45 protein-coding genes (2 of these 45 cut by a window edge) are annotated in these 57,671 nt (G+C 47.0%); 18 read left to right on the top strand and 27 right to left on the bottom strand.

All coding sequences use genetic code 11. From position 1 onward, the window contains the following. The 9 genes from CKQ84_RS05645 to hemC form a co-directional block, all read right to left on the bottom strand. Positions 1–135, bottom strand: partial view of an OmpA family protein gene (locus tag CKQ84_RS05645; RefSeq protein ID WP_105250449.1) — the 5' end (the start) only. Its footprint begins 474 nt before the window's first position; 135 of the gene's 609 nt are visible here — the first part of the coding sequence; the start codon lies at positions 133–135; the stop codon falls past the left edge of the window. After that, complete coding sequence (locus tag CKQ84_RS05640; RefSeq protein WP_105250448.1) at positions 132–1,553, bottom strand: TolC family outer membrane protein; 1,422 nt, start codon at positions 1,551–1,553, stop codon at positions 132–134. Before CKQ84_RS05640 ends, CKQ84_RS05645 begins: the two co-directional genes overlap by 4 nt. Before the next feature lie 30 nt (positions 1,554–1,583). Further along, positions 1,584–2,966, bottom strand: coding sequence for an HlyD family type I secretion periplasmic adaptor subunit (locus tag CKQ84_RS05635; protein ID WP_105250447.1), 1,383 nt, complete (start codon positions 2,964–2,966; stop codon positions 1,584–1,586). Beyond that, positions 2,963–5,140, bottom strand: coding sequence for a type I secretion system permease/ATPase (locus CKQ84_RS05630; protein ID WP_105250446.1), 2,178 nt, complete (start codon positions 5,138–5,140; stop codon positions 2,963–2,965). The genes CKQ84_RS05635 and CKQ84_RS05630 overlap by 4 nt, the downstream gene beginning before the upstream one ends. 90 nt (positions 5,141–5,230) lie before the next feature. Continuing rightward, positions 5,231–18,244, bottom strand: a complete 13,014-nt coding sequence (locus tag CKQ84_RS05625) for a VCBS domain-containing protein (RefSeq protein WP_105250445.1) — start codon at positions 18,242–18,244, stop codon at positions 5,231–5,233. A gap of 435 nt (positions 18,245–18,679) precedes the next feature. Continuing rightward, positions 18,680–19,846, bottom strand: a complete 1,167-nt coding sequence (locus CKQ84_RS05620; protein ID WP_105250444.1) for a heme biosynthesis HemY N-terminal domain-containing protein — start codon at positions 19,844–19,846, stop codon at positions 18,680–18,682. Further along, positions 19,843–21,024, bottom strand: coding sequence for a uroporphyrinogen-III C-methyltransferase (locus CKQ84_RS05615; RefSeq protein WP_105250443.1), 1,182 nt, complete (start codon positions 21,022–21,024; stop codon positions 19,843–19,845). The genes CKQ84_RS05620 and CKQ84_RS05615 overlap by 4 nt, the downstream gene beginning before the upstream one ends. A gap of 60 nt (positions 21,025–21,084) precedes the next feature. Continuing rightward, positions 21,085–21,825, bottom strand: a complete 741-nt coding sequence (locus CKQ84_RS05610) for a uroporphyrinogen-III synthase (RefSeq protein ID WP_105250442.1) — start codon at positions 21,823–21,825, stop codon at positions 21,085–21,087. Positions 21,826–21,829: 4 nt separating this feature from the next. Further along, positions 21,830–22,762: a hydroxymethylbilane synthase gene (gene hemC, locus CKQ84_RS05605; protein WP_105250441.1), complete on the bottom strand. Its 933-nt coding sequence runs from the start codon at positions 22,760–22,762 to the stop codon at positions 21,830–21,832. 202 nt (positions 22,763–22,964) lie between these two features. On the opposite strand from hemC, the gene CKQ84_RS05600 reads away from it, so the two are divergent. Beyond that, a complete protein-coding gene (locus CKQ84_RS05600; RefSeq protein WP_105250440.1) occupies positions 22,965–25,376 on the top strand; it encodes a class I adenylate cyclase in 2,412 nt (803 codons plus the stop codon). 83 nt (positions 25,377–25,459) lie between these two features. Here CKQ84_RS05600 and cyaY read toward each other — a convergent pair whose 3' ends face one another. Next, complete coding sequence (cyaY, locus tag CKQ84_RS05595; protein WP_105250439.1) at positions 25,460–25,789, bottom strand: iron donor protein CyaY; 330 nt, start codon at positions 25,787–25,789, stop codon at positions 25,460–25,462. A gap of 79 nt (positions 25,790–25,868) precedes the next feature. On the opposite strand from cyaY, the gene CKQ84_RS05590 reads away from it, so the two are divergent. The 7 genes from CKQ84_RS05590 (at position 25,869) to CKQ84_RS05560 (ending at position 31,293) form a co-directional block, all read left to right on the top strand. Beyond that, the gene (locus CKQ84_RS05590) at positions 25,869–26,060 is read left to right on the top strand and encodes a lipoprotein (protein WP_168825920.1); all 192 of its coding nucleotides are present in this window, start codon (positions 25,869–25,871) and stop codon (positions 26,058–26,060) included. Positions 26,061–26,117: 57 nt separating this feature from the next. After that, on the top strand, positions 26,118–27,362 hold the full coding sequence (gene lysA / locus CKQ84_RS05585) for a diaminopimelate decarboxylase (protein WP_105250437.1): 1,245 nt from the start codon (positions 26,118–26,120) through the stop codon (positions 27,360–27,362). 76 nt (positions 27,363–27,438) lie between these two features. Beyond that, entirely contained in the window at positions 27,439–28,266 is an 828-nt protein-coding gene (gene dapF, locus CKQ84_RS05580; protein ID WP_105250436.1) for a diaminopimelate epimerase, read from the top strand. Beyond that, complete coding sequence (locus CKQ84_RS05575; RefSeq protein WP_105250435.1) at positions 28,263–28,892, top strand: DUF484 family protein; 630 nt, start codon at positions 28,263–28,265, stop codon at positions 28,890–28,892. Before dapF ends, CKQ84_RS05575 begins: the two co-directional genes overlap by 4 nt. 57 nt (positions 28,893–28,949) lie before the next feature. Beyond that, a complete protein-coding gene (gene xerC / locus CKQ84_RS05570; RefSeq protein WP_105250434.1) occupies positions 28,950–29,861 on the top strand; it encodes a tyrosine recombinase XerC in 912 nt (303 codons plus the stop codon). A gap of 8 nt (positions 29,862–29,869) precedes the next feature. Continuing rightward, a complete protein-coding gene (locus CKQ84_RS05565; protein ID WP_105250433.1) occupies positions 29,870–30,601 on the top strand; it encodes an HAD-IA family hydrolase in 732 nt (243 codons plus the stop codon). A gap of 113 nt (positions 30,602–30,714) precedes the next feature. After that, a complete protein-coding gene (locus CKQ84_RS05560) occupies positions 30,715–31,293 on the top strand; it encodes a HupE/UreJ family protein (RefSeq protein WP_105250432.1) in 579 nt (192 codons plus the stop codon). A 29-nt stretch (positions 31,294–31,322) separates the two neighbouring features. Here the strand turns inward: CKQ84_RS05560 and CKQ84_RS05555 are convergent, their stop codons facing one another. From CKQ84_RS05555 to prmA, 6 genes are all read right to left on the bottom strand, one after another. Next, positions 31,323–31,826: a helix-turn-helix domain-containing protein gene (locus CKQ84_RS05555; protein WP_105250431.1), complete on the bottom strand. Its 504-nt coding sequence runs from the start codon at positions 31,824–31,826 to the stop codon at positions 31,323–31,325. Between the two features lie 132 nt (positions 31,827–31,958). Then, entirely contained in the window at positions 31,959–32,714 is a 756-nt protein-coding gene (gene ric / locus CKQ84_RS05550; protein ID WP_105250430.1) for an iron-sulfur cluster repair di-iron protein, read from the bottom strand. A gap of 666 nt (positions 32,715–33,380) precedes the next feature. Beyond that, positions 33,381–34,043: a hypothetical protein gene (locus CKQ84_RS05545; RefSeq protein ID WP_105250429.1), complete on the bottom strand. Its 663-nt coding sequence runs from the start codon at positions 34,041–34,043 to the stop codon at positions 33,381–33,383. Between the two features lie 272 nt (positions 34,044–34,315). Then, entirely contained in the window at positions 34,316–34,621 is a 306-nt protein-coding gene (fis, locus tag CKQ84_RS05540; RefSeq protein WP_006083371.1) for a DNA-binding transcriptional regulator Fis, read from the bottom strand. A gap of 16 nt (positions 34,622–34,637) precedes the next feature. Further along, on the bottom strand, positions 34,638–35,606 hold the full coding sequence (gene dusB / locus CKQ84_RS05535; RefSeq protein WP_105250428.1) for a tRNA dihydrouridine synthase DusB: 969 nt from the start codon (positions 35,604–35,606) through the stop codon (positions 34,638–34,640). A gap of 174 nt (positions 35,607–35,780) precedes the next feature. Beyond that, the gene (gene prmA, locus CKQ84_RS05530; RefSeq protein ID WP_105250427.1) at positions 35,781–36,662 is read right to left on the bottom strand and encodes a 50S ribosomal protein L11 methyltransferase; all 882 of its coding nucleotides are present in this window, start codon (positions 36,660–36,662) and stop codon (positions 35,781–35,783) included. A 454-nt stretch (positions 36,663–37,116) separates the two neighbouring features. On the opposite strand from prmA, the gene CKQ84_RS05525 reads away from it, so the two are divergent. The 4 genes from CKQ84_RS05525 (at position 37,117) to CKQ84_RS05510 (ending at position 41,516) form a co-directional block, all read left to right on the top strand. Then, a complete protein-coding gene (locus tag CKQ84_RS05525; RefSeq protein WP_105250426.1) occupies positions 37,117–37,839 on the top strand; it encodes a fumarate reductase cytochrome b subunit in 723 nt (240 codons plus the stop codon). 171 nt (positions 37,840–38,010) lie between these two features. Further along, positions 38,011–38,682, top strand: coding sequence for a fumarate reductase cytochrome b subunit (locus tag CKQ84_RS05520; RefSeq protein ID WP_105250425.1), 672 nt, complete (start codon positions 38,011–38,013; stop codon positions 38,680–38,682). Between the two features lie 93 nt (positions 38,683–38,775). After that, entirely contained in the window at positions 38,776–40,782 is a 2,007-nt protein-coding gene (locus CKQ84_RS05515) for a fumarate reductase flavoprotein subunit (RefSeq protein WP_105250424.1), read from the top strand. Further along, positions 40,782–41,516 (top strand): fumarate reductase iron-sulfur subunit, encoded by a 735-nt coding sequence (locus CKQ84_RS05510; protein ID WP_105250423.1) that lies wholly within the window; start codon positions 40,782–40,784, stop codon positions 41,514–41,516. The genes CKQ84_RS05515 and CKQ84_RS05510 overlap by 1 nt, the downstream gene beginning before the upstream one ends. A gap of 47 nt (positions 41,517–41,563) precedes the next feature. Here CKQ84_RS05510 and CKQ84_RS05505 read toward each other — a convergent pair whose 3' ends face one another. Next, positions 41,564–41,848 (bottom strand): putative quinol monooxygenase, encoded by a 285-nt coding sequence (locus tag CKQ84_RS05505; protein WP_105250422.1) that lies wholly within the window; start codon positions 41,846–41,848, stop codon positions 41,564–41,566. Further along, a complete protein-coding gene (locus CKQ84_RS05500) occupies positions 41,845–42,867 on the bottom strand; it encodes a zinc-binding alcohol dehydrogenase family protein (protein ID WP_105250421.1) in 1,023 nt (340 codons plus the stop codon). Before CKQ84_RS05500 ends, CKQ84_RS05505 begins: the two co-directional genes overlap by 4 nt. Before the next feature lie 134 nt (positions 42,868–43,001). On the opposite strand from CKQ84_RS05500, the gene CKQ84_RS05495 reads away from it, so the two are divergent. From CKQ84_RS05495 to CKQ84_RS05480, 4 genes are all read left to right on the top strand, one after another. Next, complete coding sequence (locus tag CKQ84_RS05495; RefSeq protein ID WP_105250420.1) at positions 43,002–43,931, top strand: LysR family transcriptional regulator; 930 nt, start codon at positions 43,002–43,004, stop codon at positions 43,929–43,931. 302 nt (positions 43,932–44,233) lie between these two features. Next, positions 44,234–44,653, top strand: a complete 420-nt coding sequence (locus tag CKQ84_RS05490; protein WP_105250419.1) for a hypothetical protein — start codon at positions 44,234–44,236, stop codon at positions 44,651–44,653. A 64-nt stretch (positions 44,654–44,717) separates the two neighbouring features. Further along, positions 44,718–45,587 carry a hypothetical protein gene (locus CKQ84_RS05485; RefSeq protein WP_105250418.1) on the top strand — a complete coding sequence of 290 codons (870 nt, stop codon included), beginning with the start codon at positions 44,718–44,720 and terminating at the stop codon, positions 45,585–45,587. 22 nt (positions 45,588–45,609) lie between these two features. Beyond that, positions 45,610–49,065: a zinc-dependent metalloprotease gene (locus tag CKQ84_RS05480; protein WP_105250417.1), complete on the top strand. Its 3,456-nt coding sequence runs from the start codon at positions 45,610–45,612 to the stop codon at positions 49,063–49,065. 99 nt (positions 49,066–49,164) lie between these two features. On the opposite strand, the gene rho is transcribed toward CKQ84_RS05480, so the two are convergent. Both rho and trxA read right to left on the bottom strand, forming a co-directional pair. After that, positions 49,165–50,430, bottom strand: coding sequence for a transcription termination factor Rho (gene rho / locus CKQ84_RS05475; RefSeq protein WP_105250416.1), 1,266 nt, complete (start codon positions 50,428–50,430; stop codon positions 49,165–49,167). Between the two features lie 209 nt (positions 50,431–50,639). Further along, on the bottom strand, positions 50,640–50,966 hold the full coding sequence (gene trxA / locus CKQ84_RS05470) for a thioredoxin TrxA (protein ID WP_105250415.1): 327 nt from the start codon (positions 50,964–50,966) through the stop codon (positions 50,640–50,642). A gap of 152 nt (positions 50,967–51,118) precedes the next feature. Here trxA and rhlB point away from each other — a divergent pair, with 152 nt between their 5' ends. Then, positions 51,119–52,435 (top strand): ATP-dependent RNA helicase RhlB, encoded by a 1,317-nt coding sequence (gene rhlB / locus CKQ84_RS05465; RefSeq protein WP_063884693.1) that lies wholly within the window; start codon positions 51,119–51,121, stop codon positions 52,433–52,435. After that, the gene (locus tag CKQ84_RS05460; protein ID WP_105250414.1) at positions 52,436–53,362 is read left to right on the top strand and encodes an exopolyphosphatase; all 927 of its coding nucleotides are present in this window, start codon (positions 52,436–52,438) and stop codon (positions 53,360–53,362) included. A 66-nt stretch (positions 53,363–53,428) separates the two neighbouring features. On the opposite strand, the gene CKQ84_RS05455 is transcribed toward CKQ84_RS05460, so the two are convergent. The 7 genes from CKQ84_RS05455 to CKQ84_RS05425 form a co-directional block, all read right to left on the bottom strand. After that, entirely contained in the window at positions 53,429–53,962 is a 534-nt protein-coding gene (locus CKQ84_RS05455) for a thioredoxin family protein (protein WP_105250413.1), read from the bottom strand. A 230-nt stretch (positions 53,963–54,192) separates the two neighbouring features. After that, positions 54,193–54,585 carry an 8-oxo-dGTP diphosphatase MutT gene (gene mutT / locus CKQ84_RS05450; protein WP_105250412.1) on the bottom strand — a complete coding sequence of 131 codons (393 nt, stop codon included), beginning with the start codon at positions 54,583–54,585 and terminating at the stop codon, positions 54,193–54,195. Between the two features lie 79 nt (positions 54,586–54,664). Continuing rightward, a complete protein-coding gene (yacG, locus tag CKQ84_RS05445; protein WP_006083355.1) occupies positions 54,665–54,874 on the bottom strand; it encodes a DNA gyrase inhibitor YacG in 210 nt (69 codons plus the stop codon). Between the two features lie 73 nt (positions 54,875–54,947). Continuing rightward, on the bottom strand, positions 54,948–55,682 hold the full coding sequence (zapD, locus tag CKQ84_RS05440) for a cell division protein ZapD (RefSeq protein WP_105250411.1): 735 nt from the start codon (positions 55,680–55,682) through the stop codon (positions 54,948–54,950). Then, entirely contained in the window at positions 55,675–56,292 is a 618-nt protein-coding gene (coaE, locus tag CKQ84_RS05435) for a dephospho-CoA kinase (protein ID WP_105250410.1), read from the bottom strand. Before coaE ends, zapD begins: the two co-directional genes overlap by 8 nt. Before the next feature lie 148 nt (positions 56,293–56,440). Further along, positions 56,441–57,367, bottom strand: coding sequence for an A24 family peptidase (locus tag CKQ84_RS05430; protein ID WP_105250409.1), 927 nt, complete (start codon positions 57,365–57,367; stop codon positions 56,441–56,443). A 41-nt stretch (positions 57,368–57,408) separates the two neighbouring features. Then, positions 57,409–57,671: the 3' portion of a type II secretion system F family protein gene (locus tag CKQ84_RS05425; protein WP_105250408.1), read on the bottom strand. It continues 1,009 nt past the right edge of the window; 263 of the gene's 1,272 nt are visible here — the last part of the coding sequence; its start codon lies off the right edge, out of view — the gene reads right to left on this strand; its stop codon occupies positions 57,409–57,411.

Below are 57,671 nucleotides of genomic sequence, written 5' to 3'. Positions count from 1 at the left end.
TTCAATGACACCATCGCTATCTTTATCAGATAGATCATAGGTTTGAGTTGTGACCATTTCGTCAATATTAACCGTATCGCGCATCGAACAACCAGCTAAAAGAGTGACACTTAGAAAAAATGTGAGAGTTTTCATTTGTTAGCTCCTCCTTCATAATTGCGCTCTCCGCGCCATGCATCAGGTCTTGTCACTTTAAGTGAGTCTAATAATCGCCCTGTAGAATTGAGCACGCGATACTTAGCAATAACTTCATCATATTCAGCTTGTAAGTAGTCTTTACGCGCCTCGAAGAGCTCATTTTCGGTATCTAATAAGTCGAGTAGACTGCGTTGGCCTAAGTTGAACTGTTGTGCATAGGCTGTTTGAGTATCCTTTGCGGCCACGACATGATCGCGAATATATTGTTTTTGCGGCGCTAGCATTTCAAATGCGTTCCAAGCTAGGTTTACCCCTTCAACAACCTCTCGTTGGGCACGTTGGCGGATTTCTTTCGCTTCACCTAACTTGTAAGCAGTTTCTTTTTCACGGGCAAGATCTTTACCACCCGCAAATAAGTTGTATCTCACCCTCACCATGGCGACGAGATCGTTACTATGGCCACCCACATCACTGCGGAAAGCACCAGCACCTGATATTCCGTCTTCGCCGCTGATATCGTTATTCCAGTTACCATTCAGTTCTAAAGAAACCTGAGGATAGTAATTGGATTGTACTGAAGAGCGTTCATTTTCTGCGGCACTAATATCGTTTGCTGCAGATTTGAGTATGGGGTGATTCTCTTGCGCAACAATAATGCCAGAGCTAAGATCCTTTGGCAGCATGTCTGCATCTGGCACTGGTAATATTAAGTCTGCCGGTGCCGCCGCTACAATTTTGACGTACTGTGCTTTTGCATCAAGTAAATTGTTGCGAGCAGAAATAACGTTAGCATTAGCACGCGCCAAACGTCCCGAGATTTGGGATAGATCTGCGATTGAGCCTAAACCTGAGTCAGTACGTTGTTTAATCTGGTCATAAATTTCTTTATGGCTGTTAAGGTTTTTCTCGGCTAATTTTAACACTTCATCGGTGCGTAAATAGTTGAGATAGACTTTACTGACATCGAGTGCCATATCTTCAGCAGCAGCAAGCAGTGCCCATTGGTCTGCGCTAGCTTCAAAGCTATAACGATCAACTTCACTGCTGGTGTAGAAACCATCGAAAAGCATTTGTTTTATGCTAACACCAAACTCTCCGGGATTTAATTCAGCCACCCCTTTGCTATCGACTTCGCCGATATTGGGTCGTCTACGTGTCGATACGCTGTCGGTTTGTTCGTAACCGTAGCCACCATTGACATCAATAGTTGGCATATAGCCTGCTATCGCTTGATTAACTTGTTCTTCTCGCGCTTTAAAGCGGTTGAAGGCCACTCGTAAATCTGGGTTTGTATCTAGCGTATGTGCAACGGCTTGTTCTAACGTCTGACTTTGAGCCGATAAAGGTAACAGGATTAATGACAGCACTATGGCTATCTTTGAACATTGAAATTGTCGTATTGCTGAAGTCTTCATGACCAACCTCCCGGTTTATAAAAAAAAGGCTTAGTGCTCTCTGAGCGCTGTGTCCTTAGCCCTTAAAATTGGATTTAAAATGTACTCAAGTATGGATCTTTGCCCCGTGATAACGTCAACTGAAGTTAACATTCCCGGAATAATTGGCATCTGTGTGCCATCGTTTTTGGTTAAACTAGATTCTGCAGTCCTAACTCTGATGAGATAGTAGCTATTGCCTTCTTCATCTTGAGAAGTGTCGGCACTAATATGTTCGACAGTTCCTTTAAGGCCGCCATAGCGGGTAAAATCATAGGCGGTAATTTTTACTACGGCGGGTAATCCTGGATGTAAGAAAGCAATATCTTTAGGCAAGATTTTAGTTTCTATCAGCAGTTGATCTTCCGACGGTACTATCTCGATAATATCGATCCCAGGTTGCACTACACCACCCAGTGTATTGATATGTGTGGTTTTAATGGTGCCATTAACAGGGGAGGTGATAATCGCCTTACTGACTTTATCCTGCGCGCCAACTTGTGCTTCATTCATGCGAGAGAGGCGGGTTTGAGTTTCATTGAGCTGCGCGCGCAGCTCTGCAGCGTAAACAAATACGGCTTCACGGCGTTTTAAGATAGCCTCATCTAATGCCGCTTTTACTTTAGGGCGGAGTAAACGCATTGAATTCAATTCACCTTGCAAGTCGTTTACCGTGCGTTCGAGTTTGAGTAACTCAACTTCAGGAACAATACCTTTTTTGGCTAAAGGTCGAGTGAGTTCAAGCTCGCGGGATATTAGTTGCATGCTCGTCGTTAATGTCGTTGTTTTAGAGGCGAGATCATCAATTTCTTGCTGTCTTTGTTGAATTTGACGTACGAGGATCTCAAGTTGGTTACTTAAGTTATCTAAGCGCCCGTTGTATTCCTCCTGTTGTCTTTTCACTAAGGCGGGTTCTGCAGCAATGATAGCCTCAGGGAATATCAATGCTTCTTTAGTGATAAGCACTTGCTCACGCCAATCAGAGGTCATGTCTGATATTCGAATGCTGTCGAGTTCGGCGCGCATGCGGATAGCATTGGTTTTTAAGCCATAAACCTCTTGCTCTTGTTGAGCAAAGTCGGAGCGAAAGCGGGTATCATCAATACGCACTAAAGGCTGCCCTTTTGTGACTATCTCACCTTCTTGAACGTAGAGTTCTTGCATTATGCCGCCATCTAGACTTTGGATAACTTGAACTTGTGATGAAGGAATCACTTTTCCCGTTCCAGTAGTAACCTTATCTAATTGAGCAAACCCCGCCCACAGTAAAAAACACGCTACCATAGCAGCAAGTGCCCATATGATTAATCTGTGTCCGCTGGGAGCGTCTGTCATCATGGCGCCATAGACATCATCAACCATGTCTAAGTCGTTTGTTGTTAGATGTTTACTCATCTCTTAGCCTCTCCGTTCACTAGGCCAAAATTGAGTTTTTCTAGCACTTCTGCTTTAGGTCCATCGGCAACCACATGGCCGCGTTCAAGTACAATAATGCGGTCGACGAGTTGCAATAAATGCATCTTGTGGGTAATAAGAATTAACGTTCTATCTTTGCTGACATTTTGCATTGAACGAATAAATTGCTGTTCAGCGCGAGCATCTAAACTCGCCGTAGGCTCATCCATCAGTAACACTGGGGGATCATTCAGTGTGGCTCGAGCAAGAGCGACGGTTTGTCTTTGTCCGCGACTGAGTGACATGCCACCTTCGCCGACCTGTTGGTCTAGGCCTTCTGCTTCTAGGTTGGTGAATTGACTCACACCAGAAAGCTGTACCGCGCGGATGAGTTGATGTTCAGTGACTTGACGTGTACCAAATAAAATATTGTCGCGAATAGAACCATGGAATAGGGTGACATCTTGGGGTAAGTAGCCAAAATTACGGCGTAAATCACTTGGATGAATCTGTGCTGAGTCTAAACCGTCGTAGCGCAAGCTTCCTGCCGTGGGTTGAAATAGCCCAACCAGTAGCTTAGCGAGCGTACTTTTACCTGAACCATTTCGACCTATAATGGCAATGCGTTCGCCAGGATTAATCGTCAGCGACATCGGATGCAACACAGGCTTTTCAGAACCGGGATAACTAAAACCGACATGATCAGCATTGATCTTGCCTATGAGTCTTTGTTTACTAACTAAATGTCCTTTATTTTCAAACTCATCTTCTTGAGTCATGATTTCATTCAGTTGGCGTAGTGCACTAGCTGTGTGGTTTGCTCTCGTCATCAGGCCTGCAAGTTGTGCCATAGGTGAAATGGCGCGGCTCGATAGCATGACCGCAGCAATAATTCCGCCCATAGATATCGCATTATCAGCCACACGATAAACGCCCAAAATCACCACGCAGACAACGGTAAATTGCACCGTAAAGTTCGCTACGTTCGATACTGAGTTGGAGAGCTTTTTTGACCTTAATTGCCAGTTTGCACTGTGGCCTATCATCTGTTGCCAGCTTTTTTGCACAATTCCTTCAGCACCATTAGCTTTAATTGACTCTAGCGCTGATAAGCTCTCGATTAAATGCCCATGTTTTAAGCTTGAAAATTTATTGCCTTCTTCGATTGCCGCTTTGAGTTTAGGTTGAATATAAAGCGTGAAGCCAATAATGATTATGCCGCCAATGACTGGAACTATAGCGAGATCACCAGCGACAATAAAAATAATAATTAAGAAAAATATCGCGAAGGGGAGATCGACTAAAGTTGTGATCGTTGCCGAAGTTAAAATTTCACGAATATTATCGAATTCACCTAACTGTTTCGCCATGCCGCCGATACTAGGAGAACGTTTTTCTAGCGGAATACCAATTGCTTTAGCAAATAAGCGTGATGAGACAATAATATCTACTTTTTTTCCTGCAACATCGATGAGGTAACTTCTAAGTTGCCGCATGATAAGATCGAACATATAGGCAATCGCCGCACCAATCGCTAAAACCCAAAGGGATTCAAAGGCGAGGTTTGGGACGACTTTGTCATACACATTCATAATAAATAACGGTGAAACTAAGGCGAATAAATTCACCAATACAGAAGCGATTAATGCATCACGATAAATGGGTGCTGAATCTTTGAGGGTTTGGACTAACCAGTGGGTTTTATTATCGTGTAGATAAACATCAAAGCCCATGTCGCCACGGTATTCTTGTTTGACTAAGAATAAATATCCCACATATAAGGCTTCGAGCGACTCAATTGTCAGTGTTTCTTCACCGCCCGTCTCGGGTAATTGAATAATTGCTTTATCTGATGCAACATCAAGTTCTCGCAATATACAGGCTTTTTTGTCTTTTAATAATAAAATACAGGGGAGCAATATAGGTGATACTTCGTTTAAGCCTTTTCGAGATAGCTTTGCCGCTAGACCCGCTCTTGAAGCCGCCTGAGGCAATAAGTCGGGTGATAACACGGTACCTGACAAGGGTAAACCTGCCGCAAGCGAATCGCTCGAGCACGGATTGCCAAAATGCTCAGTGAGTAACACTAAACAATCCAGCAAAGGATCCACTAACACTCTTTGTGAGGCTGAAATGGTCCATTGATCAATTTTTTCAGAAGCTGCAGCTGACACCTAATTACTTATCCTTTGGATTTTTATATGGTTATGGCAAGTATCGGTCATGATGGCCTATATTTCTATAGGCCATCCAAACGATTTTATCTAAGGGATATTATGCTGCTCATTGCTATTCAACGGAGCAAGACCTGGACTTGGTTCTGGTGTGGCTGGCTGAGTATCAACAATTAACGGACCGCTGCCATTAGTACCTAGTAGGCCATTAATAATGCCAGTCTCTGTTGTAGTGTTATACGCACTATACAAATCAACACCGTCAAGAACGATATGTTGTTCAAACACACCGTCTTTATTGCCATCGATATCAATCACAGTTGAACCACTAACTAAGCTAAAGTTTAAATAACTGTGTAGTGTGTTGTTACTTTCACCTTGGAGTAAATCGCTTAAATCCAATTTATCTTCATGGATATTAAAGTCAGTGATATGGTCTGTTCCCGTTTCTGCATAGCGCCAGACGAAGGTATCAGCACCGCTATCACCTGTGAGTTTATCGTTACCTAGACCACCGATTATTGTATCGTTACCAGCACCACCAAATATAAGATCATTACCATTACCGCCGTAAAGCTGATCATTCCCACCTTGCCCATAAAGTATGTCATTACCTTGTCCGCCGATAAGAACATCAGCCTTATCGCTGGCACCAGATTGGTCAAAATCAGATGCATGCTCAGTAATATATCTATGTACTTGGGCATCGGTAACTGCAGTGACTCCTAGCTGATCAGCAACATAATCTTTGATGGCAACATAACCTTGGCCACTAATACCGTTAAAGTTGATGGCATCACCAAAGAGTATATCGTCGCCGTTACCACCGTTGATGGTATCAGATCCTGGCAGTTGGGTAATTGGAGTACCAATGATCGCATCAGCTAAATCCCCAGCGTTGATGTTAGTCAGAACATTACCGTCAGAGTCAAATGGCTTAAGATCTTCACTATCCAGTGATGGGCCTATCCCAATGGCCTGAACAATCACTCCCAGCGTTGATAGGAAAGCAAATCCTTGCTGGGAATTCGCATTCGTTCCGGTGCCGTTTGTACCCAAGTTGGCAAATTGGAAACCTCCATTACCATCCGGGCGCATAAAGCCAACTGAACTTGAGCTCCAACTATTATAGTTATTTTGGGTCCATTTTAATACTTCACCGTCCTGGTTGATGATCGTACGTCCATTCTGGCTATATGTATTGCCAAATACATAACCGTTTTGGATGATACTGGATAGGTAAATACTGTTGTTTGCTCCGCTAGGGTTATAAACCTCAGGGTTTTGGCCCTCATTGTAGTTGTACTCATTAGCTTGGCCATCGGTAATAAAGTAAGCCAGATTTGTGGCACTGTTACCGCTGATGCCAGAGAACCAGTTGGCGGTCGTTTTAAATACATCTTCGTAGTTGGTGTTTCCACCTGAACGCATGTCGTCCAATGCATCTTCCAGTATCGACAGGGCATTGGGGTCTTTCATATCGACAGAAACCCAACCTTTAGAAATGCCATCAAAGTCAACTAAGAACACATTTACAGTGCCGCTGCCTTCAGCGGTAGCGCTGTTTTTCAGTGTCGTAAACACCAGTTCAAGTTGCGCTTTCATACTATTGAGCGCCGTGCTTCCAATGCTGCCAGAACTATCAACCATAAAGGCGATATTGTAGTTTTGACCTGGCAAAATAACGCTACCGTCTAAATCGCCGACCACAATGTTGTGCTCATTACCAAAGTTAAGATTTTGATCGCCAGGCTCTCCTTCATGACCACTGAAGTAGCTAAGAATGACGCTATCTGCATCTGTTGCAGTATTGGTCAGGTCTGTACCTGACTCTCTTGATACTGCTTCGACAACGAGGTTGACTTGACCTGCATATTCACCAGGAACCCTTAATGTTAATCCTGTTAGATTGACATCTAAGGATGCACTGTCCCATACGCTGCCATGATTTAGAAGAATATTACCGTCTGCATCTGCAGTCCCCATCAATGTACCGTTACTGCTGTAGAGTAAGGTACCTTCGGGTAAACCACTGAGCTGAATGCTATCGATGCTTTCGCTACCGTCTCGATCCGCAAGTGACACATTAATTTCGATTGGATAGTCTACCGCTGTAGGCTGTTCTAATGTGAGTTCACCTGTGATTTGATTGATCGCGTATATGCCATCCTTGAATTGCACATACTCAACATCATGCAGGGCCTTAGTAACACCGATGCCATTTTCAGTTACAAAGAAGTTGAACCAACGATCATTGCTAGAGTAGCCTGTGCCTTTCTCTATTATGTAGTCGGCTCGGTTGCCAAGAAGTACGGCGATATCTGTTCCTGCACCACCGTAGAGCCCGTCATTACCTAGACCAGCAACAAGAACATCATTTCCTGTTCCGCCATAGAGAGAGTCACCTTGAACGGCATCACTGCCGACGAGTATGTCATCACCATCCATACCGTAGAGTAGATCACCGCCGCCATTTGCGCTGACAAGATGATCGTTCCCCCCAGTACCGAGCAACTGATCTTGTCCGGAAGTATTATCAATAGTACGCGTACCAGTATTAAATGGTGCGGTAGTAAAATCGCCCGTACGGAATTGTTCGGTAGTGATACCTGAAGTCTTAAAGTTACTGTATAGCGGTATGCCATTATCAGTCAGAATAACGTTAACTACAGGCTTATCTGCTATAGGTAAGACAGTGATATCAAGTGCTGCTGTGGAACCAGTATTTGTTGTGTAGGTGACACTTGGCATTTCGCCTGCCCAGTTATCATTTGGGATAAACTGGAATTCACCATTGGCTTGTATTAATAAACTACCTACTGCCAAGGTAACGGTTTGCCCTGCATTAAAACTAGTTTGCATACCGTTATACATGACTCTGAAGCTAGTGATGCTCAGATTGCCGAGTTGATCATTGGTAAGAATATTACCCGTTACCTGCTGATCTTCGTCGACGGTATAACGATCGTCAGTCGCATCAATAACGGTAGCATTATCCGTGCCTTCAGCTGATTCATTATTAGCACTATCAATTTGAGTAGCGGTGACTGAGATTGCCTGACCAGTAGTCGGAGTAGGCTCTGTCCAAGTAATAACACCATTTGTATAGGTGTAACCTGTTGCTAGAGCACCATTACTAAATTTCAGTACGCCATTGTCAAGAATGAGGTCTACTGTACTGCTATTACCTGCATTATCTATTTCTAGATGTACACTGCCGCCAGTATTAAAGTCACTAGCATTAATTTTGACCTGTATTTGAACGCCATTATTACCTATCTCTGTACTCGTCAAATACGCGTCATCATTTACATCATCGATGATGTGTACTTCAGGTGCCGAAGGTGGCGTTGTATCAACATAAACTTGTGGAATAACAGAGAAAGTACCATCTGTATGATCGCCATCTCCATCAGTGGCTCTTACTTTGAAATCAATATCACCATCGCTAGGTTGTAACATCTCTTGATATTGATGGAAGTCCCATTGACCTGTACCTGGGGTAAACTCAAGTTTGAATACCAAGTGACCAGCTGCATCAACCCCAATTAGTGTATTTGCCGTTTGGGTTATAGTGATTGCACTGCCTGCTGCCGTGAACAAATTGGTTTCATCACTACCTTGTAAGGTGAGCGAACCTTTACCATCTGCACCCCATTCTGGGGTTACTGTTCCTGATGCAAAGGCGATTGCCGGTGGTGTTGCAGTGCCTAAAAACTCAATAGCTGTAACAGTGAAGTCACTATTATCACCGCTACTTGGACCTTTGCCATTATCAAGTGCTTTGATGACCATTTTGTCAAAGCCACCTTGTAAGGCTTGGAAGTTGGCCGCATAGTTGCCACTGCTGGCATCTGAACTAAATGTTTGAGTTGCGATAAGTTGGCCATCTCGCCAAAACTCGACGACACCGACTTCTAGTTCGCCGCCAAACATATGGGAAAACTGGATATTCACGCCGTAGGCAACAGTTCCTGGATCGAGAGTAATGATGATTTCTTCAGATGCAGAACTTCCATCTGCAAATTTACGGAAATCTACTTCATTAGCAAGATTATGATAAGGTGCCCCTACACTGCTAACTCCTATCCCGTTACCACTTCCATAGATTGCGGCATCAATTAAATTAGAGTTTGTTGAAGAGGTAAATCCTTTGGCTGTGATCGTAAAACCATCAAAATCAAGAAGATTGTTGTTGCCACTATAGCCAGTTAGAGAGAATAGACCGACTAAAGTATCAGGAATATCTATATTCGTTACTTCGACAGGGCTAATAGATGCGATTTCAGGTGCGTCATCTTCAACCGTAACACTAAAGCTACCAGTAGAGGTGCCACCATGATTATCATTAACAGTAATACCTATATCGAATGTAATAGTATCTTCAGATGTAGTGTCTGGATGATCAAGTGGTGCCTTTAAAGTCACATCATAGGTCCAATTGGAATCACCAGAAGTTGGGGCGGTTAGAACTACAGCCATAACTTCAACATAGGAAGAGCCGCCAATAACACCTGTGTAGCCTATTAGTGTTTGTGTATTCGCATCCCAGAGCCAATTTACAGCTTGTCCGCCTGACATTAATTCTGTTGGGCCAGAAAGTGAAACGCTTAAAGAGTCACCATCAACATCATTAATATTTATTGTGCCGCTAGCAGAAACATCATCTGTAGTATCAGAATTACCAATAACATCAATTATACCGTTAAGTAGCCCCTCTTCAGATACCGTAGCATTTGATACGGAATTTATTACTGGATAGTCGTTCGCGCCGACAATGGTGATGGTCACGGTGTGGCTGGCGGTGCCATCGGCACTGGTGACCGTGATGTCACGGGTCAGGGTTTCACCCGCCTTGAGTGACTGCACGTCGCTGTGGCTGTTGTTTAAGGTGTAGGTCCAGTTACCGTCGGCATCAATGCTGAAGAAACCGTAGTTGCCATCGGCGACATTGGTTTGCACTTGGAATACCGCTTCGCCGTTGTCGACGTCGGTGACGGTTAAGGTGCCAGCCACCGTTTGTACTGTGCCTGGCAGGGTGTCGGAATCGCCGTCTTCGGTGACGGTGCCAGCATCGCTGTCGCCGTTACCGACGGTGATGTCAGCGGGATCGTTCGCGCCGACAATGGTGATGGTCACGGTGTGGCTGGCGGTGCCATCGGCACTGGTGACCGTGATGTCACGGGTCAGGGTTTCACCCGCCTTGAGTGACTGCACGTCGCTGTGGCTGTTGTTTAAGGTGTAGGTCCAGTTACCGTCGGCATCGATGCTGAAGAAACCGTAGTTGCCATCGGCGACATTGGTTTGCACTTGGAATACCGCTTCGCCGTTGTCGACGTCGGTGACGGTTAAGGTGCCAGCCACCGTTTGTACTGTGCCTGGCAGGGTGTCGGAATCGCCGTCTTCGGTGACGGTGCCAGCATCGCTGTCGCCGTTACCGACGGTGATGTCAGCGGGATCGTTCGCGCCGACAATGGTGATGGTCACGGTGTGGCTGGCGGTGCCATCGGCACTGGTGACCGTGATGTCACGGGTCAGGGTTTCACCCGCCTTGAGTGACTGCACGTCGCTGTGGCTGTTGTTTAAGGTGTAGGTCCAGTTACCGTCGGCATCGATGCTGAAGAAACCGTAGTTGCCATCGGCGACATTGGTTTGCACTTGGAATACCGCTTCGCCGTTGTCGACGTCGGTGACGGTTAAGGTGCCAGCCACCGTTTGTACTGTGCCTGGCAGGGTGTCGGAATCGCCGTCTTCGGTGACGGTGCCAGCATCGCTGTCGCCGTTACCGACGGTGATGTCAGCGGGATCGTTCGCGCCGACAATGGTGATGGTCACGGTGTGGCTGGCGGTGCCATCGGCACTGGTGACCGTGATGTCACGGGTCAGGGTTTCACCCGCCTTGAGTGACTGCACGTCGCTGTGGCTGTTGTTTAAGGTGTAGGTCCAGTTACCGTCGGCATCGATGCTGAAGAAACCGTAGTTGCCATCGGCGACATTGGTTTGCACTTGGAATACCGCTTCGCCGTTGTCGACGTCGGTGACGGTTAAGGTGCCAGCCACCGTTTGTACTGTGCCTGGCAGGGTGTCGGAATCGCCGTCTTCGGTGACGGTGCCAGCATCGCTGTCGCCGTTACCGACGGTGATGTCAGCGGGATCGTTCGCGCCGACAATGGTGATGGTCACGGTGTGGCTGGCGGTGCCATCGGCACTGGTGACCGTGATGTCACGGGTCAGGGTTTCACCCGCCTTGAGTGACTGCACGTCGCTGTGGCTGTTGTTTAAGGTGTAGGTCCAGTTACCGTCGGCATCGATGCTGAAGAAACCGTAGTTGCCATCGGCGACATTGGTTTGCACTTGGAATACCGCTTCGCCGTTGTCGACGTCGGTGACGGTTAAGGTGCCAGCCACCGTTTGTACTGTGCCTGGCAGGGTGTCGGAATCGCCGTCTTCGGTGACGGTGCCAGCATCGCTGTCGCCGTTACCGACGGTGATGTCAGCGGGATCGTTCGCGCCGACAATGGTGATGGTCACGGTGTGGCTGGCGGTGCCATCGGCACTGGTGACCGTGATGTCACGGGTCAGGGTTTCACCCGCCTTGAGTGACTGCACGTCGCTGTGGCTGTTGTTTAAGGTGTAGGTCCAGTTACCGTCGGCATCGATGCTGAAGAAACCGTAGTTGCCATCGGCGACATTGGTTTGCACTTGGAATACCGCTTCGCCGTTGTCGACGTCGGTGACGGTTAAGGTGCCAGCCACCGTTTGTACTGTGCCTGGCAGGGTGTCGGAATCGCCGTCTTCGGTGACGGTGCCAGCATCGCTGTCGCCGTTACCGACGGTGATGTCAGCGGGATCGTTCGCGCCGACAATGGTGATGGTCACGGTGTGGCTGGCGGTGCCATCGGCACTGGTGACCGTGATGTCACGGGTCAGGGTTTCACCCGCCTTGAGTGACTGCACGTCGCTGTGGCTGTTGTTTAAGGTGTAGGTCCAGTTACCGTCGGCATCAATGCTGAAGAAACCGTAGTTGCCATCGGCGACATTGGTTTGCACTTGGAATACCGCTTCGCCGTTGTCGACGTCGGTGACGGTTAAGGTGCCAGCCACCGTTTGTACTGTGCCTGGCAGGGTGTCGGAATCGCCGTCTTCGGTGACGGTGCCAGCATCGCTGTCGCCGTTACCGACGGTGATGTCAGCGGGATCGTTCGCGCCGACAATGGTGATGGTCACGGTGTGGCTGGCGGTGCCATCGGCACTGGTGACCGTGATGTCACGGGTCAGGGTTTCACCCGCCTTGAGTGACTGCACGTCGCTGTGGCTGTTGTTTAAGGTGTAGGTCCAGTTACCGTCGGCATCGATGCTGAAGAAACCGTAGTTGCCATCGGCGACATTGGTTTGCACTTGGAATACCGCTTCGCCGTTGTCGACGTCGGTGACGGTTAAGGTGCCAGCCACCGTTTGTACTGTGCCTGGCAGGGTGTCGGAATCGCCGTCTTCGGTGACGGTGCCAGCATCGCTGTCGCCGTTACCGACGGTGATGTCAGCGGGATCGTTCGCGCCGACAATGGTGATGGTCACGGTGTGGCTGGCGGTGCCATCGGCACTGGTGACCGTGATGTCACGGGTCAGGGTTTCACCCGCCTTGAGTGACTGCACGTCGCTGTGGCTGTTGTTTAAGGTGTAGGTCCAGTTACCGTCGGCATCGATGCTGAAGAAACCGTAGTTGCCATCGGCGACATTGGTTTGCACTTGGAATACCGCTTCGCCGTTGTCGACGTCGGTGACGGTTAAGGTGCCAGCCACCGTTTGTACTGTGCCTGGCAGGGTGTCGGAATCGCCGTCTTCGGTGACGGTGCCAGCATCGCTGTCGCCGTTACCGACGGTGATGTCAGCGGGATCGTTCGCGCCGACAATGGTGATGGTCACGGTGTGGCTGGCGGTGCCATCGGCACTGGTGACCGTGATGTCACGGGTCAGGGTTTCACCCGCCTTGAGTGACTGCACGTCGCTGTGGCTGTTGTTTAAGGTGTAGGTCCAGTTACCGTCGGCATCGATGCTGAAGAAACCGTAGTTGCCATCGGCGACATTGGTTTGCACTTGGAATACCGCTTCGCCGTTGTCGACGTCGGTGACGGTTAAGGTGCCAGCCACCGTTTGTACTGTGCCTGGCAGGGTGTCGGAATCGCCGTCTTCGGTGACGGTGCCAGCATCGCTGTCGCCGTTACCGACGGTGATGTCAGCGGGATCGTTCGCGCCGACAATGGTGATGGTCACGGTGTGGCTGGCGGTGCCATCGGCACTGGTGACCGTGATGTCACGGGTCAGGGTTTCACCCGCCTTGAGTGACTGCACGTCGCTGTGGCTGTTGTTTAAGGTGTAGGTCCAGTTACCGTCGGCATCGATGCTGAAGAAACCGTAGTTGCCATCGGCGACATTGGTTTGCACTTGGAATACCGCTTCGCCGTTGTCGACGTCGGTGACGGTTAAGGTGCCAGCCACCGTTTGTACTGTGCCTGGCAGGGTGTCGGAATCGCCGTCTTCGGTGACGGTGCCAGCATCGCTGTCGCCGTTACCGACGGTGATGTCAGCGGGATCGTTCGCGCCGACAATGGTGATGGTCACGGTGTGGCTGGCGGTGCCATCGGCACTGGTGACCGTGATGTCACGGGTCAGGGTTTCACCCGCCTTGAGTGACTGCACGTCGCTGTGGCTGTTGTTTAAGGTGTAGGTCCAGTTACCGTCGGCATCGATGCTGAAGAAACCGTAGTTGCCATCGGCGACATTGGTTTGCACTTGGAATACCGCTTCGCCGTTGTCGACGTCGGTGACGGTTAAGGTGCCAGCCACCGTTTGTACTGTGCCTGGCAGGGTGTCGGAATCGCCGTCTTCGGTGACGGTGCCAGCATCGCTGTCGCCGTTACCGACGGTGATGTCAGCGGGATCGTTCGCGCCGACAATGGTGATGGTCACGGTGTGGCTGGCGGTGCCATCGGCACTGGTGACCGTGATGTCACGGGTCAGGGTTTCACCCGCCTTGAGTGACTGCACGTCGCTGTGGCTGTTGTTTAAGGTGTAGGTCCAGTTACCGTCGGCATCGATGCTGAAGAAACCGTAGTTGCCATCGGCGACATTGGTTTGCACTTGGAATACCGCTTCGCCGTTGTCGACGTCGGTGACGGTTAAGGTGCCAGCCACCGTTTGTACTGTGCCTGGCAGGGTGTCGGAATCGCCGTCTTCGGTGACGGTGCCAGCATCGCTGTCGCCGTTACCGACGGTGATGTCAGCGGGATCGTTCGCGCCGACAATGGTGATGGTCACGGTGTGGCTGGCGGTGCCATCGGCACTGGTGACCGTGATGTCACGGGTCAGGGTTTCACCCGCCTTGAGTGACTGCACGTCGCTGTGGCTGTTGTTTAAGGTGTAGGTCCAGTTACCGTCGGCATCGATGCTGAAGAAACCGTAGTTGCCATCGGCGACATTGGTTTGCACTTGGAATACCGCTTCGCCGTTGTCGACGTCGGTGACGGTTAAGGTGCCAGCCACCGTTTGTACTGTGCCTGGCAGGGTGTCGGAATCGCCGTCTTCGGTGACGGTGCCAGCATCGCTGTCGCCGTTACCGACGGTGATGTCAGCGGGATCGTTCGCGCCGACAATGGTGATGGTCACGGTGTGGCTGGCGGTGCCATCGGCACTGGTGACCGTGATGTCACGGGTCAGGGTTTCACCCGCCTTGAGTGACTGCACGTCGCTGTGGCTGTTGTTTAAGGTGTAGGTCCAGTTACCGTCGGCATCGATGCTGAAGAAACCGTAGTTGCCATCGGCGACATTGGTTTGCACTTGGAATACCGCTTCGCCGTTGTCGACGTCGGTGACGGTTAAGGTGCCAGCCACCGTTTGTACTGTGCCTGGCAGGGTGTCGGAATCGCCGTCTTCGGTGACGGTGCCAGCATCGCTGTCGCCGTTACCGACGGTGATGTCAGCGGGATCGTTCGCGCCGACAATGGTGATGGTCACGGTGTGGCTGGCGGTGCCATCGGCACTGGTGACCGTGATGTCACGGGTCAGGGTTTCACCCGCCTTGAGTGACTGCACGTCGCTGTGGCTGTTGTTTAAGGTGTAGGTCCAGTTACCGTCGGCATCGATGCTGAAGAAACCGTAGTTGCCATCGGCGACATTGGTTTGCACTTGGAATACCGCTTCGCCGTTGTCGACGTCGGTGACGGTTAAGGTGCCAGCCACCGTTTGTACTGTGCCTGGCAGGGTGTCGGAATCGCCGTCTTCGGTGACGGTGCCAGCATCGCTGTCGCCGTTACCGACGGTGATGTCAGCGGGATCGTTCGCGCCGACAATGGTGATGGTCACGGTGTGGCTGGCGGTGCCATCGGCACTGGTGACCGTGATGTCACGGGTCAGGGTTTCACCCGCCTTGAGTGACTGCACGTCGCTGTGGCTGTTGTTTAAGGTGTAGGTCCAGTTACCGTCGGCATCGATGCTGAAGAAACCGTAGTTGCCATCGGCGACATTGGTTTGCACTTGGAATACCGCTTCGCCGTTGTCGACGTCGGTGACGGTTAAGGTGCCAGCCACCGTTTGTACTGTGCCTGGCAGGGTGTCGGAATCGCCGTCTTCGGTGACGGTGCCAGCATCGCTGTCGCCGTTACCGACGGTGATGTCAGCGGGATCGTTCGCGCCGACAATGGTGATGGTCACGGTGTGGCTGGCGGTGCCATCGGCACTGGTGACCGTGATGTCACGGGTCAGGGTTTCACCCGCCTTGAGTGACTGCACGTCGCTGTGGCTGTTGTTTAAGGTGTAGGTCCAGTTACCGTCGGCATCGATGCTGAAGAAACCGTAGTTGCCATCGGCGACATTGGTTTGCACTTGGAATACCGCTTCGCCGTTGTCGACGTCGGTGACGGTTAAGGTGCCAGCCACCGTTTGTACTGTGCCTGGCAGGGTGTCGGAATCGCCGTCTTCGGTGACGGTGCCAGCATCGCTGTCGCCGTTACCGACGGTGATGTCAGCGGGATCGTTCGCGCCGACAATGGTGATGGTCACGGTGTGGCTGGCGGTGCCATCGGCACTGGTGACCGTGATGTCACGGGTCAGGGTTTCACCCGCCTTGAGTGACTGCACGTCGCTGTGGCTGTTGTTTAAGGTGTAGGTCCAGTTACCGTCGGCATCGATGCTGAAGAAACCGTAGTTGCCATCGGCGACATTGGTTTGCACTTGGAATACCGCTTCGCCGTTGTCGACGTCGGTGACGGTTAAGGTGCCAGCCACCGTTTGTACTGTGCCTGGCAGGGTGTCGGAATCGCCGTCTTCGGTGACGGTGCCAGCATCGCTGTCGCCGTTACCGACGGTGATGTCAGCGGGATCGTTCGCGCCGACAATGGTGATGGTCACGGTGTGGCTGGCGGTGCCATCGGCACTGGTGACCGTGATGTCACGGGTCAGGGTTTCACCCGCCTTGAGTGACTGCACGTCGCTGTGGCTGTTGTTTAAGGTGTAGGTCCAGTTACCGTCGGCATCGATGCTGAAGAAACCGTAGTTGCCATCGGCGACATTGGTTTGCACTTGGAATACCGCTTCGCCGTTGTCGACGTCGGTGACGGTTAAGGTGCCAGCCACCGTTTGTACTGTGCCTGGCAGGGTGTCGGAATCGCCGTCTTCGGTGACGGTGCCAGCATCGCTGTCGCCGTTACCGACGGTGATGTCAGCGGGATCGTCGACAGGATTAACATTAATGGTTAGCGTTGCCGTTGAACCAGTGTTAGTTGTGTAGGTAATGACAGGTACTTGGCCATTCCAGTTAGCATTGGGCGTGAAAGTATAAGAGCCATTGGCATTGATGACTAAGCTGCCGCCTTCTAAAGTAACCGTGGTGCCCGCTGTAACAGTATCGCCATTCACGGTGAAGCTGACCACAGATAGTTCATTATCCACATCGCTGTCATTGGTGAGCACGTTACCGGTGGCAACGGTATCTTCATCAACGGTATTAGTATCGTTGGCTAACGCAGAGGCATCATCAACAGGGGTAACATTAATGGTTAATGTGGCCGTTGAACCAGTGTTAGTGGTGTAGGTAATGACAGGTACTTGGCCATTCCAGTTTGCATTCGGCGTGAAGGTGTAAGAACCATCGGCATTGATGACTAAGCTGCCACCTTCTAGGGAAACAGTGGTGCCTGCGGTAACGGTATCGCCATTCACAGTGAAGCTGACAACGGAAAGGATGCTGTCGATATCGGAATCATTATCAAGCACATTGCCAGTTGCTGCAGTGTCTTCTGCAACTGTGGCGCTGTCATTTGCAAGGATGGAAGGATCATCGACAGGGCTGATATTAATGGTTAGCGTTGCAGTTGGGCCCGTGTTGGTTGTGTAGGTAATGACAGGTACTTGGCCATTCCAGTTTTCATTCGGCGTGAAGGTGTAAGAACCATCGATATTTAAAATTAAAACACCACCTTCGAGAGTCACTTCTGTGCCTGCTGCGTAGGTGGTACCGCTGATTTCGAAGCTCACAACACTTAGAGTGGAATCCACATCAGTGTCGTTATCGAGCACATTGCCAGTCGCTACAGTATCTTCATTGGAAGTGTTGCTGTCATTAGCAAGTGCTGAAGGTGAGTCTGCTGCAATGGTGAATTGTGGAATATTAACCGTCGTTCCAGTCAGTGCTTGGCCGCTTGTTGAGTAGCCTGAAGCTGCAATGGTTTCTGTGCCGCTACGGGCTAGAGTGACATAGCCCGAGTTACCATCACTGCCTGGTGTGTTACCTGCTGCGGTTTCTGGTAGGTTCTGAGTTGGGTCTTCACCGGATGCAATAAGATCTTGTAATGCTTGAATTTCATCTAGGGCTGCTTCGTTAACCGTGCCAGAGGCTGCTGCAGTAGTTTCGCTGGGCGCGACTTCATTTGATAGCTTAGTGCCATCATCGAAGGTAATTTCATAGGTTGCGTTTTCGCCAATATGGAGCACAGCACCTTTAGGGAGTTGTTCGCCATCCTTAGCGGGTTGATTTGAACCATCAACTTCGACATTGATTTGCCCTTTTACTAACTTAAGCAAACCTTTCTTTGATGTAATTACCGATCCCATAGTAAGCTCCCAACAGCCAAAGTGTGTTAATCCATAGACGCACAAGTCCAACAAATATGTCGCACTGTGATACAAGTGGTGGAATTTTAGCTAACGAAACGACTTAAGTCAATTTTTTGACGCGCTTGTGTTGCCTGCTCTTATGCGGTTTTACGGATCTTAATGCGCAAAAGTGACAATTTTTAGACCTGTAACTAGATGTAGTAGCTATATCTATAAAAAGGGCCGTATTTAGTACTTTTTAACACTAAGGTTAAGCATAGTTATAAGAAATTAATTTGGATTGGGAGAGTGGTTTTTACGGAAAAGAAGCGACACGATCTAGTTTTTAACATTTTTGGCAAGTTAAGTGGGTTTTAATATATGCCAGCATTGGCAAGTGCCGTGATCTTTCGTTACTCAAATCACGGCGACTAGGTTGCAGGCATTGTAGAACTACAGATTAACCGCCTGACGATAACTTTGATTTGCGTTACCTTGTTCACCTAACTGTTCTTGAATCCGTGCAAGCGCCAACCAAGAGGCTTTTGTGGGTTCGAGTCGGCAAACATTTTGCCAGCAGGTTCTGGCTTCTTTCATATCCCGTGTTTGCTGATAAAGTTTAGCTAAGCACATCTGGTAGTCGGCATTATTCTCATGGGTGATTTCATGCTTGAGTAACTGCTTACGGATTTCTGTATCTTGGGCTGTCGTTATTTCTGGAATGACTTCTAAAAGTGCAGATTCAGGAGCAGTGCGTAATTTTTTCGAGAGTAGCTTCAGCGCTTGCTCTTTGCGATTAAAGCGGCATAAACCCATAGCATAAATCGCCAAAAACTCAGACTGATTGCGCTCACTGCGAGATAACCACTGCCAGCATTGTTCTAAGGCTGCTTCGCCTTTAATGGTTGCGGCTTTGAGTAAAGCGCAGTGAGTGATTACATTGAGTTCATTTAGCTGGGTGTCATCTAGGATCTGGCGCTTCTTCAAAATAGGTAACAATAGCTTGAGCGCATCCCAATCCTCTTGCGCTCGATATAACTCGAGGGCGAGTTTGAGTACCGGTGCTTTGCTCTTACTTGTGGGGGCTAATTTATCGAGCTCGGCGCGGGCTAAAGCTAACTCTCCTTGTTTTAACAGATATCGAGTACGCGTGGTTGCGACGGCATTCGCGGCCAGCGGTTGTGTTGCAGCACGGTCAAGATATTGATCACGCTCTGCTATTTTCTGTTGATATTGGGCAGCACGAGCTGCTGCAAGTAAATTAAGTGCAGGGAGTTCGCCATTATCGGCGCCTTTTATCATAGCGCGTTCCGCTGCTGGCCAATCTTCTTCTGCCAGAGCCAGTGCACCCATTAAGGTATGCTTTTTCGCGGAGCGACGGCGCCAGTGGCGAGGAATAAAACGGCTACGCAGCATGAGATTAATGGCGCTAATCACTAACCATTCTAGTACTTGGAACATGGCATAAAATACAATTAAGGCAATGATCCCAAAGACTAAACTGGTCTCAATCTGGTAGTCACCTGCCGCAATGTATACATAACCTGTGTTGCCCACCAACCAAGGGCTAATGCAGAGCCCTATTAGTATTATCCCTAAGAAAATTAATATCTTGATCATAATGGCACATCCTCTGATGAGGTCAGCTCACCATAGCTTGTCAGCTGTAATAGCAGAGGTTTTGCGGCAAAGGATTTCAGAGTAATAGGATCAAGTTCTAATGTCGCCAATTTATCGATTTTGGCGATGGCTTCAGCAGTGCTGTGATCTTGAGTATCGAAATAGGTTTGAATCCACTTACGCACCATCATTAATGATTGGTGATAAGCGGCCCTGTCGTAGCGGTATAACGCAAGTTGAGATTGCAGCAGTTTATGACGAATGTTTTCAACCAGATACCACTGTTGCTCAGGAGCGAGTAAAGCGGGTGCATCGGCTGTTCTATGGCGTATGGTGATAAAGTCTTGGGTTAACGCTTTCCACGTCTTCCCTAAGTTGCTCTGCCAGTCATTTAAATCGCCAGTAATGTTTGTATCTTCAGGGGCATCGGTTTCTGCATCGGTGCGATTAAGGGGTAGTTTATCGAGTTGCTCAATTAAGGCATCGAGGGCTAATACACTACCATCAATATCTGTGGTTTTAATACTTGCAGTCGCGGCGATATCTTTTGCCAGAGCCTTACGAATAGGTAGCAAAGCGGGATTGTTCATGGCGGCGATGGTTTCATCCGCCGACTTTAATAGATCGGTGGCGGTGCGGGGATCTTTTTCTAACCAAAGTTTACGGCCCGCCATGTTTACTAGATATTCGGCTTCTGACGCCATCCAATGCGTTGGACTGCGCTGGGCAAGTTTATTGATCCTGTCCTGCAGTTGATTTTGGTCTTCTGCCAATTTTGTTAATTCTTGATAGGTCTTAGCATCATTCAGTTGTTGCTGTTCAAGCTGGCCAATACGTTGGTTGGGTTGTAGCAGGGCTTGCTGTAATTGGTCCTGCAGGGCGATATTTTTCGCATCCTGCGCTAGCAGTTGCTGTTGCATCTGTTGGTACAGCATAAAACCACCGCCAAGGGTGCAAGCGGTTAAACCCAGCGCTAATAACACCCCAAAGCGAATCGCCCATGAACTTCTATTGGGTACTGCTGTTTGACTCGGCGTGCTTGAAGGTGTGGCTTTGGCTGTTTGGGATTCAGAAGATGGCGCTGAAGTTACGGGCGTGTCATCAGTCGTTATTGATGGTTCAATAATAGAGGTAGCCTGTGATTCAGGGCTCTTTGCGTCGTGCTTGTTGTTATCCATTTAACAGTCCTTGAAAACATGCTACTGCCGAAATTCGAGTTAAATCGGGCTAAATAGCGCTTAGAGTTTAAGGGCGTTTAGCACGGCTTTGCTGTTGGCGGCATTGGCATTGGTGACTTGGGTTATACCAAAGGCGTGAGCTTGAGCTTCTACTCGGTTACTTGGGACTATGATATGACATGAGCGCAGCCATGCAAATAACTCTTTTGGCACTAGATTAATCAGGTTATCCAGTACTTCACCGCTGGTGACGACAATAGTGTCGATGCCAAACTCTTGCCATTGTTGTGCGATCTGCTGTCCATCGAGTGGTGGACAAGCCCGTTGATATACTTCCCAATAGCGCACTGTTGCCCCGCGCTCAGCCAGTCGTTCAGCTAAGGCTTCACGGCCGCCAACGCCACGTATGATCTTAATCTGCTTACCTTTAATATCTTGCAAAGGCGCGAGCGTGAGTAGACCTTCGGTCTGCTGACAATCATCTGGGGCTTCGAGGGCTTCAATGCCGAGCTGATTTAATGCTTCCCAAGTCGCATGACCTACGGCGAAATATTGAGCTTGAGGCCAGCCTTTTATTCGAGAATGAGCGGTTGTTAAGGCATAGTCGGCAAAGCTGACTGCATTGGCGCTGATACAGATAATCATATCGGCGTGTGCCAGTGGGTGCGAGTTATTCGTTGTGATGGGCGGTGTTGCTTCAACACACAGCAGAGGTGTGACCCAGTGAGCAATGCCTCGTTCATTCAAGGCATCGATCATGGACTGATTGCGCCCTTCAGGGCGCGTCAGTAAGACTTTCATCGACTTAGGCTTTAGCGTAAACAGCGTCGAGTATGCTTTTTGCGCCTTTGCTCAATAGCTCTTCGGCAAGGGCAACCCCTAATTGTGTGGCGTCGGTTTTTGGACCTGTGATCACGCCTTCGATGATTTCACTACCATCAGGGTTACCGACTAGGCCGCGTAATGTCATCTCATCACCATTGATTTCGGCAAATGCGCCAATCGGCACTTGGCATCCACCTTCTAGGCGCGTGTTCATCGCGCGCTCGGCAATCACACGGTAGCGCGTTTCTAAATGTTCTAATGGTGCCAGTAGGGCCTTAACGCGTTCGTCATTGGTGCGACATTCGATACCCACAGCACCTTGGCCGTTGGCGGGCAAGGATTCTTCAGCAGAGATAAAGCTAGCAATCCGCTCAGACAATTTCAGGCGAATTAAGCCAGCAGCGGCAAGAATAATGGCATCGTATTCGCCGTTATCAAGTTTAGCTAAACGAGTGCCTACGTTACCGCGTAAATCTTTGATAATAAGGTCAGGGCGTGATGCGCGCAGTTGGCATTGACGACGTAGGCTCGAGGTGCCCACAGTTGCGCCTAATGGTAATTCGCTGATCGTTTTATATAAATTCGATACAAAGGCATCGCGGGGATCTTCGCGCTCGCAAATAACTTCAAGGCCTAAGCCTTCTGGGAAGTCGACGGGTACGTCTTTCATTGAATGCACCGCGATATCGGCAAGATCGTCTAACATGGCGACTTCAAGCTCTTTGACGAACAACCCTTTACCGCCCACTTTGGCTAGCGGCGTATCTAAGATAACGTCGCCCTTAGTGCTCATTGGCAGCAATTCCACCACAATACCGGGGTGAATGCGTTCTAATTCGGCTTTAACAAATTCAGCTTGCCACATGGCCAGCGGACTCTTGCGGGTTGCGATACGTATGCGGTTCTCAGACATGCCTAGTTTCCATCAAAGATCTTAGTTGCGCCAATGCTAACATTGGCAAATCGTTTATGTAAGGAAGCCGTATCGATTCTTTGAAGTTGGCGATGTTCTAGATACCGTGAAAGTGTGACGGGCTTCACGTTTAGTTGCTCGAGTTTGTAAAAGTGTTAACATGAGCACATTTCCCATAAGTGCTTAAGTGTTGTGTTTTTGAATGGATCGGCAAATACAGTTTCCTGATATAGCAGAAAGACTTAATAAGGTACGTATTGCACGCGCCCTAGCTTTGCTATCGCCGCTACAAAAACACTTATTCCATTTGATCCCTTTTTTAATTCACCAGAACGGTGTTCAGTATCCTGGCTATCATGCCGCCAATACGCCCTGTGGAATCAACGAGTATCAGGTTGGTGAGACTGAGTCCCAGGCCTGCGATGTGTTCTCTCTGCCTTTTACTACTCAAGAAGCGGATATCAATGCCTTTGAAGGCGTTTATGCGATGGGGAGTACTGGCAGTTTTGGCCAAAATGCCAAGAGCGATGTCGATGTTTGGTTAGTACATAGGGCTGATCTGTGTGCTGAGGATTTGGCGTTAATCAAAATTAAAGCGACTCGATTGACTGCTTGGTTTGCCGAGTATCAGTTTGAGGTGAATTTTTACTTAGTTCATCCGCAGCAGTTTTGTGGCGGTAAAGCCGTTCGTGGATGTCAATCAGCAATGGCCCATGAGCATAGCGGTAGTATGCAACATTGGTTATTACTTGAAGAGTTTTATCGCAGCCAAATTCGTTTGGCGGGTAAAACAATTGCATGGTGGCCAGACGCTAAACTCAATCCTGCGCTCTTGTCCTTAGGCGATGTACATGAATTACCTGCGAGTGAGTACTTTGGCGCTTCGTTATGGCAGCTCTACAAGGGCTTAGAAAAGCCCCATAAGGCGCTGATTAAAGTATTGCTACTCGAGGCTTATGCCAGTGATTATCCCCATTCAACTCTGCTTTGTGATCACTTATGGCAGAAAACGCTCGCCGGTGATTTTTCGACTTCGAATGATGCCTATTACTCTATCTATGAGATTATCGAAACCTATTTACTTAAGCAGAATGATACTCGCCGACTAGAGATAGTGCGGCGCTGCTTCTATTTAAAATGTGGCGTGCACTTGAGTCGAACCCAAGAGGGCAAAGATTGGCGTTATCCTAAATTGCAAAAGCTGGTGCAGGATTGGCAATGGCCAGATAGTCTGATTAGCACTTTAGACAATTGTGAACATTGGCATAGTGGCCAGCTCAATTGGTTTAACGAGCAACTGAATGAACTGTTATTAGCGAGCTACCAAACCTTATTACGTTTCGCATCGACACATGAGTTAAATGAAGGTTTGCGGATCGAAGATTTGGGAATGCTGACACGCAAGTTGCATACCTATTTTAGTCAAGATGAAGACCAAATCGCTAAGCTGAATCTGCTGTGGAGTGCTTCAGTCGCTGAGTCCGAAGTGACTATGGTCTCAAGCTCCCGCGAGCGCCAATATTATCTGTATCGACAAGGGCCTCAGCCACAAAATTTGTTAGGCGAGTCGGCAATATGTAAGGGAAAAACCCCTTCAGCTTTAATGATCTGGGCATGTTTAAATGGGATCTCGACGCCGAGTACTCAATGGCATGAATATGGTCAGAGTAAGGCAAAGTCGAAACGGCTTACCGAAGCTTCAAAGCGGTTACTGAATTTTATCGACCACGATTGGCGTGTATCTAAACGTGACTTATGCCAGCCATGGCATTTTCGTAAGCTGATTTTCGTGCTCAATCTGGATTGCGATCCCACCATTGAATGGCAAGGACAGGAAATGATGGTCGATGTGATGAATGCGAACGTGTTCTCACTCGGGCGTAAAAAAGCCAATATGCTTGGTGCGTTAGATGCGATTTGCTTGAATAGTTGGGGTGAATGGCAGTGTCATCGCTTCGAAGGCGATACCGCGGTATTGCAAGCTTTAGCCTTTGTAACGCCGGGGCTAAGACGGGCCAGTTTACCTGTGGATATGGATGTGATCAGCTGTTCACAGAAGTTACGCCCACAGCTTAAATTAGCAGTGAAAAATCTACTAAAACAAACCATGCGTTTGTGCCAACAAGTGCAGCAATCCAGCACCTTAGTGCAGCCACTGCAGATAAGTCGTACTCGCTATGGGATCTTTTTTAATCCCTTAGGCATGGCCTATCAGGACTTGAGCGATGCCAAGTCATTTTATCAACAGTTATCCCGCAGTCATCTTGTATTATTGCCGCGGCCTGAATTAGGTGACGATCCCTTCTCGAGTATGCCTAAAGTGGTGCAAAACTATGCGGCTAAAGGCGCGATTCAGTATTTTCTACGCCAACGGGTCGATAACTTGGATGTATTTATCCTCGATGAGGAAAATCAACTAAGCCATTACGTGCAGGCGGGATCAAACATGGCCGAGTTGGTAAATAAAGTGAGCCATCACTATGTGTTCGATGAGCATTATGCTTCACGAGCCCGGTTTAATATTCCGCAATTTTTCCATTTAGTGCGGGTAGCCGGAGAGTTAACGGTGGCGCCTTTCGGTATCGATGTTAGCGATCAAGACACTGAGTTTTAGCTGGTTTTTAACATAAATAATGGGAGCCAAGGCTCCCATTATTGTTTTGTACTATTACGGTTTTGCACTACGACAGGCTTAGATTAGAAGCTAAGCTTAATGCCGCCTTGGCGCTCGATAGACTCTTGCACGAATGGCATAAATTCGCCGCCATTTCGTCCGTCCATCCATTTACCTTCAACAAAACCAAAGTGATATCCACCAAAGCGTGTGGCGACCCAAATCTCATGCAAAGGTTCTTGCTTGTTGATCACTATCTTAGAGCCATCAACAAATTCTAATTGCAATACGTTGCCACTGGCATCGATATCAAGATCGGCATCTTGCTCATCAATCGCAGTTTCAATCGCATTTTCTATGGCTTGGAACATGTCATCGGCGAGCTGGTGAAATTCTGTATCTGTCATGGCCATGCATTTCTGTCCTTTGCTTTCGTCAAGATGGGTGCGATTATAAGGCCATTAGTCACCAGATGCACAGATGTTGAGAAAAATGAGACTGTTTTTATTGTTATTGCTTGGTAGCCTATTCATTACTGCGTGCGGCCAGAAGGGCCCCCTCTATCGATCTCCGGCCACAGAGGTGAATCAGCCTAAAAAGGTTGAGGCGTCTAAACCTGAGCCTGAAGTAGAAGAGATTAAAACCGAAATTCGAGCCATCGAAGTACAAAAAACACAACAATAATAGCAGCTATAACTATCATCACTATCGCAGCGATAAAGCGCAGTAAGGAATCAGACATTGGATCACTTTCTCTACCAACAAAATGCCCTGCACGCCGAAGGCTGCCAGGTCGCCGACTTAGCTCAAACCTATGGTACGCCGCTGTATATCTATTCCCGCGCCACGCTAGAGCGCCATTGGCATGCCTTTAATAATGCCGTGGCAGATCATCCACATTTGATTTGCTATGCAGTAAAAGCTAATTCGAACTTGGCCGTACTGAATGTGTTGGCACGTTTAGGCAGTGGTTTTGATATCGTTTCGGGTGGTGAGTTAGCAAGAGTGATTGAAGCGGGCGGCGATCCCGCTAAAGTGGTGTTCTCTGGCGTTGGTAAAACTGCGGCCGAAATGGAACAGGCACTTAATCTGGGCATTTATTGCTTTAACGTCGAGTCGAGCGCCGAGCTTGAGCAGTTAAATTTGGCCGCAGGTCGTTTAGGTAAAGTGGCGCCAGTTTCCTTGCGAATCAATCCCGATGTGGATGCGGGTACTCACCCCTATATTTCGACTGGTCTTAAAGAAAATAAATTCGGTATCGCTATGGATGAGGCCGAAACCGTCTTCGCCCGTGCCCATGCTTTACCACATTTAAAAGTGAAAGGTGTCGATTGTCATATCGGTTCGCAATTGACCGAAATTCAACCTTTCCTCGATGCAATGGATCGTATGCTAGCGTTGATCGATCGTCTGGCTGAACAAGGTATAGTCATTGAGCATTTTGATGTGGGTGGCGGTTTAGGTGTGACCTATGATGCTGAAACTCCGCCGCATCCTGATGTGTATGCCGCCGCCATATTAGCGCGTATGGGCGACCGTCAACTTAAGCTAATCTTCGAACCGGGCCGTGCGATTGCCGCTAATGCGGGGATTTTTGTTACTCAGGTGCTGTATCTGAAAGAAAACAGCGACAAGCGTTTTGCGATTGTCGATGGCGCGATGAATGACTTAATTCGCCCAGCACTTTACAGCGCATGGCAAAATATTATCCCAGTCGTGCCAAGGGACTCTGAGGCCTATGAGTTTGATATTGTTGGTCCAGTGTGCGAAACCGGTGACTTTTTAGGTAAAGATCGCAAGCTGGCTTTAGTGGCAGGGGATTTACTTGCTGTGCGTTCGAGTGGTGCCTATGGTTTTGCGATGGCCTCTAACTACAACACGCGTCCTCGTGCGGCCGAAGTCATGGTCGATGGTGAGCACGCTTTCTTAGTGCGTGAGCGAGAAAAATTGTCTCAGCTCTGGCAAGGTGAGCAACTCCTGCCGTAAACTAGAAAAATTATATTGATTCAGGCGCTTGGTTTCATACTTAATGAGCGGCGCCTCGGCTTAAAGGATAAGTATCTTGATCCAATTCACTAAGATGCACGGACTGGGTAACGATTTTATGGTGGTCGATGGGGTCACGCAGAACGTGTTCTTTTCGCCTGAGCAGATCCGCCGTTTAGCCGACCGTAACTTTGGCATAGGTTTCGATCAATTACTTTTGGTTGAGCCGCCCTATGATCCCGATTTAGATTTTCATTATCGCATCTTCAATGCCGATGGTACTGAAGTCGAACAATGCGGTAATGGCGCCCGCTGTTTTGCCCGCTTTGTACGCAATAAAGGATTGACCAATAAGAGTAAAATCCGTGTTAGCACTTCATCAGGTAAGATGACTCTGCGTTTAGAGCGAGATGGCACAGTTACCGTGAATATGGGCGTGCCTATTCTTGAACCAAGTCTGATCCCCTTTAAAGCCAAGAAAGCCGAAAAAACCTATTTACTGCAAACACCGCTGCAAACCTTTTTATGTGGCGCGGCTTCTATGGGCAATCCCCATTGTGTGCTCGACGTTGAAGATGTGGCGAGCGCCGCTGTTGCTGAAATTGGTGCCATGCTCACTAAGCATGAGCGCTTTCCCCGTGGTGTGAATGTGGGATTTATGCAAGTAGTGGATTCGGGCCACATTAAGCTGCGGGTGTATGAACGTGGTGCGGCCGAAACTTTGGCCTGTGGCACTGGCGCGTGTGCGGCCGTGGTTGTAGGTCAAGTGCAAGGGAAGCTCGGCCAGCAAGTGCGGGTGGATTTACCCGGCGGTACTTTAACCATCAACTGGGAAGGCGAGGGGAAACCTTTGTGGATGACGGGCCCAGCGCAGCACGTTTATGATGGGCAAATTCAGTTATGACAGAGCCCTTGATGCCGCAGACGAATGTGCCCTTTGATGAGTTGATTATTCGCGAGTATCTGCTGGATAATCCTGATTTTTTCAATCGCTATCCTGAGCTATTGCTGGCAATGCGTCTGCCCCACCTAGAGCGCGGCGCCATCTCTTTGGTGGAACGTCGTCAAGAAATGCTGCGCCAGCGAGTCAGCCAGTTGGAAGAAGAGATCACCAGTCTGTTAACGATGGCGGCGCGCAACGAGAAAATTTACCAATTCAATACTGAGTTATCCTTCAAGCTACTGAATTGTGCCGATCTTGTGTCACTCAAAGAAGTGTTGGCCGATAGTTTGAAATTACAGTTTAATTTCAGTCATGTGCGTTTGATCAGTGTGCTCGATACCGATATGAAGGCAATATGGGATCAAAGGCTGCATAAAGGTCACTATTTTGGTCGGCTAACGCAACAAGAAGCCAAACGCCTATTTGGTAGCGAAGTTGGGTCGGTGGCACTGACTAAATTGTCGGAAGACAACCCGGTGATTTTTGCCATTGCTAGCCAAGATGTCACCCATTTTCATCCTGATATGGATAACATGCTGCTGGAACAACTGCGGCGTTTACTGGCGCATATGCTTGCCAAGCTGTAACGGCCGCTGAGCGATTTTGCTCACCCAAGGCTTAGCAAAACCCACGAGGAAACCGATATGAGTACGCAAACAGGCGAAGTGTCGGCATTAAATACTCAATGGTTACAAACCTTTGAACGTTATCTGAGTACCGAGCGACAGTTGTCTGCCCATACAGTACGGAATTACCTTTATGAGCTTAATCGCGGTAGCGATCTCTTGCCCGAAGGCGTGCATTTACTCAATGTGAGCCGCGAGCATTGGCAGCAAGTGTTAGCCAAATTGCACCGCAAAGGTTTAAGCCCGCGATCGCTTTCTCTGTGTTTATCTGCAGTAAAACAATGGGGTGAATTTTTGCTGCGCGAAGGCGTGATTGAGCTTAATCCCGCCAAAGGCTTAAGTGCCCCCAAACAGACCAAACCTCTGCCGAAGAATATCGATGTCGATGCCATTAGTCACTTGCTCGACATTGAAGGTACAGATCCGCTGAGTCTGCGGGATAAAGCCATGATGGAGTTGTTTTATTCCAGTGGCTTACGTTTAGCGGAACTCGCCGCACTTAATTTATCCAGTGTGCAATACGATTTGAAAGAAGTGCGAGTCTTAGGTAAAGGCAATAAGGAGCGTATCGTCCCAGTCGGTCGTTTAGCGATTACTGCGCTGCAGAATTGGCTCAATTGCCGAAAGCAGATCCCCTGTGAAGATAACGCCTTATTTGTGACTGAAAAAGGCAAGCGACTTTCCCATCGCAGTATTCAGGCGCGAATGGCTAAATGGGGTCAAGAGCAGGCATTATCGGTGCGAGTACATCCCCATAAGTTGCGTCATTCCTTTGCCACTCACATGTTAGAAGCGAGCGCCGACTTGCGGGCGGTGCAAGAATTATTGGGTCATGCGAACCTAGCGACCACGCAAATTTACACCAGTTTGGATTTCCAACACTTAGCGAAGGTGTATGATAACGCCCATCCTAGAGCGAAAAAAACATAGGATAAATAATGCGTTGCTATCTTAGACCTCAACATATTCAAGCGATCAGTTTCGATCTCGACGATACCCTGTACGACAATCTGCCGCATATTTTAAATGCCGAGGCAGAGCTGGCGACGTTTTTGTTGCAGACTTATCCATTATCGCAGGCGTGGCAACCCCATGATTGGCGCAGGCTAAAACTGCAACTTTTGCAGCAAAATCGTGAGCTCGCCCACGACACTAGCGCAGCCCGTTTAGCTACGCTTCGCCAAGGTCTAATACAATTAGGGTATTCGGCGACTGAAGCTGAACGCGGCGCCGAGCAAGGATTAGCATGCTTTTATTTTTACCGCAGCCATTTCCAAGTGTCTGACGAAGTGCTCTTATTACTCAATCGCTTATCGCAGCATTTTAGATTAGTCGGGATCACCAATGGCAATGTGGACGCAGAGCGGATTGGTTTAGGGGAAACTTTCGAGTTTGTGTTGCATCCAGGTAATGGCGTGCATATGAAACCCGCTAAAGACATGTTCGAATTAGCTTGCTCGCGGTTAAAGATTGCACCGCAACATTTACTGCATGTTGGCGACAGCATGAATGCCGACGTTCGTGGTGCTCGATTGGCGGGGTGCCAGTCTGTGTGGCTAAATCCCAGTTTTGGTCGAGTCGATTCCTTACCGATAGCCGCCTTGTTGCCCCATTTAGAAATTGCCTCCCTCGAGGCTTTGACAAAAGTATTGGCTATCGACGTAAACTAACTTAGCGTGCATTTTTTATCTGTATCTTTGGGTGATTGAGATCAAGGTTTGCCAGCCAAATTTGCACTAAAGTTAAGTTTTATATCACTAAAGTCACTGACTAAGGCTATTTTATGGCGCGTATCGGGTTGTTATTACTGCTCACTTTATGTTGGATCGCGCCGGTATCGGCCCATGAGATCCATTCAGGTGGCGGTTTCATGTCGGGTTTTAATCATCCCGTATTGGGCTTCGATCACTTGCTGGCTATGTTGAGTGTGGGCATGTTGAGCACCCAGCTCGGTGGCCGCGCGATTTGGACTGTCCCCTTAGCATTTGTCACCTTTATGTTAGTGGGCGGGATTTTAGGCTTATACGCCATTGCCGTTCCCTTTGTTGAAATTGGTATCGCCCTTTCTGTATTGTTGCTCGGCCTTGCTATCGCCTTCGACCGTCAAATTCCGCTGTTATTTGCCATGGCCTTTGTGGGCGTATTCGCGATTTTTCATGGTCACGCCCACGGCGCTGAAATGCCAGAATTAGCAAGTCCGGTCTTGTATGCCCTAGGGTTTTTATTTGGTACAGCAGTCATCCATTTAGGCGGCGTAATGATAGGCCTTGGAATGCAGCGGATGACAGGGCAACGCAATTTAATGCGCGTTACTGGCGTGGCGATTGCGGCCATGGGCGGCTATCTATTAGCAGGTTTTTAAAGTAATAACAGGACGTTAGATTTACTGGATTAACGCGCCTTGAGTTGCTTCATGCAAAGATGGGCGCGGCGTAGCAGTAGATTGACTTGCCGACGGCTTGCATGCATGTCGGCATCTCCCACCCTAAAATAACTTCCAGTGTAGGGATCGCTGCCTACGTAGATAGGTTTTAGCTGCTCAGGCGCCAGCGGTACGCGGATACGAATCAGCTTTTTATTCATAATTTCAATAATCTGCACATCTGAAATCGCTAAAAGATTGTGACTAGTGCGACTCGGGTCATCGAGTATTTCCCAAAATTCTTGCAAGACGGGAAGCGGGTTGGGAATGCCTTCAATACTGAAATGGCCACGTTCTTCCCGTACCCCTAGGATGATTTCGCCACCCAAAGTGTTAGCAAAAGAGCTATAAGTAGCCCAAATGTCTTCGGGTAATTGACCTTGGCCATCGCGGCCACCTGCGAGTTTAAATTCTACTTGGGCCGATTCGTGCAAATTGGCAATATCATCGAGTGCAAATGATTGAAATGTCATGGCAGCTTATCCGTCAGCGACACATGACTTGTTGTAGCACGTCAACAATTGAAAGGCCAGACTTAGGTCTGGCCTCAAGGTTAAGCGGAAAATCTGTAATTTGGAGCCGCTACGGGATAAACATTTAATCAATTATTGAGTCAGACCCAATGCCTTAGGAAAAAGAATATTGTTTTCTAAGTGAATATGCTGATGTAAGTCCGCCTCAAATTCCGCCAGAGTGGCATAACAAACACGCCATGTAGTGCACGCATATTCAGGTGGTGTGAAGTCGTTAGTGAGCTCGTGTAATTTTTGCAAAATCAAACCGACTTCTTCATGCTCATGTTGCATCGCATTGATGGGGTTGCCAATATGGCCAAAGCAAGCCTCAACCTGCTCTCCATGACTCATGGCGCGGATCGCCGGAAACAGTATTTTTTCTTCCTTCATTAAATGTGGCATTAAGTCTTCAACTAAGGCTCGTACCCAACCCGCAAAGGGAACGATTTCGGCATAGTGCTCACCGTGAGCGCGAATCATCTTTTCGGAATATTCGACTAATAAAGGGGCTTTTTCGCGCACGTATTGATGGTGCGTTGATTCTATATATTCGATAAGTTGATCTAAGGGTAATTGATTTAATTCATCTTCTTTGCTACCGGTAAGTGTTGCGGCATTCAGCGCAGCAACCACTTTTGCGGGATCTACATCTGCACGCTCACAGGCGACCACCAGTGATTTACCCCCGCCACAACAAAAATCGATACCAAATTGACTAAACACATGTGCGCGGCGAAAGTCTTCTGCCACTAGTTCACCTATTTTTCGTTCTAGCCAATGATTGTGTTGAGAATTAAACCCATGGGGTGGGAGTTGTGCATCTTTTGAGACAGAAGTAGCAGACATGAGTAGCTCCAGAGCAGCAATAAATTTACATTCATATTATTTGCAGCTTTAGATTATGGCAACTAATCCTGACTAAAACACTCAGGATTTGCCGATGATGTCACAGTTAGATGAGCGAAATATCTCTTAAGGAGTAGGAAGAGCTGACTTAGTTTGGATGTAGCAAATTTACACTCGGGATTATTAATATGAGTTGATATTGCTGCTGGAATGGTTAGAGCGATGTGAGGGGTTTTGTTTATTATTATATTTTGGACTCAGTGAGGTGTTGCAGACCCCGTAGTTGGCTGAACAGCATATGATTATAATCAACTGCTAATAGTTCGAGGGATGAGTGTTCTCCTGAGATATTCTTGGGCTGCCCAAACACTGGGTAGACTAAGCCTTACTGCCATAACTAAAGTCCAGTATGAGCCTTGAATTTGCTTCAATTTTCATCATTAACGAAACACAACTGAACGAGCAACTTTAGATTAATTTTCATTAGAAAGGGATAAGGCTTACTGTTTTAACAAGGGAGATACGATGCTATCAACATCCCTAATCAAAGCGCTGATGCTCTTATACGTAACCACCTTCCATCGGCAAATATTAAATGTTAGGCCAGTTGCGTTAGCATGCTCAGCAGTTTTATTCATTGTTAACTTCAGTGGTCTAGTTCTTCTTTTACTTCGCTAATTTTTGGTTAAGTTTATCTATTCGTTTTTCATAATTATCTGTCCAGCCTTGCTTTAGAGCTTGTTTAGAGAGCTTTAATGCACCTTCAATATTGCCTTCTTTCTCAAGAATAATTGCTAACTGCTTGTAGCCTGTATGGGAGGGCAGCATTTGAAGTTCATCATAATAAGGATCTTTAATTCCCGTTATGTTCTGTAGTTTTTTTAGTTCTTTAGGTTTTTCGATATGACAAAATTTTTTGACCAACTTACTAGAGATAGATATTTGCATTAAGCAGAATTCTTTGGCTTTTTCATAATGTTCTGGGGCTGTTCTCAATGAGTAGTGATGCTTGATAAGTGATGCAAGGGCTAGGTGCACATCAATCAGGTTACTATCAGGTGCCGTATGACACTGGAGTAACTCGTTTTCTACTTTGGTTTGGAGAATATGCTTTGCTTCATCACCAGCAATGTAAGAAAGAGTAAGTAAAAGACTTAGTTTACCGAATCCATTGTTAGAGTCAGTTTTATCTAAATCTTGGTATAGGTAGGGAGTTTCGCCAATTGGTAAGCCCATAGGACGATAGTCGTTAGCAACTTGGTTTCTTTGACTTGCAGTTAGAGCTTGAAGCCACCATTCCTTAAGCTGATACTTATCTAACAAGTCCATAAAATCACCCTATTCAAGTGTGAAGGTGGGATACGAATTTCGATATAGCTCAAGTTGTTTGTTCATTGCGTTGAATAATAGTTCTTCCCCCATGAACATACACAGCAGCCTTTGATAAATGCACTCTATAAAGATTACGAGTACTGGGCAAGTAAGATAAATTCTAATACGAGTAGATCACTAACTGTGGGTTCAGGAGTGGGTTCAAAATGTAAAAAGGGTTAATCATTTCTGATTAACCCTTTTTAATACAACAGCTTAATCCTTGTTGATTAATTCATGCCGTATTTTTTCAATTTTTTACGCAGAGTACCACGGTTGATACCTAGCATGTTTGCTGCGCGGGTTTGGTTGCCACGAGTGTGTTGCATGATGATGTCAAGCAGAGGCGCTTCAACTTCGCTTAGCACCATTTCATAAACTTCTTGTGCTTCCTGACCGTCCAACTGTGCGAAGAAGTTAGTTACGGCACGCTTGACGGCGTCACGTAATAACTGGGGCTTGATAGTGCCGTTTGCTGTTTCGATTTTGCCAACGGTAAGCTGGTGAACTTCTGTGTTAGTTGTCTGATCAAACATTCTATTCTGCTCTTTATTAATTCTGTACTAATTCATCAAAATAACATTCCACGAGGGAATACTGTTCTGCAGCGGTTTCCAGCCGATTAAAGTCAGCCCTAAATTGGCGCTGAGCTTCTTGGTCTAGGTACCATCCCATATGTTTTCTGGCGAAGCGGATACCCTTGTATTCACCATATAAGTCATACAGTTTGGTGAGGTGTTCCAGCATCACTTGACGCTGTTCGGCAACCTCAATGGGCGCTAGCTTATTACCCGTTTCCAAGTAGTGCTGGATTTCTCTGAAAATCCAAGGCCGTCCTTGAGCACCCCGTCCTATCATCAAGGCATCGGCACCAGTGTATTCCAGCACAAAGCGGGCTTTCTCCGGACTGTCGATGTCCCCATTGGCGACAACAGGAATCGAGACATTCTGTTTGATTGCTTTGATCGTGTCGTACTCGGCGTTGCCTCTGTACATACATTGTCTCGTGCGGCCGTGAACGGCGAGCGAGGCTATGCCACAATCCTCTGCAATCTGGGCGATTTGAACACCATTCTTGTGCTCTGGCTCCCAGCCGGTGCGAATCTTTAACGTGACAGGCACGTTCACTGCGGCGACCACGGCTTGTAAAATCTCTTTTACCAGCGGTGGATTTTGCATTAGCGCCGAGCCTGCCAGCTTTTTATTCACTTTTTTCGCCGGGCAACCCATGTTGATATCAATGATGTGAGCACCTTGTTCGACATTGAACAAAGCGGCTTGCGCCATTAAATCAGGATCAGCCCCTGCAATTTGCACTGAGCGGATGCCTTCCTCGCCAGAATGCGTCATGCGCTGGCGGCTTTTATCTGTATCCCAAACCTCGGGATTGGATGAAAGCATCTCGGAAACCGCTAAGGCTGCGCCATAACGAAGACAAAGATTGCGGAAGGCTTGATCGGTGACACCTGCCATTGGTGCCACGATCAGCTGATTGTTCAGTTGATAGGGTCCAATCTGCATTTTATGTTTCACCTTAGCTCTTCAAAGGGGCGCTATAGTAGCCCTTTTTGTTGGCCGTGAAAAGGTCAATAAATGACCTAGAGGTAATTTTTTTTCTTGACTTTTAATTGACGAGAAGTCAGAGGCCAAATTGTTGGAAGCCAGCGGTGGCGCATGTTGCGCCACCCTTTAGCGCTATTTACGCTTACCTGTCAAGCGGCTCCAATCTTCTTTGTGAGCCGCTGCGTCCATATCGAACCATTGGCTATAAAAGTCAGAGATTTCTTGGGCTTGTTCTTTGAGGAGACCGGAAAGGGCAAGTTTGCCACCGGTTTTTACGCGTTCTGCGATCAAAGGCGCTAATTCACGCAGTGGACCGGCAAGAATGTTAGCGACCAGTACGTCGGCTTTGAGATCGGCGGGTTGGTCTTCTGGCAAGTACAAGGCTAGCTTGTCGGCGACATCATTGCGCTCGGCGTTGGCACGTGAGGCGTCTATGGCTTGATAGTCGATATCGATACCTGTGACTTTTTTCGCGCCCAGTTTCAGTGCGGCTACGGCTAAGATGCCTGAACCACAGCCAAAATCGATCACTTCTTCATCGCTTAAATCTAAGCTGTCTAGCCACTCTAAACACAGTGCTGTCGTGGGATGAGTGCCAGTACCGAAGGCAAGACCCGGATCTAAGATCACATTGACTGCGGTTGGATCAGGGATTTCGCGCCAGCTTGGGCAGATCCATAAACGTGTGCCAAATTGGATGGGGTGGAAGTTATCCATCCATTCGCGTACCCAGTCTTTATCTTCAATTTGTTCGACTTTATGGCTGAAGTTCTCACCGAGGAAAGGCAAGGTTTTCAGCATGGCGATGGTCGGTGTTAGATCGGTTTCTGCATCGAATAAGGCCACTACCACGGTATCGCGCCACAGTGGGGTTTCGCCTAATTTAGGTTCAAAAATAGGGGTATCTTTACCGTCTTCGAAGGTGATAGAGACTGAACCTTCTTCCATGAGCAAGTCGCTGATGGTTTCAGCGTCATCGCTATTGGTGTTTATACGGAGTTGGATCCAAGGCATGGGGGCATCCTGTGACTGAGTGTTCATAAACTAAGGGTTCAAAATATCGCGGTATTGTATACCCAAACTATCCCAAAATGCAGGATGTAGGGGGAATTTAAAGCGCTTTAGGTAAGGTCGTTTGGTTATCACTAGGCTTTAGGTTCGACGACTGGCTATCCTGGTATTACGCTTTTGTCTATACAGACAAGGGGTTAGCTGGCGGGTATGGATTGGTGTTAAAAAACGAATTGTCAGTTTCATTATTTGATATAACACTATGAAAAGTATTGGTTAATTGGTTTTACCTTTGTTTGGTTTTGATACGTTTTTTGTGATCATCTTCTAAGAGTTTAACTCCGTCAGGTGAGTTGGCTCACGCTTTAAATCTGTGACACTCAAGCCTGATTTGAGTTGCTGCTATGGTGTAGTTTGCCAAGAGGTGCCAACGATAAACGACATAGGTTAATTCAAGATGACAAGCATAACTCGAGTTCACAATAGGGTGAGTACACCGCTAGGTCATCCTTGGTCGGCTAAGGCTGATAGGCTGCAGAGTGCGACAGGGATTATGCTTGGCAGCTTTTTACTATTACACATGCATTTTGAATCGAGTATTTTGCTGGGTAAAGAGGCTTTTTATCGGGTCGTTCAGTTGCTTGAAGGTGGAATGTTTAGCAGCACAGGACATGGCTTTCCTATAGTCACTAAAGTGTTTTCAGTGTTTATGCTATTGGTGGTGATAGTACATGCCGCGGTGGCGCTACGGCGTTTTCCGGCGCAGCTAGGGCAATGGCGAGCCCTGCGTTCGCACATGGGGAATATCAAGCATAAGGATACCCATGCGTGGTTTTGGCAATTGATCACTGGCTTTATCTTATTTTTCCTCGTTCCTGTTCACCTCTTCACTATGATTTTGAATCCTGAAATTGGCCCGCATTTATCGGCTGAGCGGGTTTATCACGATAACGCTTGGTTGCTGTATGCGTTGTTACTTCCCGCTGTAGTGGTACACGCCATGATTGGTCTCTATCGCGTAGCGGTAAAGTGGGGCTTAACCACTCAGCGCTCAGGCCTGCGAAAACTTGCTAAGGTGCTGATTATTTACTTGCTATGTCTTGGTACTGCGAGCCTTGTTTCATATCTATTTATCGGTAGCGAGCTCGGTATTCCTGTGCAGCCCTTCGTACCTGAGTAGGCCTTAAGCTAGCAGCAGGATTTTGTTTCACTGCTATTATTAAGCATTAGGTTAATTATTCAGCACTCAATTGATCTGGCTTACGTTTTCGTGTGGATGTGTGAGCGATATTAGTTTGCGATAAGACTTAATGAGATTGGCTCGATAAGGTCAACGGCGTGAGGCGATAGGATGGCGATCAAATTAAATATTAAAAAATGGAGTGCTTGGCTGGATTTAAGCCAGAGTTTGTCAGGGGTAATACTCGCAGTCTTTTTGTGGACCCACTTAGTGTTAGTGTCATCGATTTTATTGGGTGCGGATGCCATGAGTTGGGTGGCATGCACCATGGAGCTGAGTTTTCTGTCCGCTGATGGACACGGTTATCCTTGGGTAGTGACTTGTATTGCCATTGGTATTGCCATTTTGACGTTAGTGCACGTGTTAGTGGCATTGCAAAAATTACCCATGAGTCTGCGTCAGCAAAGGGCTCTGCGCCAACAAATGCAAGTGATCAACCACAGCGATACTCGCTTGTGGCGCTGGCAAGCCATTACTGGTGTAGTGATTTTACTGCTGTTGCCTGTGCATTTGTGGCTTATTGGCTCGGCTCCCGAAACCATTGGCCCTCAGGGAAGCGCCGATCGTATTTGGAATCAAGGTGTCTGGATGGTGTATCTGCCTTTACTGCTCACTGTGGAGTTACATGCAGCAATTGGCATTTACCGTGTGGCTTTGAAATGGGGCGCGGCGCGGGATCTCAACAACCGCAGTCGATTACGTAAGATCAAGACCATAGTGAGCATGCTATTTGTCTCTGTTGGTGTTGCCTCACTTTTGGCATTTTTACCCTACGCGAGTTAATTCCGCTTTTAATCAATGATTAAGTTAATCAGTGAATAGAATGTCGAACATAAAAAAACAGCACAAAACAATAGACCCCATTAAGGAGCAGGCGTGAAACTGATTTATACCGATTCATTGGTGGTAGGAGCTGGGCTCGCGGGCTTAAGGGTCGCTATCGCTTCGAAAGAGCGTGGGCTTGACACTTTAGTTCTGTCACTCATTCCTGCAAAACGTTCCCACTCTGCTGCCGCTCAAGGAGGGATGCAGGCGAGTTTAGGCAATGCCGTTAAGGGAATGGGCGATGATGAGGATGTGCATTTTCAAGATACGGTAAAAGGTTCCGACTGGGGCTGCGATCAAGATGTCGCACGGATGTTTGCCCATTGTGCACCTAAGGCAGTACGTGAACTGGCCAATTGGGGCGTACCTTGGTCTCGGGTGACTGCTGGCCCAAGAGAAGTGATAGTCAATGCGCAAAAAGTCACGCTACATGAGGCGCAGGAAGCCCATGGATTGATTAATGCGCGGGACTTTGGCGGCACTAAAAAATGGCGCACTTGTTATACCGCCGATGGTACAGGTCATTCGCTGTTATACGCTATGGATAACAAAGCGATTTCCATGGATATTCCCGTCCATGAACGTATCGAAGCCTTGGCACTTATTCACGATGGTAAGCGTTGCCATGGCGTGATTGCTCGTTGTTTGATTACGGGTGAACTTAGAGCCTATGTGGCTAAGTCCACTACGATAGCTACTGGTGGTTATGGCCGAATTTATGAAGTGTCGACCAATGCGATCATCTGCGAAGGTATTGGCCAAGCGTTGGCATTGGAAACGGGCGTGGCAAGGCTTGGCAATATGGAGGCGGTACAATTCCATCCCACTGCCATTGTACCCGTGGGCATTTTAACAACGGAAGGGTGCCGTGGTGATGGCGGCTTATTGCGCGATAAAGACGGTTATCGCTTTATGCCTGACTATGAGCCCGATAAAAAGGAGTTGGCATCGCGGGATGTCGTATCGCGTCGCATGACCGAACATATACGTAAAGGTAAGGGCGTCGATAGCCCTTATGGCCCCCACCTGTGGCTAGATATTACCCTTTTAGGTCGCAAGCATATTGAAACGAATCTTAGGGAAGTGCAGGAAATTTGTGAGAATTTCCTTGGCATCGATCCCGCTAAAGATTGGATCCCTGTACGCCCAACTCAGCATTATTCTATGGGCGGTATTCGGACTAATGCCACTGGTGAAAGTCCGCAGCTTAAAGGCTTATTTAGCGTAGGTGAGGCGGCTTGTTGGGACATGCACGGCTTTAACCGTTTAGGCGGTAATTCGTTGGCCGAAACCGTGGTTGGCGGCATGATTATTGGTAAATATGTCGCCGATTTTTGTGAGAACAATAGCCTTGAGATCGACACTCAGCTTGCTGAACGGTTTATGCAGCAGGTGCAGAGTGAAATCGATGTGCTGGTCGAGGGTGATGGTCACGAGAGCGCCTTTGAACTCATGCGCGAAATGCAGCGCATCATGATGGATTATGTGGGGATTTTCCGTAATGGCCCCGAGCTTGAAAAAGCGGTTGCCGAGCTAAAAGTGTTGCTCGAGCGTTCGCGTAAACTCGGACTTAAGTGTAAAAAGCGTCACGCCAATCCCGAGTTAGTTGAAGCCCTGCGGGTCAAGCGTATGCTAAAAGTGGCGCTAACCGTAGCCTGCGGGGCCGCAGCGCGAACAGAGAGTCGTGGTGCCCATGCTCGCGAGGATTATCCGCAGCGAAATGATCGAGACTGGCTGAATCGCACCCTGGCCAGCTGGCCGGATCCCGAGGCACTCGAACCTGTGCTTAACTACGAAGCACTCGATGTGATGAAGATGGAACTCCCGCCGGGTTATCGTGGTTATGGCATCAACAACGCCATAGTGCATCCCGATACCGAAAAGCGTGAACAGCAAATTGCCGAGATTTTAGCTGAGCTAGGTGATGATGCTGACCGTTATCAAAGGCAGCGGGCTCTTATGCCCTTTGAATTACCCGAGAGCTTACAACCCAATAATGAACGTTTAAGTGATACTTTAAAAAGTCCATCTGCCAATGCGTTAGGAGAAAAATCATAATGAGCCAAGGTCGCCAGTTAACCTTTAATATCTTTCGTTATGATCCGCAGGAGCCAAACGATAAGCCGAAAATGGTGCGTTATCAGCTTACCGAAACGCCGGGGATGACGGTATTTATCGCCCTTAATAAACTCAGGGAAGAACAAGACACTTCATTGCAGTTCGACTTTGTTTGTCGTGCTGGCATCTGTGGTAGCTGCGCTATGGTGATCAACGGTTTCCCGACGCTAGCTTGCCGCACCTTAACGGCCAAATACCCTAAGGGCGAAATCACCTTAATGCCGCTGCCAGGTTTTGAGTTGATTGGTGATCTCTCGGTTAATACTGGTAAGTTTATGCGGGAACTGGCCGAACGCTTAAAGCTGTGGTTACACCCTAAGGCCAATGATATAAGCGTGCATCGGCTTGAAGATCCTATGGATCCAGATGAAGCTGCGCGTTTGTATGAGCTAGAGCGCTGTGTTGAATGTGGCGTGTGTGTTTCTGCCTGTGCGACTAAACAAATGCGTGAAACTTTTGTCGGCGCTGTGGGCATGATGAAAATAGCTCGTTTTGAGATGGACAGCCGTGACGCTCGTACTGCCGAGGATTTTTACCATGTGATTGGCAATCAGGATGGCGTGTTTGGCTGCATGACTTTACTCGGCTGCCAAGACAACTGTCCTAAGGATTTGCCACACATGCAGCAAATCGCGTATTTACGCCGCAAGATGGCCATGACTTTGATTCGATAAGTGATAAATGATGAAAAGCGCCAACGTGTTTGGCGCTTTTTTGTTGATTAGCAGGCGTAGCTTTTGTGAATGTCAGCTCGATTGATTATGTCTGCGGTTTGAGTGACGAATGCTTGAAAGTGCGTACTCGCCATATGTTCATCCAGTGCGGCTTGGGATTGCCAAATTTCGTACATCCAGAAGATATTTTCATCATCTAATGAGTGATGCAGTTTATATTCGATGCAGCCAGCCTCGGTATGAGTGTCTGTCACGAGTTGCTTGAGTATTTTAAATAGCGTATCGCTTTGGCCTTGATTCGCTATGATTTGGGCAAATACTGTTATTTTCATTGGTTAAAACCTTCTAAAACAATTTTACCGATCGCTTTGCCAGACTCTATCTGAGCGTGAGCTTTGATTAAGTTTTGGGCATTAATGGTGCCGTAGTGTTCACCGAACGTACTCTGTAACTCGCCTGTATCGATAAGGGCGCTTAAGCGGTTGAGTAAGTGATGTTGCGCAATCATATCCTCGGTCTGATATAGGCTGCGGGTAAACATCAGTTCCCAGTGTAAGGATAAGCTTTTACGCTTAAGTTTCATCACATCTAATGGCCCCTTAGGATCATCGATTAATGCTAGTTTTCCTTGTGGCTTAAGCACTTGTACTATTTCATCAAAATGTTGATCTGTTTGGGTTAAGCTAATCACATGGGTCACATCAGTAATGCCAATATTCGCAAGTTCCTGTGAAAGTGGCTTGGTGTGGTCGATAACAGCATCGGCACCAAGTTTGTGCACCCAAGCGGCGGATTCTGGACGAGATGCAGTGCCTATCACTTCTGCACCTGTGAGTTTTACTGCAAGCTGAGTGATGATTGAACCCACACCGCCGGCCGCACCGATAATTAAAATACGGGCGTCAGTTGCCGAACCATCTTGGGGTAAAGCTAAACGGTCGAATAAAATCTCCCATGCCGTAATCCCCGTTAAAGGTAATGCCGCGGCTTGGTTATAGGTTAAACTTTTAGGTTTATGGCCGACAATTCGCTCATCAACCAATTGATATTCTGCATAACTTCCGCTGCGACTGATATCGCCCGCATACCACACTTCATCGCCAACGTTGAAAAGACAGGCTTTCTCACCAACGGCTTTGACGACACCGACCGCATCCCAGCCGATAATTTTGTATTCGCCTGCAGGTGCAGAGCTAGATGCACGGATTTTTGTATCAACCGGATTGACAGAAATGGCTTTGATTTCCACTAAAAGGTCAAAACCTGTCGCCGTTGGCTCGGCTAGCGTGATGTTTTCTAATGCATTGGGCGCTGTGAGTGCACCTGCTGTCTGGTAACCAATGGCTTTCATGTTTATTCCTCTGGGTGTACTTGCTGGAGTCTACTTGTTTGAGTGTACTTGTATCGTGTAGCCATTGTGTGGAATATTAGCTAAGAGATAAACAGGATAAAGTTTGTAATTTTTTCAAAGGATTTTTGATAATCATGCTAATTAATGATTTAGCTTTGTTCGTGCGAGTCGCTGATTGCGGCAATATATCTGCCGCAGCAGCCGAGATGGATATCTCGGCTGCTTCTGCCAGTGCAGCAATAAAACGGCTTGAGAAACAGCTCGATACTAGTTTATTTATCCGCACGACACGCAGCTTACGTTTGACTGTGCAAGGTGAACGTTATCTTATTCATTGCCGACGTGCGCTAAGCGATTTAGCGCTTGGCGAACAAGCTATCGCCAGTGATAAAGGTAAAATATCCGGCACCTTAAGCCTGTCGGTTTCTTCAGACTTTGGCCGTAATCTTTTTGTGCCTTGGCTCGACGAGTTTTTGCTCGATTTCCCTCAACTGCAAGTTCGCTTGCACCTTGGCGACAATATCAGCAGTTTTTATCACGATAAAATTGATGTCGCCGTGCGCTATGGAAAACCGCAGGATTCTAACCAAGTGGCTTTCCCTATCTGCAGTGTTGATCGTGTCTTGTGCGCCTCACCTGAATATCTCGCTAAGTTTGGTGCGCTTGATTCATTAGAACAACTAGTCGAGCATAATTGCTTGTTTTATAAGTTGGATGATCGCACCCACGATCAATGGCTATTTAGGCGTGATGGTCAAGAATTCAAAGTGCGTGTCACGGGCAATCGTAGTGCTAATGATGCCGAGATTGCCCGCCGTTGGGCTGTGGCTGGCAAAGGGTTGGTATTTAAGTCGAGTCTAGATCTGGCCGATGACTTAATCTCAGGGCGATTAGTACGTTTGTTGCCTGAGTATAAGGGGGAACCCGTCGATTTATACTTAGTGTGCCCAGGGCGCGAACATGTCACTCCCGTGGTGTTACTGCTTCGCGAAATGTTACGTCAACGTTGTAAAGAGTTGCAAATGCAGTTGGCGGCTCGTCATATTCTCCCACAACACCCTTAAGCAATTGCATTATGGTGGTATATGTAAATAAGCGCACTGCATGTTGTTATTTATTTATAAATAAAGTTTTCTAAATTGTTTTTCTTGGTGGGCTTAGTTGTTGCTCATTGTGTTTTTTTATGTTTAATTTTTCTGGTTTTTTCTGATCTAACTCATATTTATTTTAATTTAATATGAGTTAGCTCTTGTGTGAGTTGTAAATATTTTTTGTTCGTGCGTATGATGCAACAGATGTATCTTTTTGTATCTTTGGCTGTGATGTCGCAGTGGAGATTATTTATAGCATGACGTATTGACGAGCAATGTTAACGAAATTAGCCATAAAAAAATATCTAAAAATACCAAAGCGTTTTCTTTTCGCTGTGGGTGAGTGGCTGATATTTGGAATATTATGGGTGAGATCACCTGTGAATATTGCCGCGTTGTCTGATTCTTGTGTTATTAAAAATAATTATTTATCAATGGCTTCAGTGTTGGAGTTTCACTGTGAACCTGTTAGCCATCAGTCAATAGTAATAGTTGGTGAATATAGCGCTCCCCTTTGGACTGGGTTTGCCCAAACGGATTTTGAAAGCATATTTTGGGGAGCGTCTTTTTTCATTTTTTTTGGTTTTATTTATTTCGTCTTAACCATATTTATACGTAGTTATATTACTAATATAGAAAACTATTATTCAGTTTTACTTAATTGGATGAAATCAATTCAAGCAAGTACATCCTAGCGTTAAATAGAGCGCATGCTCACTATCAAGATTTTTCATTAAAAATATAAATCAAGGTTTTATTATGCAACCAACGAATAATCAATATTATTCGTCGATTTCTCGTCGACGAAATAAATGGTCTGTGCTTTTCTGCGTGCAAGTGATGCTGGCCAGTTTCTCCTTTGTCGGTCAAGCATTGGCCGTCAATGAATTTGAGCTAGCAACGGATGCACAAGCAGCAAAATGGTCTGGCTACGTTAATGTGGGTTTTACGCGAAACATTTATGACTCGGAAAGTTATTACGCCTATCAAGCCTACAACATCGATAGCCGTATCGATTACAAGGCAAATTGGGGCAATGTGCTGTTTACCCTTGGGGGTGAAAAGCAAACACTACATGGCAAAGAGTCCAGTTTTTATGATCCTTTGCTGGAGTACCGCACGCCACTGTATGCCTTAACCGATACCGTCTCATTGAAAGGCAGTTTAGGTGTGTATCTGCCCGCAGAATGTGAATCAAAACTAGATAGGTTGCAATATGCGCCGCGCATTGCCGCGTACTTATTTTGGAGCCCGCTAGATAACCTAAGTTTTTATTTTTCACCGCGCTATCGCTACAACGCTTACCAATACAAAACCGCTGGTGAACGCGTGTTAGTTGAACAGCAACTCGATGGATTACTCGATGCTTATTGGCAAATAACGGCCAATTGGTATTTGGATATCAGTGGTCGTTATCGGATTTCCAAAAACTATTACGGTCGTCGACTCGATGATCAATTTACCTTTGCCCAAGAACTTGGCTGGTCGTTTAAGCCTGATTGGGTGTTGGCTGTTGGTCACAACAATAGTGGTCGTTTCTATAACCCAGAAGTGGGGACATCTCAGGGATTTGAGATTTATGACAAAAAGAGTTCAACCTTTTATTTGTCAATTACTAAATATCTATAAAAACAGTAGTTAAGAGGAATCTATGAAGAAGTCCATGCTATGTCTGGCGATCACCAGTGCACTGACCCTTGTGGGGTGTGGTGCCGGCGATGAGCCTTATAAAGAACTCCCGAAAGATGAAAAGCAAGTCACCACTGCCGACATCGATAAAGCAACTGAGCGGCAATATCTCTACATTCGCAGCGTGGGTAAGGCTCCGCGTTATGCTGCCGAGGTGCGAGGTTTTACCCAAGGTGATCCTAAGTTGGTGACCTTGCATAAAACAGAGAATGGTATCCAAGTACGTCAAATTGACCGAGATAATATCGGACTAGGCCATGACAGTCGTTATCCTAATGAGTATAACCAAGCGCCAGTGTTAACCATTCCTGGCGAATATATCGACTTTAAATGTACCGAAGATAAATGGCGTGAGTGCGTTAACGTTGAGCAAGTTAATACAGATGCTAATTTAACATGGCAGGATAAGCGCTATTTTGTCCCTGATTTTGCCAAAGCCAAAATTGCCGAGTTGAGCATTAATGACATTTTCACCTTTGGAGAATGCGTTACTGAAACAGAAGCCCCGCGTCTAGTGAATACTCAAGGCCAAAAAGGCTATGAGATGGATTTAGCTAAGGGCGTGGTTAACTTTGAAATTGAGCATACCTATCAAGCTTCACCAAGTTGCTTTAACCAATTTTACGGTGGCAACCTCGACAACCTATCCTTTACGACCACCGAGTTTATTTCGATTGTGGCGGTGGATCAGTTAGCCAGTAAAGACTATCAAGCGATTCCCTATGCCGAAAATGAAAAGGGCGCATTTGGTTTCTTTACCTCCTCCCATACCTATCGTGATGCTACTGATTCTGAGGGCGTTGACGGGTATGTGCGAACTTACTTGAATCGCTTCAATCCGGCCAAATCGGAACTGACTTATTACCTGAGTAATAATTTCTACGATGCGAAAAATAAACCCTTTTTGGATGCTGCCATTGAGTCTGTTACGGCAATTAACATTCAAAACAAGCTGTATAAAACCGGTTTTCCACAGATAAAACTTGAGCAAGCCAACGATAAACGCCATGGCGACCTACGTTATAGCAACATCACTTTATTCGATGAGCCTTTGGATAATGGTTTGGCGGGTTATGGTCCATCAGCGGCAAACCCGCTAACAGGTGAAATTGTTAGTGCGCGAGTCAATCAATACAGCTCGAATCTAAAACAAGGCGCAGTACGTTACTATCGCCAAGTGCGTTTAGATTATAACAGAGGCAAATTGGACGCGAATTCAGTGACGTCGTTAACGGGTGAGCCATATGTCGCTCGTTTGGACAAGCCTGATGTCAGCCTAGATAACGTGCCTGTTGAGGCAGCATTTGAGCAACCCACTCAGCAACTTATCGCTGCACCCAAATCGATGTTATTAACTCCCAAGGATAATAGTTTCGATGCCTTAGCGGATTTTGATGAAAAAACACAAGCGTTTTGGTCTGAAAACTCAATGATGCATGTGGATACCGTGTTTGCTACGGGTGGTAGTGATCGTGAATTACCTCGCGGCATCAAAGGTCATGAAATTGACTGGAAAAAAGCTGAAATGTGGGTTGATGGCAAAGTGGGCGGTAAGTTAGCGGCATTTGAAGATCTGCCCATAAGTTTACAAGACTCCTTAACGACAGCCCTAGCCGCGCAAGCATTTGCTGGCACCTTAACCCATGAGTTAGGACATACCTTTGGCTTAAGGCATAACTTTGCTGGGAGTCGCGACCACGACAATACCTTTAACCAAGCGCAACTGACGGAGTTAAAAGTCGCCTTTAGCGATGCGGGTTACCCAGAAATTACCGTTAATGCCGAGTTTTCCAGCCAAATGGATTACAACGTGAATCGGTTTGCGACCACGTTTGAACCCTATGACTTAGCCGCGTTACGTTTTGGTTATGCCCGTGAAGTAGAAACGAAGGCCAACGAATTTGTGTCGCTCAAAGCGGAAGATGTCAAACGCCGTGACGAACTCGCCAAAGGGGTTGTTAATGGAGATACTCGATTTGGTGTGCTCTATAACATTGAGCAAAACAATAGCCTACGTCAGTATTCTTACTGCACTGATGAACATGTGTCCCTTAACAGCAACTGTAATCGTGGTGATGCAGGTAAAAACTTAGATGATATTAATCAGTTCTATATCGAGAAGTATTTTGATAGCTACGAGACCATGAACTTACGCCATAATCGTCAATCTTTATTTGAAGATCATAGCCTAAGTTACGCCATTAATCGTAAAGCTCAGTTTGATGAAATACGTCAATTCATTGAAGATGTGAGCTTTTTCGAGCAATTATTTGGTCTATCTGAAAACTTTTTCGCTGGTGAATGCGAACGATTGGCGGCGGCAGGTAGCGAGGCTTGGTATTGCGCGAATCAGCGGGCGATGAATCAGTCGGCAGATTTCTTCCTTAAGCTGGTGGGAGAAAATGATGCGACCCTCGATGTGACATACAAGCAAGCCGATGGCAGCGTGGCCTTAAGACAGCAGTACAATTTTGGCAAAGTGCTTGAACAATATCGTTTTAAAAGCGGCGATATGAAGGCGAAGTTTGAGCCAGGTGAGGTGATAAGTCAGTTCTCTGATTCTCCTGAAGCCTTGAAAGAGCTGATCATTAAATCGCAAATTAATCCTAAATTTCAGGATTTATTAACGGCGGATGTCAGCTTTTCGGGTCGCTTACTCAACGGTATTAAAACGCCTGCATCCTCACCTAACCATCCCTATGTGAATGAGCGCGACGTCTTGGGGGTGTGGCCAGATAAATTGTTAGCCGTGAGAGCCTTAGTATCACGTACCACCCCACGTAGTACATCGAGTCTTGGTTATAAAGCATTGGTTGATTTACCTAATGTGGGTCCGGTGTTCAAAGATATGTTGTGTAAGATGACCATGGGCGAAGGCCCAGGGCTGACTCGTGGTAATGCACCCCTCTTTACCGAAAGCTGTGGCGTGAGTGGTAAGCTCGATAGCTATTTGCCTTATTACACTGATTTTGCGCAACAAAGTATTGAGCCATTACCTAATTATGACCGTTCGGTATCACGTTACTTCCAATTCGATACTGTTAACGGGCAGCCAAAAGGTAAGAGTAATTTACTGCAGATGATATTACGCCAAGTGGTGCTTGCATCCGTTGACAGTGATTATCAAGGCGAGCAAAAAGCTAGGGTATGGCGTGAATATGTTGGTATTCGTTTAGCTGGCCCAGCATTGGCTACTCAAGCAGAAGTGACGGTAAATGGCCGAGTGTACGCGGCAACCGCAGAAAACACCTTAGCACTCGCGCTGATTAACCGAATTAAAGAGATGGAAACCTTTAAGGCGCAAGCCGGGGAGGCCACGCTTGCCATCAAGTTAAACAATGGCACAGTAGGGGAGATCATTGATAGCCAGCTAAGTCGAGATCAGTTAGTGCTCAGTTACTTACCTGTACTTGATTAAGTCACTTGAATCAAGATTAGCCGCACCCGCGGCTTTTTTAATACATAAACAAAAGGCCGCTCAGTGAGCGGCCTTATTATTCATGCAATCTTGTATGGCTTAAGACTTAGTGCGTTTCATGGCGGTAAAGAACTCTTCGTTAGTCTTGGTCATCGCCAATTTATCGATTAAGAATTCCATTGCGCTGACTTCATCCATAGGATTGAGGATCTTACGCAGGATCCACATTTTTTGCAGTTCTTCTTGAGTCGTGAGTTTTTCTTCACGACGCGTACCGCTGCGGTTGAAGTCAATGGCTGGGAACACGCGCTTTTCTGCCGCTTTACGTGACAAATGTAGCTCTTGGTTACCTGTACCTTTAAATTCTTCGTAGATCACTTCGTCCATCTTAGAACCTGTATCTACCAAGGCTGTGGCGATAATGGTCAAGCTGCCGCCGTGTTCGATGTTACGTGCCGCACCGAAGAAGCGTTTTGGGCGGTGCAGGGCGTTAGCATCTACACCACCAGTTAACACTTTGCCCGATGATGGGATAACAGTGTTATAAGCACGGGCTAAACGGGTAATCGAATCGAGTAAGATAACGACGTCTTTCTTGTGCTCAACCAAACGTTTTGCTTTTTCAATCACCATTTCGGCAACTTGAACGTGACGGCTGGCTGGCTCATCGAAGGTTGATGCGATAACTTCGCCTTTAACGAGGCGTTGCATCTCTGTTACTTCTTCTGGGCGTTCGTCGATCAGCAATACCATCAACACCACTTCTGGGTTGTTGTAGCTGATGCTCTGAGCAATACCTTGGAGTAATAGCGTTTTACCGGCTTTTGGTGGTGCAACGATCAAACCACGTTGACCTTTACCAATCGGTGAGCATAAATCCAGAATACGCGCGGTAATATCTTCAGTTGAGCCGTTGCCGCGCTCCATACGCATACGTTCTTCTGCGTGGAGTGGGGTTAAGTTTTCAAAGAGGATTTTATTACGGGAGTTTTCTGGTTTATCGAAGTTAACTTCGTTGACTTTCAATAGAGCAAAATAACGCTCGCCTTCTTTTGGTGGGCGAATTTTACCAAAAATGGTATCACCCGTTCGCATGTTGAAGCGGCGAATTTGGCTTGGTGAGACATAGATGTCATCTGGACCAGCTAAATAAGAACCGTCTGAGCTGCGTAAGAAGCCGAAACCGTCTTGGAGTATTTCTAATACCCCACCACCGAAAATGTCTTCTCCACTTTTTGCGTGGGCTTTAAGGATTGAGAAAATAATGTCCTGCTTGCGAGCGCGGGCCATATTTTCGAGCTTCATATTTTCAGCTAGTAAGACTAGGTCAGAAATCGGCGTGTCTTTTAATTCAGTTAAGTTCATTTTGGGGGTCTTGTGTTACGCGACAAAGCTTACCGCGATCAATCAGTAAGGATGTAATTCAGGATAGTGATTGACGAGCGAGAAGAGGTTATTAGAAAGAATCTGGTTATTAAAGTAGCACTAACAAAGCGGGGCGTCCAGAAATTTAGGGAAATTCCGGCACAATTAATTTATAGCTTGTGCCGGAGGTCACTCATTACGACGTCAAATTAGATTTGAGCGTCAATAAACTCTTTCAATTGCGTTTTTGAGAGTGCGCCAACTTTAGTCGCGGCTAATTCGCCGTTCTTGAATAGCAGTAAAGTTGGGATGCCACGAACGCCATATTTCGCTGGAGAAACATTGTTTTGGTCAACGTTTAATTTAGCGATAGTCAAGCGACCGGCATATTCTTCAGACACATCGTCTAAAATTGGAGCGATCATTTTACAAGGACCACACCACTCGGCCCAGAAGTCTACCAATACTGGCAAATCAGACTTTAATACGTCGTTTTCGAAGCTGTCGTCACTCAGGTATATAATTTTATCGCTCATGATGTTCTCCAGTTTGGGTGCCATTGCTGGTTTGTTAATGGCTTACCATGTATATTGGGGCTGAAAAATAGCTTTTCAAGTTACCTTTTTACAATGTGGCTATTTCAAACGATCGAGTATCTTATTGCAACCTCAACAGGTAAGCTTGCGCTATGAGCGAAACACATCTATCTACCCAAAGGTTTGCCGACCTACCTCTACATCCTGAGGTTAAACAGGCCCTTGCCGAGAACGGCTTCGAATTTTGTACGCCGATCCAGGCGTTATCACTGCCTGTATTACTCCAATCAAAAGATATCGCAGGCCAAGCACAAACGGGCACTGGTAAGACAATGGCCTTTTTGGTCGCCACGTTTAATCATTTATTATCGACTCCCATACCTGAAGGTCGACTGATTAATCAGCCCCGCGCCATCATTATGGCCCCGACTCGCGAACTGGCGATTCAGATTGCCAAAGATGCGATTTTACTCGCTAAGCACACACACTTAAAGGTGGGTATTGTTTATGGCGGTGAAAGTTACGATGTGCAGCGTAAAGTATTAGATCAAGGTGTTGATATCTTGATTGGTACAACGGGTCGAATTATCGACTACGTTCGCCAAGGTATTATTGGCTTGAATTCAATTCAGGCTGTGGTACTTGATGAAGCCGATCGTATGTTTGATCTTGGTTTTATTAAAGATATTCGCTTCTTATTTAGACGTATGCCTGAGGCAAATCAACGTCTTAATATGTTATTTTCGGCAACCTTGTCCATGAAAGTACAAGAGCTGGCTTATGATCATATGAATGAGCCCGTTAAAGTTGAAATCGCCCCCGAAGAAAAAACCTCCAAAAACATCAAAGAAGAAATCTTCTATCCTTCCCAAGAAGAGAAGATGCGTTTGCTGTTGACCTTGATTGAAGAAGATTGGCCAGAAAAAGCCATCGTTTTCTCCAACACTAAGCACAGTTGTGAAACGCTTTGGTCTTGGCTTGAAGGTGACGGACATCGTGTGGGTTTATTAACGGGTGATGTGCCACAGAAAAAGCGTATTCGTATCCTTGAGCAATTTACCAGTGGCCAGCTAGATATATTGGTTGCTACTGATGTTGCGGCTCGTGGTTTACATATTTCTGACGTTTCACACGTGTATAACTATGATTTACCTGATGATTGCGAAGACTATGTTCACCGAATCGGTCGTACGGGTCGTGCGGGTAACAAAGGCATGTCGATAAGCTTTGCCTGTGAAGAGTACGCATTGAACTTGCCTGCAATCGAAAGCTATATCAATCATTCGATTCCAGTAAGTAATTACGACAGTGAAGCTTTACTGGCCGATATTCCTACGCCAGCGAAGATCCACCGTAAACACCCTAGCGGCACTCGAAACTTGCGTGATCGTTCAGGGGCAAGCCGCCCAGGTGCTCAACGCAGTGGTGCTCGCCCTCCTCGTCATGATAGGACACGTAGACATTCGTAAATGCCAACACCCGCTTATGCCGCTATAACATTAGGCTCAAATAGTTTTAATATGCTGATCGCCAAAACGCGTGGTGGTCAGCCGCATATTATTGCGAAATATAAACGCAAGGTGAGGCTCGCCGAAGGCATAGGCAACGATGGCAAATTAAGCCCCGATGTCATGCAGCGCGGCCTCGACTGTTTGAGTATGTTTGCCCAGATGTTGGTGCAACATAAGATTGAAGCAAACCATGTTGCTGTGATTGCAACTGCAACTCTTCGCAGTATTAGCAATGCTGATGAGTTTAATCAGCGTGCATTGCCACTCTTAGGTCATCCGATCGAAATTATCTCTGGTATGCGTGAAGCAGAGCTCATCTATCAAGGTATGGTGGCGACCACTTGTGGTCAAGGCCGTCGCTTGGTTATTGATATCGGTGGGGCGAGTACAGAGTTTATCATTGGCGATGGGCATCAAGTGCTGTTCAAAACCAGTTTGCCCTTTGGTAGCGTGACTTATAATCGCCAATTTTTCAGCAGTTTGCCGCTGCAGCAGTTAGATTTCGATGATGCTAAGCAGCAAGTGCTAACCGCATTAGCTGAGCATAGACAAACCCTACGTGATCTTGGTTGGCATTGTGTCGTTGGTGCCTCCGGGGCTGTACAGTCCGTGGTAGAAGTGCTACTCCACCGAGGGTTATCTGAAACTATCACACTCGATGTGCTTACTCAGTTGAAGGCTGAGATCCTCACTCAAGAAGATATTAGCTTAATGGGGATTGCTGGGCTTTGCAGCGAGCGAGCACCGACTTTTGCTGCGGGTGTCGCTATTTTATTGGCCTTGTTTGAGTTGCTGGGGATCGAGCATTTAGCCTTATCTGGCGGCGCGTTACGTGAAGGTGTTTTAGTGATGTTAGCTCAGCGGATTATTGACGAAGTCAGCTAATTTTTTATTGAAACATGATAAAAACCAAAGGCCGCGATGCGGCCTTTATTGTTTGTACTGTGGCGATTATTTCAATAAATCGGCGAGATCTTTTTCTAAGGAAACCGTTGGACGTTCTACTATGCGGCCAACTTCTTTACCTTGCTGCAGTACAATAAAGGTTGGAATGCGGGTAAAGTCGTATTTTGCGGCTAAGCCTTCGGGATCTTTTTTCGTTCGGTCGACACCAATATAGGTCACTTTAATATTGGGATTAGCGACTTCTTCCATAATACGGATAAAGCGCGGCGTTTCCCGGTGACAATCTGGGCACCAAGTACCAATGATCACTACAATTTCTGTAGGTTTAGTGATGCTTTTAAGTGGGGTGATTGCAGTGGTATCGACTTGATAGGTTTTATACCCTTCGGCAAACTCATTGAGATCTGTGACTAAATGTTGTGCTTCTACTATGCCAGTTAAAATCACTTCTTGTTTCTCCTCACTGCAGGTCGCAATTAAACCCTGTTGTTGTTCAAATCCACAGCCACCATTGGCTAGTACCTGACAACTAAAAAATAAGGCGGTAGTAGCTAGGAATGCCTTAACGTTATTGTGCATGATGCGCCCTCGAAATCGAAGAGAAAGAATGAAATTCGATTCAAACATTATTCTGGATACGATTAAAGCGATTAATTGATTTGCTGCAAGCAAGATCACGCATTGCTAATATCTATCAGCTTAACGATCACATAATTACATGTTTTTCGGAGTTAAGGCATTGAAAAAGTTCATCCCCGAATCGTGATTCGGGGACAGAACACATTGAGAGGATAAGGTAAATTGCTGGATTACTGAGCCAGAATTTTTTCAAGAATAGGCTTATTAGCCTCGGGGAAGTCGTAATTGGTTAAGTCGGTTTTAGGGACCCAAGCGATAAGCTGACCTTCGAGGCCTTGAGCTGTGCCGTTAAATTCTGTGACTGAATGGATATCGAGTAGCACTTGTTTATCGGGATAATCGAAACTCAACGCCATAAATGGCTGACTATCGGTGACATCGAGTGCAACTTCCTCTTTGAGTTCACGGATCAATGCCTGAGTGACTGTTTCGCCAGTCTCAACTTTACCGCCAGGAAATTCCCATTTCCCACCTTGATGTAAATGATCTGGGCGTTTTGCCAACAGAATTTCACCGGCCGAGTTAGTAATAATGCCGACGGCAACATGGATGCGTTTAGTCATAATATTTATCGATTAATGAGTGGGTAAAAGTAAGTGCATTAAAGGCTTGAGCTGAGTGATTCGTGTATAAACCCACAAATTACTCTTTAAAAAAATCGCCTTCATCGAGATCAAATTCATCAAATGCTTCTGGATCAAATTCGGCTTTGACTGGGATGACGTGTTTTTCTGACGCCCAATCGCCGAGGTCGATCAACTTACAGCGCTCGCTGCAAAAAGGTTTAAATGCAGATTGTGGCACCCACTCGACAGGGGCTTTGCAAATAGGGCAGTTAACGGTCAATGGCATAATTGTTCTCTTGGTTAACGGCGATAAAGCGGCCGCCAATACGAATGTCTTTCAGGCCATTAGTGTAAAGGCTTCATGCACAGGTAGCCAGTAAGAAATCAATTGAACGGTCGGAGTGACGTTGTTGTTCAAACTGCACAAAATGGATAGCGAAACGGTTTTTATGGCCGCTAATCGTAGGATAACACCCGTGGGAAGCATCAACTTTAACCCTTACCAAAGCAAGTGCTTGGGCACTGTCACCTTGATAAAAGCCAGCATGGGCAACGGCATTGTCGTAATGGGCTGTACTGCGGGTGAGTTGGAGTAATAGTGTGATGGGGGTGAGCAAAGGTTCGAAATGCGCTATCCAAGAGCGATAATCGTGCTGTTTTTCTTCCCAAGGTTTAGATAGCCAATAATGCAGTTGTGGTAGGTCGAAGTTACAGCAAGCACCTGGCATGCCGAAGCGTTGTCGTAGTGCGGAAATAAATTTGTCTTGTTTTAATTGGCTGCCGAAGCGTTCAGGCTTTTGTAACGGTTCGCGGGCTTGGGTGAGGGCGTTGATATAGATATTGATTTGCTGGTGGTCGACGTGATCTAATTCTTGCCATTTGTTCAGTTGCAGCAAGTGCCGCTCAATATCTTTTAATACTTCATTGCGATAATCGCAGCGTTCAGACAATTCACAGAGGGAAAACAGCGGATAAAAACATCTATGTTGGTGGTCATTGCTTAGGTTACTTTGCAGCTGTTTATCGAGGTATTCGAGCCGCAAGTAGCTGCGAATTTTCTCGTTTAGGGGCTGTTCGTAAACTAATTTAGTCATGGGCGTTATGAGTACCAGATAGTTGTAAATAGCGTTGGTGCAATGCTAGCACCTCTCGTTTTAAGGTTGATATCTCTCCCTGATTATCAATAATGTCGTCGGCTCGGGCGAGTTTTTCGCTGCGGCTCAATTGGCTATTAATGATGTTATTTACTTGAGATACATCAACATTGTCCCTTTTTATGGTGCGGCTGATTTGCAACTCTGGCGAAATATCCACCACTAAAGTCCGATTGACTAACCTATCTAACCCGTTCTCAAATAGCAAGGGCACGACCATAATTACATAGGCTGAGGTTGCTTTTTCTACCTGCGCTAGCATTTCTTGGCGGATCATGGGGTGCAATAGCCGGTTTAACCATTCACGTTCTTCAGGGTGGCTAAATATCCGTTGCCGCAGTTTGGCGCGATCGAGTTCACCCTCAGGCGTTAACATCTCAATGCCAAAATGGCTAACGATAGTCTCAAGCCCTTTTGAACCCTGAGCGACAACGTCGCGGGCAACGATATCAGCGTCGACTAAGGTAATGCCTTCTGCGGCGAATAAATTGGCAACAGTCGTTTTACCGCTACCAATCCCACCCGTTAAACCAACAATAAATTTGGACATAAAACTCTCTTAAAAGCTATGAAGTACGCTACGCTGCTAGGACGGACTTCGTCCTTACAGTCTACGGAACGGGCTTCGCCCTTACGGTAAGCGAAGCGTTCAGTGAGTGAGCTTGCGAACGTTCCGTTATCCTTAAGTGAAGCCTGTTCTATAACGTACTTAAGTACCAATCCACTATAGATTGACCCCATATTAGGGCTATCCAGCCTGCGGCAGCAATATAAGGCCCAAATGGGATGGGATTACCTTGTTTGAGGCGTTTACTGACAATCATAGTGATACCGACGACAGCTCCGACTAAGGACGAAAGTAAAATGACCAGCGGCAGCATTTGCCAGCCGAGCCAAGCACCGAAAACGGCGAGCAGTTTAAAGTCCCCATAGCCCATGCCTTCCTTGCCAGTGAGGATCTTAAATAGCCAAAAAATGGACCACAAGCTTAAATAGCCAGCTGCCGCACCGATAACGGCATCGGTTGGGCTCGCAAAGGTATGATTTAGATTGATGATCAAGCCGAGCCAAAGTAACGGTAACGTCATTTGATCTGGCAGCAGCATCTCATCAAGATCGATACCTGTAAGGGCGACAAGTACAAATGTCAGTATGCTCGCAAAGACAAATTGCCAGCTTGGACCAAAGTGCCACGCTAAAGTCGCAACAAGTAGCCCTGTGATGAATTCAATTATTGGGTAGCGGGCGGAAATGGGGGCGTGACAGGCGGCGCATTTTCCCTTGAGCATTAACCAGCCGAATACAGGTAAATTATGCCAAGGTTTAATCGCCGTTTTGCACTTAGGGCAGGCTGAGCCCGGCACCACGAGATTATATTTTTCGGGGAAGCTATCTATAGGTGTATTGAGTTTATCAATACCGATTTTTGTGACTATCTCAGCGTGGTATTCCTGCAAATACTGATTACATTCTTGCTGCCATTCCCGTTTCATCATCACAGGAAATCTGTGGATCACTACGTTTAAAAAACTGCCTATGGTGGCGGCAAAAATAAAGCTTAGCGTAATAAAGAGCCAAGGACTCTGGTTTAGAGAGTGGCTCAAAAGAGAAATAAATTCAGTCATTCAATTTCTTATATATTATTTGTGGAAGTGAGGCGTAATAATTAGCCGCCAACAATATTACCCATCTGGAAGATAGGTAAGTACATGGCAACAATCAAACCACCCACAACAGTACCGATAACCACCATCATAATCGGTTCTATTAGACTTGATAAGCCATCGACGGCATCATCGACTTGCATTTCGTAGATGGTTGATACTTTATTGAGCATGTTATCTAGTGAGCCGGATTCTTCGCCTATCATCACCATCTGCACTAACATATCGGGGAAGAGCCCAGTGGTTTGCATAGCGACATTCATCT

Origin of the sequence: Shewanella sp. WE21, assembly GCF_002966515.1 — a bacterium.
Taxonomy (GTDB): domain Bacteria; phylum Pseudomonadota; class Gammaproteobacteria; order Enterobacterales; family Shewanellaceae; genus Shewanella; species Shewanella oncorhynchi.
The sequence above is the reverse complement of the archived record's forward strand: the minus strand, read 5'-3'. Positions and strand labels throughout refer to the sequence as shown.

What these genes read in the sequence shown, in the direction of transcription:
- CKQ84_RS05640 (WP_105250448.1), bottom strand. Translation starts at nt 1,553, where the DNA reads ATGAAGACTTCAGCAATACGACAATTTCAATGTTCAAAGATAGCCATA.
- CKQ84_RS05635 (WP_105250447.1), bottom strand. Translation starts at nt 2,966, where the DNA reads ATGAGTAAACATCTAACAACAAACGACTTAGACATGGTTGATGATGTC.
- CKQ84_RS05625 (WP_105250445.1), bottom strand. Translation starts at nt 18,244, where the DNA reads ATGGGATCGGTAATTACATCAAAGAAAGGTTTGCTTAAGTTAGTAAAA.
- CKQ84_RS05620 (WP_105250444.1), bottom strand. Translation starts at nt 19,846, where the DNA reads ATGATCAAGATATTAATTTTCTTAGGGATAATACTAATAGGGCTCTGC.
- CKQ84_RS05615 (WP_105250443.1), bottom strand. Translation starts at nt 21,024, where the DNA reads ATGGATAACAACAAGCACGACGCAAAGAGCCCTGAATCACAGGCTACC.
- CKQ84_RS05610 (WP_105250442.1), bottom strand. Translation starts at nt 21,825, where the DNA reads ATGAAAGTCTTACTGACGCGCCCTGAAGGGCGCAATCAGTCCATGATC.
- hemC (WP_105250441.1), bottom strand. Translation starts at nt 22,762, where the DNA reads ATGTCTGAGAACCGCATACGTATCGCAACCCGCAAGAGTCCGCTGGCC.
- CKQ84_RS05600 (WP_105250440.1), top strand. Translation starts at nt 22,965, where the DNA reads ATGGATCGGCAAATACAGTTTCCTGATATAGCAGAAAGACTTAATAAG.
- cyaY (WP_105250439.1), bottom strand. Translation starts at nt 25,789, where the DNA reads ATGGCCATGACAGATACAGAATTTCACCAGCTCGCCGATGACATGTTC.
- CKQ84_RS05590 (WP_168825920.1), top strand. Translation starts at nt 25,869, where the DNA reads ATGAGACTGTTTTTATTGTTATTGCTTGGTAGCCTATTCATTACTGCG.
- CKQ84_RS05575 (WP_105250435.1), top strand. Translation starts at nt 28,263, where the DNA reads ATGACAGAGCCCTTGATGCCGCAGACGAATGTGCCCTTTGATGAGTTG.
- xerC (WP_105250434.1), top strand. Translation starts at nt 28,950, where the DNA reads ATGAGTACGCAAACAGGCGAAGTGTCGGCATTAAATACTCAATGGTTA.
- CKQ84_RS05565 (WP_105250433.1), top strand. Translation starts at nt 29,870, where the DNA reads ATGCGTTGCTATCTTAGACCTCAACATATTCAAGCGATCAGTTTCGAT.
- CKQ84_RS05560 (WP_105250432.1), top strand. Translation starts at nt 30,715, where the DNA reads ATGGCGCGTATCGGGTTGTTATTACTGCTCACTTTATGTTGGATCGCG.
- CKQ84_RS05555 (WP_105250431.1), bottom strand. Translation starts at nt 31,826, where the DNA reads ATGACATTTCAATCATTTGCACTCGATGATATTGCCAATTTGCACGAA.
- ric (WP_105250430.1), bottom strand. Translation starts at nt 32,714, where the DNA reads ATGTCTGCTACTTCTGTCTCAAAAGATGCACAACTCCCACCCCATGGG.
- CKQ84_RS05545 (WP_105250429.1), bottom strand. Translation starts at nt 34,043, where the DNA reads ATGGACTTGTTAGATAAGTATCAGCTTAAGGAATGGTGGCTTCAAGCT.
- fis (WP_006083371.1), bottom strand. Translation starts at nt 34,621, where the DNA reads ATGTTTGATCAGACAACTAACACAGAAGTTCACCAGCTTACCGTTGGC.
- dusB (WP_105250428.1), bottom strand. Translation starts at nt 35,606, where the DNA reads ATGCAGATTGGACCCTATCAACTGAACAATCAGCTGATCGTGGCACCA.
- prmA (WP_105250427.1), bottom strand. Translation starts at nt 36,662, where the DNA reads ATGCCTTGGATCCAACTCCGTATAAACACCAATAGCGATGACGCTGAA.
- CKQ84_RS05525 (WP_105250426.1), top strand. Translation starts at nt 37,117, where the DNA reads ATGACAAGCATAACTCGAGTTCACAATAGGGTGAGTACACCGCTAGGT.
- CKQ84_RS05520 (WP_105250425.1), top strand. Translation starts at nt 38,011, where the DNA reads ATGGCGATCAAATTAAATATTAAAAAATGGAGTGCTTGGCTGGATTTA.
- CKQ84_RS05510 (WP_105250423.1), top strand. Translation starts at nt 40,782, where the DNA reads ATGAGCCAAGGTCGCCAGTTAACCTTTAATATCTTTCGTTATGATCCG.
- CKQ84_RS05505 (WP_105250422.1), bottom strand. Translation starts at nt 41,848, where the DNA reads ATGAAAATAACAGTATTTGCCCAAATCATAGCGAATCAAGGCCAAAGC.
- CKQ84_RS05500 (WP_105250421.1), bottom strand. Translation starts at nt 42,867, where the DNA reads ATGAAAGCCATTGGTTACCAGACAGCAGGTGCACTCACAGCGCCCAAT.
- CKQ84_RS05495 (WP_105250420.1), top strand. Translation starts at nt 43,002, where the DNA reads ATGCTAATTAATGATTTAGCTTTGTTCGTGCGAGTCGCTGATTGCGGC.
- CKQ84_RS05490 (WP_105250419.1), top strand. Translation starts at nt 44,234, where the DNA reads ATGTTAACGAAATTAGCCATAAAAAAATATCTAAAAATACCAAAGCGT.
- CKQ84_RS05485 (WP_105250418.1), top strand. Translation starts at nt 44,718, where the DNA reads ATGCAACCAACGAATAATCAATATTATTCGTCGATTTCTCGTCGACGA.
- CKQ84_RS05480 (WP_105250417.1), top strand. Translation starts at nt 45,610, where the DNA reads ATGAAGAAGTCCATGCTATGTCTGGCGATCACCAGTGCACTGACCCTT.
- rho (WP_105250416.1), bottom strand. Translation starts at nt 50,430, where the DNA reads ATGAACTTAACTGAATTAAAAGACACGCCGATTTCTGACCTAGTCTTA.
- trxA (WP_105250415.1), bottom strand. Translation starts at nt 50,966, where the DNA reads ATGAGCGATAAAATTATATACCTGAGTGACGACAGCTTCGAAAACGAC.
- rhlB (WP_063884693.1), top strand. Translation starts at nt 51,119, where the DNA reads ATGAGCGAAACACATCTATCTACCCAAAGGTTTGCCGACCTACCTCTA.
- CKQ84_RS05460 (WP_105250414.1), top strand. Translation starts at nt 52,436, where the DNA reads ATGCCAACACCCGCTTATGCCGCTATAACATTAGGCTCAAATAGTTTT.
- CKQ84_RS05455 (WP_105250413.1), bottom strand. Translation starts at nt 53,962, where the DNA reads ATGCACAATAACGTTAAGGCATTCCTAGCTACTACCGCCTTATTTTTT.
- mutT (WP_105250412.1), bottom strand. Translation starts at nt 54,585, where the DNA reads ATGACTAAACGCATCCATGTTGCCGTCGGCATTATTACTAACTCGGCC.
- yacG (WP_006083355.1), bottom strand. Translation starts at nt 54,874, where the DNA reads ATGCCATTGACCGTTAACTGCCCTATTTGCAAAGCCCCTGTCGAGTGG.
- zapD (WP_105250411.1), bottom strand. Translation starts at nt 55,682, where the DNA reads ATGACTAAATTAGTTTACGAACAGCCCCTAAACGAGAAAATTCGCAGC.
- coaE (WP_105250410.1), bottom strand. Translation starts at nt 56,292, where the DNA reads ATGTCCAAATTTATTGTTGGTTTAACGGGTGGGATTGGTAGCGGTAAA.
- CKQ84_RS05430 (WP_105250409.1), bottom strand. Translation starts at nt 57,367, where the DNA reads ATGACTGAATTTATTTCTCTTTTGAGCCACTCTCTAAACCAGAGTCCT.